The sequence below is a fragment of the Candidatus Poriferisodalis sp. genome, assembly GCF_965219595.1.
Classification (GTDB): domain Bacteria; phylum Actinomycetota; class Acidimicrobiia; order Acidimicrobiales; family Poriferisodalaceae; genus Poriferisodalis.
Genome location: NZ_OZ244781.1, coordinates 1,320,810 through 1,378,480 on the forward strand (window position 1 = coordinate 1,320,810; position 57,671 = coordinate 1,378,480).

The window sequence follows — 57,671 nt, forward strand, 5'->3', positions numbered from 1 at the left end:
CGGTGTCGACTGGGGCGACATCGGCATCGTGGGCATCAAGGTGCTCGTGGCCTTCGCTGCCCTGCTGGTCGCCACCATGTTCATGATCTGGTTCGAACGCAAGCTGATCTCGGACATGCAGCACCGCATCGGCCCCAACGTGGCCGGGCCGTGGGGCCTGCTGCAGGCGCTCGCCGACGGCATCAAGTTCTTCTTCAAGGAAGACCTCCGCCCTGCCAATGCCGACCCCCTCGTGTTCCGGCTGGCGCCGTACATCTCAGCGGTCACCGCGTTCGTCGCCTTCGCCATCGTGCCGATCGGCGGCGTCTTCACCGACCCTGCGTCTCCGGGAGCCGCTGGACGCGGCGGCACGGTCACGCTCTTCGGCAAGGAGACCATCCTGCAGGTGGCCGATCCGCCGGTGGGCATCCTGCTGCTGCTCGCGATGTCCTCAGTCGCTGTCTACGGCGTGATGCTGGCGGGCTGGTCGTCGGGCTCGAAGTACCCGCTCATCGGCTCGGTGCGGGCCTCGGCGCAGGCCATCTCGTATGAAGCCGCGCTGGGCATGTCGGTCGTGGCGGTGGTGATCGCTGCGGGATCGCTCTCGACCCAGAGCATCGTGTCGCAGCAGGTTGGCGGCACCTGGTGGGGTGGCAGCCCCGACGACTGGTTCCTGCTCACTACCGGCATCGTGCCGTTCGTTGTCTTCCTCATCTCCGCAACCGCCGAGCTGAATCGACCGCCGTTCGATCTCGTCGAAGCCGAGCAGGAGCTGGTCGGCGGTTTCCACACCGAGTACTCGTCGATCCGCTTCGCCCTGTTCTTCCTGGCCGAGTTCATGAACGTGATCACGATGTCGGCGATCATGGTGACGCTGTTCTTCGGCGGACCGGCGGGACCCATCTTCTTCGGCCTGACATGGCTGTGGCCCACCGTGTGGTTCCTCGCCAAGGTGCTGGCGTTCCTGTTTGTGTTCGTGTGGTTCCGCGCCACGCTGCCCCGTCTGCGCTACGACCAGCTGATGTCGCTGGGGTGGAAGGTGCTCATCCCGGTGATGCTGTTCTGGCTGATGTTCCTGGGCCTGCGGGAGCTGGTGTTCGATCAGGAAGACTGGAATCTGGCACAACGGCTGGTGGTAACGCTGGGGCTGAGCGCCGCCGGGCTTGCGCTGGGTTGGACGTTGCTGGCGGCGGCACTGCGCGCAGCCAAACGCAACACGGACACCGAGGGTCTTGGCGATCACGATCCTGATGACTTGATGCCGGCAGGTGCGTCGCCAGATGCAGCCGGCCCGGGAGAGGACGGCTGATGGGCTACCTCGACGGCTTCAAGGTCACGTTCGGCAAGCTGTTCGGCGAGCGGGTCACCACCGAGTACCCCCAGGAGAAGCGGCCGAAGCCGCCCCGCTTCCACGGGCGCCACGTGCTCAACCGTTACCCCGACGGCATGGAGAAATGCATCGGGTGCGAGCTGTGTGCGGGCGTTTGCCCGGCCCGGTGCATCTACGTACGCGGGGCCGACAACCCGCCCGACGACCCGGTGTCGCCGGGGGAGCGCTTCGGCTACGTCTACGAGATCAACTACCTGCGCTGCATCCACTGCGACCTGTGCGTGGAAGCCTGCCCGACCGAGGCCATCACTGAGACGAAGGTCTTCGAGTTCAGCTTCCCCACCCGCCGCGACGCCATCTACACGAAGGACGAATTGCTCACCGACGACGACGGCCGGCCCCGGCGGCAGCCATGGGAGCTGTGGCACGACGGCGACGACGAGCACACCTCCGGCTGGATGCGGGCCACCTCGCCGTCGGGCCAGCCCGACTACGAGGGCCGTGTCGGCTGGAGCGGCGAGCTGGGCTACGGCGTGCGAGCGCCCGAGCATGGCCAGCACGCCGACTACGACGGCGGGGAAAACGAACCGCCCGCAGCCGGCGACGAGCCGGCCGACCTCGACGAGCACGGCCACGCGTCTGCGGCAGGAGATCATCACTGATGGTCGAAGTGGTGGTGTTCGCGGTGGCCGGTGCCGCATGTCTCGTCGGCGCGGTCGGCGTGGTGCTGTCGCGCAATCCGGTGCACGCGGCGCTCATGCTGGTGATGACGCTGTTTGGCATTGCGGTGCTGTTCGTCGCGCTGCAGGCCCACTTCATTGCCGCCGTGCAGGTCATCGTGTACGCCGGCGCCATCGTGGTGCTGTTCCTGTTCGTCATCATGCTGCTGGGCGTGGATCGAGCCGCCGAGCTGTCGCTGGGCGCTCTGCCGGCCCAGCGGTGGACCGCGGCCGCATTCGGCCTCGGCGGTGCCGCCGTGCTGGTCTGGCTGGTCGCCGCGGTCGACCGGATCTTCAAGGGCGCTCGTTCGTACGAGCTTGAGCAGGCAGGAATCGTCGGAGCCGAAGCCGATGCAGTCGCCACGAACTATGCAACCGACGTCAGCGCGATCGCCCGGTCACTGTTCTCCGACTATGTGTATGCGTTCGAGCTGACATCGCTGCTGCTCATCGTGGCGGTCATCGGCACGGTGATCCTGGCCCGGCGCAGCGGGTATGGCGAATCACCGCCTGCCGAGAGCAGCCCGGCGTCGCTGGAGGCACGCCAATGAGCGGCCTCGAGGTGACTACCGGCTGGTACCTGACGCTGGGGGCGATGCTGTTCCTCATCGGCGGCACGGGCCTGCTCGTGCGGCGCAACCCGTTGATCATGCTCATGTGCGTCGAGCTGATGCTCAACGGCGTCAATCTCAGCTTCATTGCCTTCGCTGACCGGTTCGGCGATGTGCACGGGCACACGGTGGTGCTGTTTGTGCTGGTCGTTGCGGCGGCCGAGGTGGTGGTAGGTCTCGGATTGGTGGTGGCGGTGCTGCGCGCTTCGCCCCGGGCGACAGCGGATGACCTGTCGGCCCTGAAGGGCTGAGGCCGGGGGACTGAGGCAGTGGTCGAACTGGTTTGGCTCATCCCCGCGCTGCCCCTCGCCGGGTTCGCGGTGCTGCTGCTGGCCGGACCGCGCCTGGGCGAGCCCCGGGCTGGCTGGCTGGCGACTGCCGCCAGTGCCGGATCATTCCTGCTCACACTCGTCACGTTCGGCGGATTGCTAGGGCTCGACTCGGCAACCACCGGCGGCGCAGGCGGGCACGGCGGGCGCTGGTTCGTCTCGACGCTGTTCGAGTGGATGCCGATCGGCGGCCTCGAGGTCGACGCTGCCCTGCTGGTTGATCCGCTGTCCATGACGATGGCGCTGTTCGTGACCGGTGTCGGCACGCTCATCCACCTGTACTCGGTCGGCTACATGCACGGCGACCCGAAGTACTCCAAGTTCTTCCTGTACCTCAACCTGTTCCTGTTCTCGATGCTCATGCTGGTGCTGGGCAACAACCTCGTGGTCACCTTCCTGGGCTGGGAGGGCGTCGGCACTTGCTCGTACCTGCTGATCTCTTTCTGGCACGAGAGGCCCACCGCGGCCACCGCCGGCAAGAAGGCGTTCGTCACCAACCGCATCGGCGACTTCGGCTTCATGATCGCCACGTTCCTGCTGTGGACCTCGCTCGGCACGGTGTCCTACGCCGGGCTGGCAGCAGGGGCACCGGCGCTGGCTACTGGCACCGCCACCGCTGTCTCGCTCTTGCTGCTGCTCGCCGCCGCGGGCAAATCAGCCCAGCTGCCGCTGTACGTGTGGCTGCCCGACGCCATGGAGGGCCCCACTCCGGTCTCGGCCATGGTGCACGCCGCCACGATGGTGACGGCCGGCGTGTACCTGCTGGTGCGGCTCAACCCGGTGCTGGACGCGTCAGAGGGGGCGCTGCTGGTCATTGCCATCGTCGGTGCTGCGACGGCGCTCTTCGCGGCGCTCGCCGCGGTGGCACAGCACGACATCAAGAAGGTGCTCGCGTACTCCACGGTCAGCCAGCTCGGCTACATGTTCCTCGCGATCGGCTCGGGCGCATACGTGGCGGCAATCTTCCATGTGATCACCCACGCGTTCTTCAAGGGCCTGCTGTTCCTCGGCGCCGGCTCGGTCATCCACGGTCTCGGTGACGAGCAGGACATGCGCCGTATGGGCGCGCTGCGAGCGGTCATGCCCGTCACCGCGGTCACGTTCATCGTGGGGTGGCTGGCGATTGCCGGCGTGCCGCCGCTGTCGGGTTTCTGGTCGAAGGACGAGATCCTGCTGGCCGCACGGGAACAGCACTGGCTGCTGTGGGCTGTGGGATTGGTCACCGCCCTGCTCACCGCCTACTACATGAGCCGTCAGACCTTCCTGGTGTTCTTCGGCGGCCAGCGGTGGGACGACAGCGCGCACCCGCACGAGTCGCCTACCACGATGACCCTGCCGCTGGTGTTGCTGGCCGGAGCAGCAGCCATCGGCGGAGTCATGAACCTGCCGCTGGTGGGCGACTGGCTGGTGCTCGAGCATTTCCTGGAGCCCACCTTGGCGCACGCGCATCACTTCACGACGCCTACCTGGCAGAAGCTGTTGCTTGCATTCGGGGCAGTGCTCGCAGCAGTGGTCGGCATCACGGTGGCTGCCTTGGCGTGGTTGCGTTCGCGTATCTCGACCGACAAGCTCGAACCGGCGCTGCTGGAAAACGCCTTCTACGTCGACTCCACGATCTCCAACTTTGTGGGCGGCCCCGGCACCAAGGCATTCGAGGCCGCCGCCGCCGCTGACAGACGCTTCGTCGACGGCGCTGTCAACGGCGTGGCGAAGCTCGTCCGGATGCTCGGCGAAGCCGTGCGGCCCCTCCAGTCGGGCTATCTGCGGCACTACGCATCGGGCGTGGCTGTCGGTGCGGTCGTCCTCGTCGTCTGGCTCGCGCTGCGGGGTGTCTCCTAGCCATGGGCGCCCTGCTTGTCGCTTCGGGCTCCGCCAGCGATTTCCCGCTGCTGAACGCGCTGATCTTCGTGCCCGCGGTGGGGGCGCTGATAGTCGCCCTGCTGCCGCGCAGCCGTCCCGATCTGGCCCGCCCGCTCGGCACGCTGTTCGCGGCCATCGGCGGCGCGCTGGCGCTGGCGCTGGCGTGGCAATTCGACGTCACAGCAGCAACAGACGCTGCAACCGTCGGAGACGGCTTCCAGTTCGTCAGCCAGCAGTCCTGGATCCCGGCGCTCGGCATCTCGTGGCATGTCGGCGTCGACGGCATCTCGCTGTGGCTGGTGGTGCTGACCAGCCTGGTCGTGCCGATCGTGCTGGCCGGCGTCGACCCGCACCACGATCCCAAGCCCTACACGGCATGGATGCTGCTGCTGCAGGCCGGCTCGGTGGGTGCCTTCGTCGCGCTCGACCTGTTCCTGTTCTTCGTGATGTTCGAAGTGGTGCTGGTGCCCATGTACCTGCTCATCGCGGGATGGGGATACGAGGGGCGTCGCTACGCGGCTACGAAGTTCTTCATCTACACGATGGCGGGCTCGGCACTGCTGCTCGTGGCGATCGTGGCCACGGCCGTGCTCGGCTCGCCCGAGAGCGGCATCACGTTCGACCTCGTGACACTCGCCGAAGAGCAGGGTCTGGCCACCAACACGGCGCGCCTCTGCTTCGTGGCGTTCGCGATTGCCTTCCTCGTGAAGGTGCCGGTGGTGCCGCTGCACACTTGGCTGCCCGATGCGCACACCGAAGCGCCCACCGCAGGTTCGGTGGTGCTGGCGGCCGTGCTGCTGAAGCTGGGCACCTACGGCCTGCTGCGATTCGGCCTGTACCTGTTCCCCGAGGCGTCCGACTGGGCCGCGCCCGTGCTGGTGACCGTCGGCGTAGTGGGCGTCATCTGGGGTGCGATCACCGCGGCAATGCAGCGTGATCTCAAACGCCTCGTGGCGTACTCCTCGGTGGCCCACATGGGCTTCATCGTGCTGGGCATCTTCGCCTTCACAGCGACGGCCATCGGCGGCGGCGTAGTCCAGATGGTCAACCACGGCATCAGCACCGGCGCCTTGTTCCTGCTGGTGGGGATGCTGTACGAGCGGCGTCACACCCGCCAGATCGACGAGCTCGCTGGCATCCAGTCGGCAGCGCCGGTCTATGCCGGGGTGTTCACGCTGATCATGCTGTCGTCGGTGGGCGTGCCGGGCCTGAACGGGTTCGTGGGCGAGTTCCTGATCCTGATCGGCTCGTTCGACACACGGCCGGTCTGGACGGTCATCGCTGCCACCGGGGTGATCCTTGCAGCGCTGTACCTGCTGTGGGCCTACCAGCGGGTGTTCCACGGGCCTCCCGCGGCAGCCGACCGCCAGACGGCCGACCTGCGGCGGGGCGAGCTGATGACGCTGGCGCCGTTCGTCATCGCCGCGGTGGCCCTCGGCGTGTACCCGAAGCCCCTGCTCGACGCGGTGGAACCGGCTGCCGACAAGCTGCTCGAGCACTTCGAGGAATACAGCGGCTTCGAGGTGCCGGAACTGGGCGACCCGGTGGTGCTGGACCACGGCGATGGCACCGGTGAGCACGACGAGGACGGCCACTGATGGCCCAGGTCGAAATCGGGTTCGAGGCCCCGGCCGTCGATTGGTGGTTGCTCACCCCGCAGATCATCCTCGTCGGCGCTGCGCTCGGGCTGCTGCTGGTGGCCTCGCTGGCACCTCGTGCGCTGCCGGACTGGGCATCCACCGCTACCTCCATTGCCACTGGCGGTGCCGTCGCGATCGTGGCCGCTGCGCAGTGGAGCGACTGGGGGTCCGCGTCGCGCTCCACATTGAGCGACGCATTCGTGAGCGACGGCTTCAGCCTGCTGCTCACGGTGTTGGTGGGCGCCGGTGTGGTCATGACGGCGCTGGTCGCGCACTCGGCCCTCGACCGCTATGGCATGGCGCCGCCGGAGTTCGCAGCGCTGCTGCTCGCCTCTGCTGCGGGTGCGGTGGTCATGGCCGGTGCGAACGATCTCATCGTGCTGTTCCTCGGTCTCGAGTCGCTGTCGATCGCCCTGTACGTGCTGATCGCACTGGCAGGACGGCGGGCGCCGGCACGCGAGTCGGCCATGAAGTACTTCGTGCTCGGGGCGTTCAGCTCAGCGTTCTTCCTCTACGGCATCGCGCTGGTGTACGGCTCCACCGGCAGCACCAACCTCAGCGGAATGGGCGGCTTCCTGTTCGGATCGAACCGCTATGACAGCGACTACCTCAACCTGGAAACCGACTACCTGCTGCTCGTCGGCATCGCGTTGCTGCTGGTCGGTTTGGGGTTCAAGGTGGCCGCCGTTCCCTTCCATTTCTGGGCGCCCGACGTGTACGAAGGTGCGCCCAGCCCGGTCACCGGCTACCTGGCGTCGATCGCCAAAGCGGCTGGCTTCGCCGCGCTGGCGCGGGTGCTGTACGTGGCTGTCGCAGAGCAGAGCACCGCATGGGCGCCGATCCTCATCGGGCTGGCGTTCGCGACGCTCGCTGTCGGCGCGGTCATGGCGATCTGCCAGAACGACGTGAAGCGGATGCTGGCCTACAGCTCGATCAGCCACGCGGGCTTCGTGCTCGTCGGCCTCTCGTCAGTCGTCGGCAGCGGCGAGAGAGCGCAATGGCTCGTGAGGGTTGCCGGCGAGGCATCTCGTGTCGTGACATACGGCTCCGCGGGCGGCGGTGACGCTGTCTCGTCGGCCGTCTTCTACCTGGTCGCCTACTCGTTCATGGCACTGGGCAGTTTCGCCGTGCTGTCGGTGGTCGGTGCCGAGCTTCGATCGCCGGAATCCGACGCGAGCACTCACGCCCTCAGCCGCTATGGCGGTCTTGCACGTCGTCGCCCAGTCCTGGCGCTCGCGTTCACCGTGCTGCTGCTCGCGCAGGCCGGCGTTCCGTTTACATCCGGCTTCTGGGCCAAGGTTGAGGTCATCCGGGCCTCCATCGGCGCCGAGGGCTACGTGCTCGCCGCAGTCGCCATGGTCACGGCGGTGGTGAGCGCCTTCGCCTACCTGCGAGTCGTGCTGGCCATGTACGCCCCGGAGGATTCGGCCGACGGCGACGACAGTGCCCCGGCCGCACGAGCGGGCCGGCCACGCTGGGGCGGTCTGCCCCTCACGTCAGTCCTCGCGATCGGCCTTGCCGTTGCGGCGACCGTCGTCGTCGGCGTACTCCCGCAGACGCTCCTCGAATGGAGCCGAGACGCCGTCCTGTCGATCGTCCCGTAGCCCCAAACCGCCCGCCTGCTTTGCATAACTTTGAACGAAGATTCAAAGCTCTCGTAAGTTTCAAAACTGGCTCTTCGCGTTTTTTTGGGATGACGGTGGGTTGAGGGTCCTTGGGTAGGGGTCGAGGCCCTGCTGGGATCGGTGTTCGTGAGACGCCGAACCCTGGAGGGCCTCGATGGCGAGAGATGTTATGTCGGTGCGGCTGTGGCTGCCGCAGGTGCGGGTGCTGGGAGTGCTTGCCGATCTGCCGGAGCGGCTGGTGGTGCGGGTCGCCTCGACGGTGGTGCGCCCGAAGTGCCCGCACTGTTCGGCGCCGAGCGGGCGGACCCATGACCGCCGCGACAACAAGGTGCGCGACCTGGAGGTGTCGGGCCGGCCGGTGACGCTGATCTGGGAGCGGCGGCGCATGGTCTGCGAGCCGTGCGGCCGTCGATTCTGTGAGGACCACCCGGCGTTCGAGGGCCGTCTCACGGCCCGGCTGGCACGCCGTGTGGTCCAGGACGCCCAGGCGATGACGGTCAACGCGGCGGCCCGCCGGCACCGGCTGGGCTGGGGCCTGGTGAACGCGCTGGTGGTCGCCTGGGCGGGGCTGGTCGGCGAGCATCGCCGTCGGCGCAGGTGCCGGCTGCTGCTGGTCGATGAGACCTCGATCCGCCGTCGGCACCGCTACGTGACGGTGCTGGTCAACGGCGACACCGGCGAGGTGCTCGCCATGGTGCCCCACCGCAGCCAGGCAGCCCTGACGGCGTTCCTGGCCGCCCAGGGCCACAAGTGGTGCCGCGGCGTCAAGGTCGTCGTGTCCGACGGCTCGAAGGCATACAAGGCAGCCATCGACGCCCGGCTGGGCCACGCCCGCCACGTGCTGGACCGGTTCCACGTCATCAGATGGTTCGCAGCCGGGCTGACCGCGGTGCGCCGAGACGTCCAGCGCCGCCCCGAAGGCGCCAAGCCCCGCTTCGACCCCGACGTGTTCCGGGCACGGTTCCTGCTCATGCGCAGACCCGACACCCTCGACGCCGCCGAGCGGGAACGCCTCGACGGCCTGTTCGCCGCCCACCCTCGGCTCAAAGCCGCCTGGGACGCGCTCGGCGAGCTGCACAACCTCTACCTCGCCAAAGACCGCAAAGGCGCCCTCGAAGCGCTCGACCGGTTCGCCGACATCTACGGCACCGGCCAGATCCCCGAGTTCAGCGGCATCGTCGACACGTTCCTGGCCTGGCACGAACAGATCCTCGGCTGGCACCGCGCCGGGCGGCCCAGCAACGGCCCCATCGAAGGCACCAACAACCTGCTCCAAGTCCTGCGCCGCAAAGCCCACGGCTTCACCAACCACGCCAACTTCGAAGCCCGCGGCATCCTCACCACATAGCCTGACCCCACCGAGCCCAGCAGCCCCATCCCAAAAAAACGCGAAGGCTCTCAAAACTTTGAATTCGGGCGTTCCTGCCTCGGCGCCGAGGTTGCAGAGCGGGCGATTGTGTGCACTTGCGGACGCATCGTGCGGCGTGCCGACAGGTGGCGGCGTCATCGAGACAGGGCTGATCGCTCCGTAGAGTGAGTGGCGAGTTCTCTGAAGCAACCAAGACGCACTGTTCGCAGGCCCTCCAGAACGAGCGGGGATGCTTCGATGGCCGAAGGAAAGCTCCACGAGCACGACTTCAACGCCGCGCTGGCCGAGGCGATGAAGCGAATGCATGCCGACGACCGCGTCATCTTCAGCCACGAGCGCGTCGGCGTGCTCAGGCCCGTCTCCGGCGGCGGCTCGCGCCGTGTGGACGTGTTGGTGAGGGCCAAGAATCTCTTGCCGGTTGCTGTCGAGGTCGAATACGACCGCCCGGGCGCCAAGCCCGACCGCGATGCCGAGGCACGGCTGGGCCTCGAATTCGTCGGCGACGGTCGGGTGATCGCCTCGGCGATCTCGGTGCTCGCGCCCCCGCTGGCTGAGCAGTGGACTGATCACGAAGACGCCGTGAGCCGCCTCGTCGGCGGAGCGCAATTGCAGTACGCCGTCCTCTCTCGATCAGACGATGCGGCAGAGCCGGGCCGCTGGCCTCGGGCGGGCTGGCTCACCGGCACGGCGCAGTCGCTGGCCGAGCTTGCGGTCATGGTTTCTGTTCCGCCGGGTCAACTGGAGCTGGTTGCCGCCGACGCTGCCGACAAGATGCGCGGCATCTCAGAAGACCTCGCCGCGGACCTCAGCGACGACGCCAAGCTTCGGCTGGCGGCCGCGATGGGACGGCCGTCGGGCTCGGACAGCCTCAACGTAGTCGGCGTGGTGTGGCTGAATGCGTTCCTGTTCCAGGATCGGATCGCGCAGGCGCACCCCGACGTGCCGGAGCGTTCGGAGGCAGCGCCGGATTACGACCCGATTCCCGAGTTGGTCGGAAAGGCCTGGCAGGCGATTCGCAGGATCGACTACCGATCAGTGTTCGACCCCGCGGAGGCTGCTCTGCGAATCGTCTATCGAGATCTCGGAACGGCGCGCACCGCTCGATTGCTGGGACGGGCGGCGCTCATCGCCGGACGGGTCGAATCGGGTGTGCTCGGCGTGTTCGACATCGGTGGCGAGCTGTTCCAGCGCCTTATCTCGGACAGGTCCGAAGCAGCGAGCTATTACACGCGGCCAGAGGTCGCGGAGTTCCTCGCCCACCTCACGGTCAACGACAGTGTGCGGCTGCCGCGCTCGGCCCGCGCGGTGGCGCTGGGCGAGTCGGATCACCTGGGCGAGGTCTTTCGCATCGCCGACTTCGCCTGCGGCACGGGAACTCTGCTCCGTGCGGCCTATCGGAGAGTTCGCGCCCTTGCGCGAGCGGCGGGAGCGCAGCCAGAAGGCTTGGCTGCACTGCACACGCACTTGATGGAGGAAGGATTCTGCGGCGTCGATATCTCGCCGATAGCGGCCCACCTGACTGCATCGAGCCTCTCGAACATCGAGCCCGCCGCCGACTACCGCCACACCAACATCGGCGTCGCGCAGGCATGCGGACCGACGGGAGCAACCGGATCGGTCGAGTATCTCGAAACCGATTATCTCGCCGACCTCTTCGGATATGAGGCGTCGTCGACAGGGTCGGCACCTCGCTCTGACGCAGAGGCAGACGCACGAGGCCTGTACGCGCCCAAAGAGCGTTTCGACATCGTGATGATGAACCCGCCGTACTCGCGCTCACGCGGGGGCCAAGCCCTCTTCGACATCGCTGGGGCGACAGAAGCCGAGCGCAAGCGCGCCCAGAAGCGGGCGCAGGCCTTGGTCCGAGACACGCCGGCCGATCTCAAGGCCGGGCTTGCCGCTGTGTTCTGTGAGCTCGCGCGCCGAAAGCTCAGCCCCGGCGGGCGAGTCGGCATGGTGCTCCCCATCACCGCTGCTGCTTCTCCCGCGTGGTCATCCATCAGGGCCATGTTCGAGACATGCTTCGACGACCTCTTGCTCGTGGCATTTCCCGGCGCGACACGCGGCGGAGACAAGACGCTCTCGGCCGACACCGCCATGGGTGAGATGATCATCGCCGGCACCAAGCGATCGGAACCCCGCGCCGACCTCTCCGAGGCCGACATCATGACGGTGGCGCTCGATGAGCCTTTCGGCAGCATCGCCGTTGCTGCCGAGACGGGACGCTCAGTTGATGCCGCGCTTCGCGGCCGGGAGGCACAGCGGGAGGGCAACGTCACCGTCGGAACTGCGGTGACCGGTCGCTGGACCATGCTGCCCGCCGCCGGAGGCGGGCCATGGGCGGCCGTCGGCGCGGCCAGCTTCGGGGCCGTCGCCGTTGCCGAGCGGCTGACGCGGCGCGGCGAGTTCATGCCCCTCGACGCTCACGAGCCCGTATGCCAGGTTGCCATGACGACAATCGGCGAGATGTTCGAGCTTGGCCCGACGCATCACCGCATCGGCCATGTCGCGGGCAATGAGCCAATTGGCGCCTTCGAGCTGTGGCCGATCGCTGACGATCAAGTACGCCCCGACACGTCGTTGTGGGCATCCGATGCCGAGGCTCAGACCACCTTGACCGTTGACCCCACGCATTACGGTCACGTCGTCGGTCCACGGTTCAGCGATGCACGTGAACGTGCTCTCGTCCAGTTGCAACGCAAGCTGTCACGGACGAGTGGCGGCAAAGCCAGCGACGCAGCAATCGAGGAGGCCCAAGCAGAAGCCGAAGCCGCCGAACGCTCCCGGTCGCAGAGCGCACTCGACGAGATGCGACGCTGCCGGTCCACGCTCTTCTACCAGCGGGGCATCTTCTGGCCGTCACAGGTGGCGCTTGCCGCGGTCACCGACAAACCGGTCATGGGTGGACGGGCCTGGTGTGCGCTCTTGCACGACGACCCCGTCGTCCGTTTCGGCTTCGCGATCTGGGCGAACTCGACGCTCGGGATGGTGGTCCACTGGTCACGAGCGCAGCGCCAGCAGCATGGACGCAGCAGTGCGCAACTGGAAGGCATCCGGCAGATGCCGTGCCCGGACTTCAACCAAGCGACTACTTACGGAGCGGCCCAAGAATTGCTGGAAGCCGAGTCTGAATTCTTGCGCACGACGCTCATGCCGGCCCGTGATGCGTACCGAGACCCTGCCCGAGCGACGTTGGACGAAGCAGCAGCCCGCCTGCTCGGTATTCCCGATGCTGGGTCGCTGCGCGATCTCGCCCGCAACTGGTGTTGCGAACCCTCCGTCCACGACGGGACACCACCGGTCTTCGAGTGATCTTCGCGCCTTGTTCTTCGTGACACGCACGGCGAGAAGTCACTGCTCGCGGACGCTGTGATGCTGTCTGAAGCGCTGGCCGAGATTCGGCGCAGGGTGGCGCGAAGTCGCTAGCGTTGCGGTCCGTGTCCGACCTCTTGCGGAGCTATCTGACCGTCGCAATCTTCGGCGCAGCGGCAGTCCTGATGGCCTTCACGATGTTCGGAGTCGCACGGGTCCTGCGGCCGCAGCGACCGACGCCCCAGAAGCTCATCGCATACGAGAGCGGCGTCGATCCGGTCGGCAGCGACTGGACCCAGAGCCAGATCCGCTACTACGTCTTCGCGGTGCTCTTCGTGCTGTTCGACGTGGAGGCCGTGTTCATCTTCCCTTGGGCGACGCGGCTCGAGGTCTATGCCCTGTTCGGCCTGGTCGAGATGGCGATCTTCATCTTCATCCTGGTGCTGGGCCTGTTCTACGCATGGCGCAAGGGCGTCCTGCGCTGGGTGTGAGGGGCTGAGGGATTCCCGCGATGGCACTGGTTGACAAAGTCAAACTGCCCAAGCCGCTGAGCTGGCTGCTGAATTTCGGCCGGGCGCGCTCGCTGTGGGTGTACCAGTGGGGCCTCGCCTGCTGCGCCATCGAGATGGGCGCCGCATTCGGCTCGCCCCGCTATGACGTGATGCGTCTGGGCGTCATCCCGTTTCCGGCCAGCCCGCGCCAAGCCGATCTGGTGGTGATCTCCGGCACCGTCACCGACAAGATGGCGCCGGTCATCCGCCGCCTGTACGAGCAGATGCCCGAGCCCAAGTACGTCATCTCGATGGGCTCGTGCGCCAACTGCGGCGGGCCGTACTGGGACAGCTACTCGGTGACCAAGGGTGTGGATCAGGTCATCCCGGTCGATGTGTACGTGCCCGGCTGCCCGCCGCGGCCCGAGGCGCTGCTGGAAGGCATCGTGCTGCTGCAGGAGCGCATCCAGCGCGAGGACATGCAAGAACGCTGGCGCGGCGAACCGATAGTGGTGCCAGCAGCGCCGGGAGCATCGCGCACTGCGCCGACATCGCCGGCAGCACCCGCGGGATCGGCGCAGGCGTAGCCATGGCCGACGGCACCGGCGACGAGCAGACAGACGACGCAGCAGCGCCCGGCGACGAGGCGCGCGAAGCGCTCGCCGCCGAACTGTCCGAGTTGCTCGGCGATGCGGTGGTCGAATCCCACGTGGAAGCCGGCCAGAACCTCTGGCTGCGCATCGCCATCGAGCAGTGGCATGGCGCGATGTCGGCGCTGCGAGACGCAGGCTTTGCCTACTTCGGCTTCCTGTCGGCCATCGACTGGACCGATGCGCCCGAAGGTCGCTACGAGGACACCGAGTTCGACGCCGCCGGCGTCGGCGAGGAAGACGACGAAGCATCCAGCGCCACGGCCGAGGAGACCGTGCGGCGAGGGGGCGGCGAGACCCGTTTCCAATTGCTTGCGCAACTGCATTCGCCGGCCCGGCACGCCGCCGTGCTCATCAAGGCCGACGTGCCCGAGGCCGACGGCGCTCCCGCATCGGTGCCGTCGATCATCGACATCTTCTCCGGGGCCGACTGGCACGAGCGAGAGGCCCACGAGATGTTCGGCCTCGTCTTCGACGGCCATCCGAACCTGGAGCACATCTACCTGCCCACCGAGTTTGAGGGCCACCCGCTGCGCAAGGATTTCCCCTTGCTGGCTCGTGCGGTCAAGCCGTGGCCCGGCGTGGTCGACATCGAGGAGATCCCGCCCGAGCTCGAAGCCCAGCTCGAGGCCGAGGTGATGGCCGAGTTCGAAGCGTCGGGAGCGGGCGCATGAGCCCCCCGCCGACGGCATCTGCGCTGCGGGAACAGCAGGCCTACGTGGCGGCCCAAGCCGCCGATGCCCGCGTCAATGTCGAGCTCGACACCGGCGACATGACGCTCAACATCGGCCCGCAGCACCCTGCCACCCACGGCACGCTGCGCATCGCCTGCCAGCTCGACGGCGAGCAGGTCATCTCGGCCGAGCCCCTCATGGGCTACATGCACCGCGGCTACGAGAAGCTCTGCGAGGTCCGCACCTATCCCCAGTGCACCACGCTGATCAACCGCATCGACTGGCTGGGCAGCTTCGCCAACGAGGTGCCGTTCATCCTGGCGGCCGAGCAGCTGATGGGCGTGGAGGCCCCGCCCCGTGCGCAGTGGATCCGCACCATCCTGTTTGAGCTGAGCCGTATCGCCAACGTGTCGCTGTTCCTCGGCGACATGGGTGTGCAGGTCGGCGCGCTGACCCCGGTGTTCTTCGCCTTCCGTGACCGCGAGCGGGTGCTCAACCAGATCGAGGAAGTCACCGGCGGTCGCTTCCACCCCAACTTCGACCGCATCGGCGGCCTCAAAGACGACATCCCCCGCGGTTGGATTGCCGAGACGCACGCCGTCATGGCCAAGATGCGCGGCTTCTGCGACGAGATGGAAGACCTGCTCATGGGCAACGAGATCTTCCAGACTCGCTGCCGCAGCGTGGGCGTGATCCCGGGTGACGTGGCGCTCAGCTACGGCCTGTCGGGCGCCAACCTCCGCGCCAGCGGGGTCGACTGGGACCTGCGCCGCGATGCCAACCCAGGCCTCGCTTGGGACCAGGTGGACTGGCGGGTCTGGACCCATCCCGACGGCGACTCGTTCGCCCGCTACTGGGTGCGTCTGCAGGAGACCCGCGAGGCCACCAAGATCGTCGACCAGCTGCTCGACGGCATCCCCTCGGGCCCGATCATGGCCAAGGTGCCGCGCATCATCAAGGTGCCCGCCGGCGAGGCGTACGTCTCCACCGAGAACCCGCTGGGCGAGATGGGCTACTACGTGGTGTCCAAGGGCGGCCTTGGCCCGTTCCGGGTGAAGATCCGCACGCCCAGCTTCAGCAACATCTCGGTGGTGCCGTGGGTGATGCGGGGCACCTACGTGCCCGACATCATCACCATCCTCGGCTCGCTGTACTTCATCCTCGGGGATATCGACCGATGACCGGGGCACTGGGCCTGGCGTACTGGGCCGAGACCAGCATCAAGCTGGGCGTGGCGCTCATCGTCATCCCCACGGCTGCGCTCATGCTGGGCTACCTGTTCCTGCTCAAGATGATGGCGTTCATGCAGAGCCGGCTCGGCCCCCAGGACGTCGGCCCCTACGGCACGCTGCAGCTCATCGCCGACGCGGTCAAGTTCCTGCAGAAGGAAGACATCCACCCCGCCGCCGCCGACCGGCGAGTTTTCCGGGCAGCCCCGGTGGTGGTGCTGGCCTCGTCGTTCCTGCTCTTCGTGGTGCTGCCCACCGGCCCCGACGCGGTGGTGGAGAACCTCGACACGGGGATCTTCTACGCGATGGCGGTCTCGTCGCTGTCGGTGCTGGGCGTGCTGATGGCGGGCTGGGCGTCGGCCAACAAGTACGCCTTGCTCGGCGGCCTGCGGGCGGCTGGCCAGCTCATCGCATACGAGCTGCCGCTGATCCTCGCCGTCATGGGAGTGGTCATCCAGGCCGACTCGCTCAACCTGCAGGAGATCGTGCGTGCCCAGGCCGAGGGCGAGATCTTCGGCTTCGGCCTGATCGGCAACCCGTTCATCCTGACGCAGTTCATCGGTTTTCTGATCTTCATGATCTCCGCCCAGGCCGAGCTGACCCAGACGCCGTTCGACATGCCCGTGGCCGAGACCGAGCTCGTCGGCGGCTTCCACGTGGAGTACACGGGTTTCCGCTTCCTGCTGTTCTTCATGGCCGAAGTGGCCACGGCGTTCGCCTTCTCGGCGCTCGCCACCGTGATGTTCCTGGGCGGCTGGTGGATTCCCGGCTTCGACTTCAACGCGCCGGTGCTCAACGTGCTCGGCCCGGTCGTGATGCTCGTGAAGATCCTGGTGGTGGCCTTCATCATCTTCTGGATCCGCTTCACCTACCCCCGCCTGCGCGAAGACCAGCTCCAGAAGTTCGCCTGGAAGGTCCTCATCCCGCTCTCGCTCGCGAACATCGTCGTGACCGGAATCTTCAAGGTGGTGCTGTAGAGATGCCACAACTTCCCGGACTGCTGAAGGGCCTTGGCGTGACGGCGCGCACCGCGATGCGCACGCTGTTCCCCAAGCGGGGTATCCGCACGCTTATCCCTGCTCCCCAGCAGGGCTCGGTGACCGTGCAGTACCCGCACGAGAAGGAAGCCCCGCCCGACCGCGCCCGGGGCGTGATCGCCCTGCACGAGGAGAACTGCACGGCCTGCATGTTGTGCTCTCGCTCGTGCCCCGACTGGTGCATCTACATCGAGGGCCACAAGGTGAAGGCCCCGCCCCGGCGCGCCGGCGGTGCGGTCCGTTCGGTCAATGTGGTCGACCGGTTCGACATCGACTACGCGCTGTGCATGTACTGCGGCATCTGCGTGGAGGTGTGCCCGTTCGACGCGCTGTTCTGGTCGCCCGAGTACGAGTACTCCGAGCCGCACATCGCCGACCTGCTGCACGACCGGATCCGCCTGAGCGAGTGGATGGAGACCGTGCCGGAGTTCCTCGAGTACGAGCCCGGCTCGGAGCAGAAGGTGCGCAAGGTTCCCGACTTCGGCACTGACGACTTCGCGCCGGCGCGCAAGCTCGATGCCGATGGCGCTCGCGAGCTCGCGTCTGGAGCGGGGAGCTAGGACGCCCGATGGTTGCGCAGAACATCGCCTTCGGCATCATCGCGGCCATCACCGTGGCGGCCGCGCTGGGGATGGTGACGACGCGCAACATCGTGCACGCAGCACTGTTCCTGGTTGCGGTGCTGGGCGGTCTCGCAGCCAACTACGTGCTCCTCACCGCCGAGTTCATTGCCACCACGCAGGTGCTCGTCTACATCGGCGCTGTGATGGTGCTGTTCCTGTTCGGCATCATGCTCACCCGGGCGCCGATCGGGCGAATACCCCAGATGACCGGGGCCACCTGGCCGGTTGCCGCGCTGTCGGCGCTGGCCTTGGGCGGCATCACCGTCTACGCCCTCATCGACCGCTTCGGCACCGACTCGCTGGCCACCGACAACACGGTGTTCCGCACGGCCGATGTCTCCGACTCGGTGTTCTCTCAATACATCATCCCGTTCGAAGCCGTCTCGGTGCTGCTGCTGGCCGCACTGATCGGCGCCGTCGTGCTGGCGCGGAGGGACTGAGCGCTCATGCTGCTGAACCAGTTCCTGCTGCTCGGTGCGCTGCTGTTTGCAGTCGGCGTCTATGGCGTGCTGGCGCGCCGCAACGGCGTGATGGTGCTGATGTCGATCGAGCTGATGCTCAACGCCGTCAACCTCAACCTGGTGGCGTTCGGGCTGCAGCACGACGTGGTGTCGGGGCAGGTCTTCGCCCTGTTCATCATTGCGGTCGCGGCGGCCGAGGTCGGCGTTGGCCTGGCCATCGTGCTGCTGCTGTACCGGAACCGCAAGTCGATCGCGGTCGACGAGTTCGACCTGATGAAGGGCTGAGCGCGCGCGTATGGACTGGATTCTGGAGAACGCGTTTCTCATCCCGCTGATCCCGGCGGTCTCGTTCCTTGTCATCCTGCTGTTCGGCCGCAGCGTCATCGGCGTCGAGCGGGTCCACAAGGTGGGCATCACCGCCGTGGGCATTGTGTGGGTGCTCTCGATGATCGCGGCGGTCTCGTGGATCACCCGGGTGGAAGACAGCACGTCGTCGAAGTACGACGACGCCGAGCACGCCCAGATAGCCGTCACCGAAGGGCTGAGCGCTTCAAGCGCCGGAGGGCTCGACGGCGAGCTGCATCTCGCCGCCGAAGACGACGGTCATGCCGATGGCGGGCACGGCTACGCCACCACCGAGCCGGTCATCTCCGAGGTCGACGGCTGGTGGTCGAGCAGCGGCGTCGACTTTGCGGTGGGAACGCTGGTGGACGGCCAGACGGTGCTGCTGCTGATCGTGGTGACGTCGATCTCGTTGCTCGTACACATCTATTCCAGCGAGTACGTCAAGGGCGACCGGCGATTCGTCCACTACTACGCCTTCCTGAGCCTGTTCACCGCTTCGATGCTCTTCTTCGTCATGGCCCAGAACCTGGTCCAGATGATCGTGGGCTGGGAGCTCGTGGGCGTGTGCAGCTTCGTGCTGATCGGGCACTGGTGGGAGGAACGCCCCAACACCGACGCTGCGGTCAAAGCGTTCCTGACGAACCGGGTCGGCGACATTGGCCTGCTGGTCGGCGTCATCATCCTGTTCGGCGAGTTCAAGACGTTCGACATCGACGCCATCAACCGGATGGTCGGCGAGATGGGCAGCGAAGTCCACTTCGCCATGCTGATGGCGTCGATCGCGCTCATGGCGGCGGTGTGCTCCAAGTCGGGCCAGTTCCCGCTGCATACCTGGCTGCCCGACGCCATGGCGGGGCCCACGCCGGTCTCCGCGCTCATCCACGCTGCGACGATGGTCGTGGCGGGCGTGTTCATGATCGGCCGGCTGTACCCGGTTTTCTTCGAGGGATTCTCCATCGGCACCTCGTCGATCAACCTGATGGCGTTCATCGGCGGCTTCACCGCGCTGATCGGCGCCGGGCTGGCCTTCGCCCAGTGGGACATCAAGAAGGTGCTGGCCTACAGCACGGTCAGCCAGCTCGGCTACATGGTGATGGCGCTGGGCGTGGGTGCCTGGACCGCTGCCATGTTCCACCTGTTCACGCACGCCTTCTTCAAGGCCTGCCTGTTCCTGGGGGCCGGCTCGGTCAGCCACGCCGCACACCACACCTTCGACATGCGGGAGATGGGCGGCCTGCGCAAGTACATGCCGCACACCTACAAGACGTTCGTGATCTCGACGCTGGCACTGGCGGGCGTGTTCCCGTTTGCGGGCTTCTGGTCGAAAGACGAGATCCTGCTGGGGGCCTTCGCGGGGCAGCAGAGCGCCTACCCGCTCATGCTGGTCTTCGGTTGCGTGGTGGCGCTGCTCACCGCCGCCTACATGACCCGGGTGATCTGGTACACGTTCTGGGGCGAGTACCGGGGCCACGGCCACCCGCACGAGTCGCCCAAGGTGATGACCGTGCCGCTGTGGATCCTGGCGGTCATGGCGGTGATCGCCGGGGCGTTCAACCTGCCGACACCGGTGCTGGAGTTCGTCGGTCTCGAAGGCTTGGCGCATCTCGTGCAGACCTACGCCGAGCCCACGCACTACCTGAATGCGGTCGGGCTGTCGCACCCCGACCCATCGCTGTGGCTGGCGCTCGTGGGCCTGGCGCTGGCGCTGACCGGCATCGCCATCACGTTCATGTACTTCTGGCGCAACGCCGGGCCGCACGGGCTCACCGAGCGGAACCGCTACGCCAAGGCGGGGTACACGTTCCTCGAGCAGAAGTACTACCTCGACCACCTGTACACCGACATCGTGGTGGGCTCGATCAAGGCGCCGATTGCCCGCGGCGCCAACTGGATCAACAACAACGTGATCGACCTGGTCGTCAACCGTGCGGGCGAAGGGGCACGCGACAGCGGCCGCTGGGTGTACCGCTGGATCGACCAGGGCACCATCGACAACACCGTCAACGCGCTCGGCAGCGGTGCCGATGCCGGCGGTCAGGGTCTGCGGGTGATGCAAACCGGCAAGGTCCAGAACTACGGCTCGCTGCTGTTCGGCACCGCGGCCGTGGTTGCCATCGTGTTCGTGATCGTCCTGTGAGCAGTGAGATGACGCAGGCAGAGAGCCCGTCCGCTGTGACATCGGGCCGCAATCGAGAGGGAGCTTCCTAGTGGACGCAACTGGATTCGACGCTTGGGCGCTGACGCTCGCGGTGTTCCTGCCGGCCGTCGGCGCGCTGGTGATGATGGCGGTGCCGCGCGCTCGCGAGCTCGAGCTGAAGATGATCGCGCTCGGCGCTTCGCTGGCGACGCTGGCAGTCGGCGTGTACCTGCTGTTCGCCTTCGACTACGGCAACGCGGGAACGCTGCAATTCGGCGTGCACAAGGGCTGGATCGACGCGATCAATGCCGACTACATCCTGGGTCTCGACGGGCTGTCGTTGCCGCTGTTGATCCTGTCGATGGTGATCATCCCGCTGTGCGTGATCTATTCGTGGGAGCACATCCCCGAGCCGGGCAACGCCAAGGCCTTCCTGATCCTGATGCTGATCTTGGCATCGGGCATGAACGGCACCTTCGTGGCGCAGGACCTCATCTTGTTCTTCGTCTTCTTCGAGGTCGTGCTGCTGCCGATGTACTTCATGATCGGGGTGTGGGGCGGCGAGAACCGTCGCTACGCCTCGCTGAAGTTCTTCCTGTTCACCCTGTTCGGCTCGGCGCTGATGATCGTCAGCTTCGTTGCGCTGTACTTCGTGGCCACAAACGACGCAGGCGCGGCGTTGAACACGTTCAACATGAGCGAACTCGCCGCTGCCGCGGGCGGAGACCTGGCCCGGGGCACCCAGGCGATCATCTTCGCCGGGCTGTTCATGGGCTTCGGCATCAAGGTGCCGATGTTCCCGTTCCACACGTGGCTGCCCGACGCGCACACCGAGGCGCCCACCGTGGGCTCGGTGATCCTGGCGGCCATCTTGCTGAAGCTCGGCACCTACGGCTTCGTGCGGATCGCGCTGCCGTTCCTGCCCGAAGGCGCAGCGGCGTGGGCGCCGTGGATCGGCCTGCTGGCGGTGATCGGCATCATCTACGGCGCCTTGGGCTGCTTGGCGCAGACTGACATGAAGCGCCTCATCGCGTTCAGCTCGGTGGCGCACATGGGCTTCGTGATGCTCGGCATCGCCACGCTGACCCCGATCGGCATCAACGCCGCCGTGTTCGGCATGGTGGCCCACGGGATCATCACCGGGATGCTGTTCTTCCTCGCAGGCTCGGTGAAGGAGCGCTACCACACGCTCGAGATCAGCCGGCTGGGCGGCTTGCTGAAGTCGGCGCCGCGCATGGGCTGGATCTTGGCGATCTCTGCGATGGCGTCGCTGGGCCTGCCGGGCCTGGCGGGCTTCTGGGGTGAGTTCCCGGCGATCCTGTCGGCCTACGCCCCCGGTGCGGGCCTCTCTGAGGGGCTGTTCCGCACCTACATGGTGATCGCCGCCGTGGGCACCGTGTTCGCTGCCGGCTACCTGCTGTGGCTGTTCCAGCGCAGCGCATTCGGCGAGCCCAAGCCCGAATGGGAAGGCCACGCGATCGCCGATGTGAATCGCTACGAGTGGGCGGCGTGGACGCCGCTCATCATTGCGATGGTGCTCTTCGGCTGGGTTCCCGGGCTGATCTTCGGTGTGGTCGATGACGTGTCGACCGGTATCGCCGAGAGCATCAGCGCAGCAGTGGGCAGGGGCTGAGGATGAACCTCGGGGCACTTCTCGCGTTTGTGCGGCCGGATCTCGACTGGCACGCGCTCGCGCCCGAATTGACCCTGCTGGCGGTCGGCACGCTGGTGACCGTCGCCGACATCGCGCTCGACGACAAGGCCAAGCGGATAATGCCGACGCTGGCCGGCATCGGCCTGCTGGTCACGCTCGTGCCGATCCTGACGCTGGCGGTGGACGGCGCTGAGCGACCCATGTTCGGCGGGGCCTACGTGGTCGACGACTTCTCGCTGGTGCTCAAGGCGCTGTTCATCTTGGTCGGCTACGTGGTCGTGCTCATGTCGGTCGACTACGTGCGCGAGGGCGACTACTACGAGAACGAGTACTACACGCTGCTGCTGACGTCGCTGCTGGGCATGGTGATGATGGCCAGCTCGCGTGACCTCGTGAGCGTGTTCGTGGCGCTGGAGCTGCTCTCGATCCCGGCCTACATGCTGGCCGCCTGGCGCAAGGGCGGTCCCCGCTCCAACGAGGCCGGCTTGAAGTACTACCTGATGGGAGTCTTCGCTTCGGCGGTGATGCTGTACGGCATGTCGCTGGTGTTCGGCGTGGCCGGCGACACCGACTTCGGCACCATTGCCGCTGCGCTGACGGGCGAGGGAGCGAGCCCGATCGTCATCGTGGCGATCCTCTTCGTGCTGATCGGCTTCGCCTTCAAGGTGTCGGCGGTGCCGTTCCACACGTGGGCGCCCGACACCTACGAGGGCGCCCCCACGCCGGTGACGGCGTTCCTGTCGGTGGCGTCGAAGGCAGCGGGTTTTGTGGCGCTGTTGGGCCTGGTGTTCGTGGCCTTCGAGGGGGCTGCCGACGTGGTGCAGCCGTTCTTCTGGGTACTGGCCGCGGTGACGATGACCGTGGGCAACCTGATTGCGCTGCGCCAGACGAACATCGTGCGGATGCTGGCCTATTCGGGCGTGGCGCAAGGCGGCTTCATGCTGGCGCCCTTCGCCGTGGCCTTCGAGGACGATGCCTGGACCGTGCCCGGCACCGACATCACCACCAACGTGCTGCCCAGCGCGTATGAGGCGATCATCGTCTACGCCATCATCTACGCCTTCATGAACCTGGGCGCGTTCAGCGTGGTGCTCGCGGTGTCGCGGCGCACCCGCTCAGGCGAGATCGCGAGCTACGGCGGGCTGTTCAGCTATGCGCCCGGCATGGCAGTGCTGATGACGCTGTTCCTGGCTGCGCTGGCCGGCATCCCGCCGGCGGGCGGCTGGTTCGCCAAATTCGTGATCTTCCGGGCCCTGGCCGATGCCAGCACGCCGGCTGGCTGGGTGCTCGCCGTGATCGTGGCGATCAATGCGGTGATCGCATTCGGCTACTACGCCCGGGTGCTGGTGCAGATGTGGTTCCAGCCGGTGCCCGAGACGGTGGCGCTGGGCGTAGACGCCGGTGGCGACGACGGCGACGAGCTCGCTCTCGCCGAAGCAGCCGATGCGTCCGCCGAGCAGGACGAGCACGGCGATGCGTGGCTGGCCACCGAGACCAGTCAGGCCACGATGGTGCGCTTCACTCCGGGCAAGATCCCCATGACCGGAGCATTGGCAGCGGCGCTGGCGATCACGGCAATTGCCACACTGGCGCTCGGCGTCTTCCCGGGCCTGGTGAGCCACTTCGGCGACGTCGCATCGTTCCACTTCGGCGGCTGAGCACTGGCGGGGCGCACGGTCCCGGTGTCCAGCCCCACGCCTGACATGCGCCGCTTCGACGAGTTCATGGACGAAGCGCTCTACGGCCCTTCCGGCTTCTACGTGCGCGGCGGGCGACCGGCGGCTCGGGGCGGTGACTTTGCGACGTCGCCCGAGCTGGGCACGCTGTTCGCTCGATGCGTTGCCGGCTGGCTGGATCGCACATGGGATGAGCTGGGCCGGCCTGACCCGTTCGTAGTGGTCGAGGGCGGCGCCGGCCGCGGGACGCTGTGCCGCGATGTGTTCGCGCATGTTGCGGCGTGCCGTGATGCTGTGCGGTACGTGATGGTCGAGCGAGTAGCGCACCAGCGCGATGAGGCACGGGCGGCAATCGGAATGTCCGGCATATCAGGCGATTGCAGCGTTCCCGATGATTCGCTCGCTCGGATCGGCGATGCCGATGTGCCGGAGCGCATCGTCGCAGTATCTGATCTCCCCGTAGGCCCGTTGGTGGGTGTCGTGCTCGCCAACGAGCTGCTCGACAACCTGCCGTTCCGGCTGCTCGAGCGCTCCGAGACCGGCTGGCAGGAGGTGCATGTCGACCGCGCCGAGCCTGCGACGAATATGCCACCCGTCGACGAAGGCCACGGCACGCCCGAGCAGGAAATCGTGCGGCCGACGGCCGGGCGCGTGACGGAGGTGCTGCGGGAGGCGCCAGCCGATGCGGCGGCGATGGCTGAGGTGATGGCCCCGGACGCCGCGCCGGGTGCGCGTGTACCGCTGCAGTTGAAAGCGGCGGTCTGGGTGCGCCGGGCGCTACGGCTGCTCGAGCGCGGTCGGCTGCTGACGTTCGACTACGGCGTGCGCCGCACGGCCGATCTGGCACAGCGTCCCCAGAGCGAGTGGTTGCGGACCTACCGGTCCCAACGCCGTGGGCACGAACCGCTGGAAGCACCAGGCAGCGCAGACATCACCTGTGATGTCGCATTCGACCAACTGCCGCCGGGTGCCACGTTGAGCACTCAGGCGGAATGGCTTGGCGCTGCCGGCATCAACTCGATGACCGCCGACGCGCGGGCACTGTGGCAGCGGAAACGATCCAAGCCGACAGCCGAAGCGCTCGCAGCCCGGACGCTGCTCGACGAAGCCGCCGCGCTCACCGACCCCGACGGCATGGGTGCCTTCTGGGCCGCTGAGTGGCACGTCGGCTGAACTGTTCGCCGCATCGCCACAACGTTGCTGGGGGACCGCAAGCTTGAGGCGTCAGTCGTTCGAACGCCACCGTCCCATCAGCCAAATCAGCAGCGCGAGCGCCACGAGCAGCAGCTCGGCCTGTGAAGCAAGGTGCACCGCTGGCCTGATGTCGTCGGCTGTCGGCCGCGGGCCGACGCCGAGCCGTGGCCGGTTCTCATGCTGCGTGCCGTAACGCAGCGGACCGCCCAGCTCTCGGCCGAGCGCAGCCGCAACGGCTGCCTCGGCCACTCCGGCATTGGGGGAGGGATGCCCCGGCGCGTCATCGCGGATCGCCGTCCACACGGCGCGTGCCCGCCGCGGCCGCAGCGCCGCCACCAATGCCGCAAACAGGCGAGCCGGCACGTAGTTGGCCACGTCGTCGAGCCGGGCCGCTGCCCAGCCGAATCGCAGGTAGCGCTCGTCCTTGCGTCCCACCATCGCGTCCATCGTGTTGATCGCCCGGTACGCGGCCGCGCCGGGCGCGCCGGCCACGGCCGCCCAGAGCGCTGGAGCAACCACGGCGTCCACGCTGTTCTCCGCAACCGACTCGATCACCGCCGCTGCGATGCCGGAGGCGTCCAGCTCGCTGGGATCGCGACCGACCAGGCGGGGAAGCTCTGCCCGAGCAGCCTCGATGTCGTCGGCCTCCAGCAGATCGGCGATGCCCAGTGCCACCGAGCGCAGCTCGCGCCCGGCCGCGGTCAGTGCGACCGCCGACGTGGTCGAGCGCATCAGCAATCCGCCAAGCGCCCCGACGGCCACTCCGGCTGCGGCATAGGCGATCCCGCGTGAGCGCTGGTCGCGCCAGATCAGCCCCTCGAGGCGAGTCATCAGTGCCCCGAATCCACCCACCGGGTGCGCCCGCGCCGGCGGTTCGCCCACGATCCGATCTGCAAGCAGCCCGACAGCCACAGCGCCGCTGCGACGCGCTAGCTGGCTCATGGCAACCCGACCGCCCAGGAGAGCCCTACTGCGTTCATCGGGTGTGTGTGCGGGCAGGTTGTGGATGCCGTCGACGGTGCCGTTCTACTGAAGAGTTCTGCTGGGTTCATCGGGTGTGCGTGCGTCTCGTGCTCACATCCTGCAGACCCGAACTCACCGCGTCATGCACCGCGACGGCAAGCCGCTGCCCCCACACCGAGCGAGGACCGGCGAAGCGTTCCCGTGATGCCGCAGCGGGCCATGTCACCACCGCTGCATCCGTTGCCGTGCCGGTGCCGTCAATGCCGGCCTCGGACAGGGCCTGCACCTTGGCTTCGGTGATCGTCATCGTGGCATTCACCGCCGCACCCGGCTCGAGTCCCGCCGGCAGCTGCGCCACGACGTTGATCGTTCCCCAGAGGAGGCGCGGATTGTCAGAACCTCCCTCTGCGTCACTCGTCGTCGCCCGCTCTTGTTCGCTGCTCTCACGGGCCGCTCGGGTCCCAGCTTCGCCCTGTGCTTTCCGCTCTAGTTCGCTCCGCTCGCGGGCCGCTCGGGCCCGGGGCTCAGCCTCTGTGTTGTAGAAGTGCCTGCTCTCACCTCCTACACGGCCGCGAGCCGGTTCGCCTTCTTCGTCAGGCTTGCCAGGGGGTGTGACAGGCTGGAGACGTTCCGCGGCCCAGGTGGGCTTCGACACGCCGACTGTGGCGTGGACGACCACACCGTCGCACTCGGCCCGCCGAACGCCGCGAACGTCGACCGCGGTGAACAGCGCAGTGCCGTGGCCCTGCAGGCCCAGCTCAGCGGCGATCTCGCCTGCGTGCTCGTCGATATCGGTCCGGCTGTAGCCGCTGTCCACACCGATGTTGAGGATCCAGTCGATCGGACCCATCCCGCCGCCATGCGCCGCCGATGAGATGGCTTCCACTGCTTGGTCGAAGCGCCACGCCAGCACCCGCCGAGCCGCACCCGGCACCGGGTGGACACGTGGTTCGATGGCAGCGTTCATCGGCCGCGACGCTACCGAGGCCCGCGGAACGCCCCGCGGGCGCCGCTGCCGTCGACAGAGCGGCCGATCTTCTGCGCCGAAACGCCACTGAGGCCCGCGGAACGCCCCGCGGCCAGCAACTACGGCGACAACGTGGCGAACCTGGCTGGACCTGATGCGGGCGAGCGAAGCACGGCGGGATCCCGACCCGATTCGGGCTAGGGGAACAGCGCAGGTTCTCGGTGTGGTGCGGGTTTGGTGGGCGTGACGGTCTGCCGGGGCGGGGTGGTTTTCGGGGACGGCGTGGGGTTGTGGCGCTTGGTCGGCTTGCGGGATCGTGCGGGGTTGGGTAACGAGGCGGCGTCGGGGGGTATGAGCCGGTAGCGGTTGTCGCGCTTGATGACTTGCCAATTGTGGTCGTGGATTTTGTCGTGGCAGGACCAGCACACCAGCACGAGGTTGTCGATCTTGGTGGGGCCACCGCAGAGCCACGGGATGATGTGGTGTGCTTCGCAGTCGCCAGGCGGGGCGCCGCAGCCGATGCATGCGCCGTCGCGGGCGATCAGCGCCCGGCGCTGGGCTGCAGTGGGCGCGCGTGAGGCGACGGCTTCATAGAGCGGTGTGATCTGTTTTCCGAACAGCACTACGGAGATGTCGGCGTTGCAGGCGAGCCGGTCGACCACGCTGGCCGGCACCGGCCCGGTGCCCGCGATCTCGCCCATGCCGCCGAGGCCGTCGATTCCGCCGATGCCGCTGCGGCTGTCGAGCAGGTCTGCGAGGTCGGCTCGCACGATCATCTGCACTGGCGGGGCCGTGCGGCCCGCCGGGCCGGTGCCATCGCAAGTGGCGTGGCCGCAGCTGGCGGCGGTGTCTTCGTGGCGGGCTGCGATCGGTGCTGCTCCGCCGGCGGGTGTGCTGCCGCTCGTGCTGTGGCCGCCAGCGGCGTCGCCGTGAGCGGGAGCGGGCCTCGTGTGGGCGAGGAGGCCGTCGAGCGCGTCGGCCATGCGCTGATCACGTGTGCGCATTGCGCTCTGGCCCGCCGTGCCGTTGAGCGCTGTGTCATTGCACGCCGTGCTGTTGTGCTCCGGACCGTTGCGCAGCAGGCGGCGGTCGGCTTGGCGGAGGCGTTCGGCTTCGGCGCGGATGCGATCCTGGATGCGGGCGCCCATCTCGGCGTCGAACGCGCCGCGCATCTGCACGGAGCCGTCGTCGCCGTTCCAGAAGCGCACGTTGCGGTTGCGACGGTTGCGGCGGTGCCGCTCCGCCAGGCTCGCAGCGCTCTGGTGCTTCGCTGTCCAGCGTGCCGATGCGTGGGCGAACTCATCAGGCGGCAGTGTCTTGGCCAAATCCACCAGCACGGGATCTCCCTGCACTGCCTTGGGGCTGGTCTGGCGCGCGGCACGCGCTAGGCGGGCGGCGTTGGCCATGCACATCTCGCCGCCCGCCAGCGCGGACTGGGCGTCGGGCAACTGTTCGAGTTCGGCGGCGGTACGCACGTTGCGTGCGGCGTCGGACCGGGGGACTGCGGCGACCTGGTGCAGCACCCCCACGCCGCCGTCGCCGTGCTTCTCTCGTGCGGCGATCTGCGACGCCACAGCGGTCTCGAGCGTCTCGAGGCGGACGCGCAGCGGCTTGGCCAAAGCGAGTGCTTCGCGCAGCGCTTCGGTGGGCGCAGCGTCGACGCTGCCGAGGGCTGCCGTGAGTGAGTCGAGCGCCGACTGCACCTGGGAGAACATGCGTTCACCCTACCGACTCAGTGTGACACACAAACGTTTATATTCCTTTAGAATGATTACAGTTATATGACAAATATTGTAATGCCTAGTAGATATTTTTCGATTATTTCCACCAGGAGCGCTGACCGACAATATGGCGGCCCGACTGCGGCGGTGAAGCGCCCATCGATCGCCGACAACGTCGCCTCGCACGGCGTCTACTCGTCCTTCAGTGTTTCGCTGATCAGAGGACGTGGCTGAGCCGCCGCGATCTGTACCACTCCCGGGCCGGCACGCCCGCAGGACGCTGAGCGAGCGCCCACTACTCTGCGAATCTGGCTGAGCAGGATCGGGCCTCGCACGCGACGTTGGCCCGAACCGCACTCGCACACCGGCAGCACGACGAAACAGGAACTCCGATGACTGACACGAGTACCGAGGCGACGATCGAGGACTACTACGTCGAAGACCGTGTCTTCGAGCCCGCGGAGAACTTCCGCTCGGCGGCGCTGACGGCTGATCGGTCGCTGTACGACGAGGCCGCTGCCGACCGGCTGGCGTTCTGGGCTCGCCAGGCCCGCGAGCACGTCACCTGGTTCACCGACTTCCACACCGTGCTCGAGTGGGACTTGCCGTTCGCGAAGTGGTTCCTGGGCGGCACGCTCAATGTGTCGTACAACTGCCTCGACCGCCACGTCGACGCCGGCCGCGGCGACAAGGTGGCCTACTGGTGGGAAGGCGAGCCCGGCGACACCCGCACCATCACCTACGCGGACCTGCTCGACGAGGTGTGCAAGTTCGCCAACGTGCTGAAGGGCCTCGGCGTGCAGCGCGGCGACCGCGTGTGCATCTACATGCCGATGATCCCCGAGCTACCGGTGGCGATGCTGGCCTGCGCTCGCATCGGCGCGGCCCACTCGGTGGTGTTCGGCGGGTTCTCCGCCGACTCGCTGTCGGACCGCATCGACGATGCGTCGGCCAAGCTGCTCATCACCGCCGACGGCGGCTACCGGCGAGGCGAGCCGTTCGGGCTGAAAGACACCGCCGACGCCTCAGTCGCAGCGACGACCACCATCGAGAACGTGGTGGTGGTGCAGCGAACAGGCCAGGACGTGTCGTGGAACGACAGCGTCGATCACTGGTACCACGACCTGATGGAGGGCGCTTCGGCAGACTGCCCGCCCGAGCACATGGACTCCGAGGATCTGCTGTACCTGCTGTACACCTCAGGCACCACGGCCAAGCCCAAGGGCATCATGCACACCACCGGCGGCTACCTCACCCAGGTGGCGTTCACGCACCGCTACGTGTTCGACCTCAAGCCCGACGTCGACGTCTTCTGGTGCGCAGCCGACATCGGCTGGGTGACCGGTCACAGCTACATCGTGTACGGGCCGCTGGCCAACGGCGCCTCGTCGGTGATGTACGAGGGCACGCCCGACACGCCGCGCCCCGAATTCCGCGACGGCGATCGGGCGAGCTGGCCCAAGGACCGGCTGTGGGACATCATCGAGCGCTACGGCGTGACACAGCTCTACACGGCCCCCACCGCTATCCGCACGTTCATGAAGTGGGGTGCGACCGAAGTCGAGCGCCACGACCTGTCCAGCCTGCGTGTGCTCGGCACGGTCGGTGAGCCCATCAATCCCGAGGCCTGGATGTGGTACCACACCCACATCGGCGGCGGCACCTGCCCCATTGTGGACACGTGGTGGCAGACCGAGACCGGCGGCCACATGATCACCCCGCTGCCGGGAGTCACCACCACAAAGCCCGGCTCGGCCACCCATGCGCTGCCGGGCATCACGGTGGAGCTGGTGGACGACGCCGGCAACCCGGTCGAGCGGGGCGGCGGCTACCTGACCATCACCGAGCCGTGGCCGTCGATGCTGCGCGGCATCTGGGGCGATCCCGAGCGCTACCGGGAGACCTACTGGAGCACGTACGAAGGCCGCTACTTTGCCGGCGACGGCGCCAAGCTCGACGACGACGGCTACCTGTGGCTGCTCGGCCGGGTCGACGACGTGATGAACGTGTCGGGCCACCGCATCTCCACCACCGAGGTCGAGTCGGCGCTGGTCAACCACCCGTCGGTAGCCGAGGCAGCGGTGGTGGGCGCCACCGACGCCACCACCGGCCAGGCCATCGTGGGCTACGTGATCCTGCGCGGCGGCCATGACGCCACCGACGAGCTGCGCGAGGAAGTGCGCCAGCACGTCTCCACCAAGCTGGGGGCGATCGCACGGCCCAAGGCGGTAGTGCTGGTGCCGGACCTGCCCAAGACCCGCTCGGGCAAGATCATGCGCCGCCTGCTGCGCGATGTGGCCGAGGGCCGCCAGCTCGGCGACACCACCACACTGGCCGACGCCGGCGTGGTGGACGAGATCCGCACCCGCGCAGCCGAAGCCCCCAGCGAAGACTGAGCTGAAAATGGTGAACGGCCCGAGGCACAGGCGAGCCTTTGCCGCGTCGGTTTCCGAGGGCGACTGGCCGGCGTACTGGTGGTGGCGGGATGGGCCGGTGCCGCCGGGCGACTGCGTGATCGTCGACATCGACGGCGTGCTGGCCGATGCCTCCCACCGCCAGCATCACCTCGACGGCCCGTGGCGCGACTGGGACTCGTTCTTCGCCGACGTGGGCGACGACGACGTGCTCGACGAGGTCTTCGAGCTGTTGGTGCTGCTGAATCCCGAGCTGGTGGTGGTGGCCCTCACCTCGCGCCCGACGTGGGTGTCGGGCGCGACCCTCGACTGGCTCGTCAAGCACAAGGTCCGCTGGGACCTGCTCATCATGCGCCCGATGGGCGACTTCCAGCCGTCGCCGCTGTTCAAGGGCGAGCAGACCCAAGCGCTGCTGCAGTGCGGCTACACGCCTCGCCTCGCCATCGACGACGACATGCGCAACGTCCGCATGTACCGCGACCTCGACCTGCCCACGCTCTACATCGACAGCGGCTACCACCCCCACTAGCCCTGCCGTGACGACCCCGGACCTGACAGCATGAGCCGGTGACTCGCGCAGCGTTGGTGATCGGCGGCACGGGGCCGACGGGGCCTGGCGTGGTGAACGGGCTGTTCGAGCGCGGGTACAACATCACGGTCCTGCACACCGGGCGCCACGAGGTCGACACGCTGCCGCCTGAGTCCGAAGTGCCGCACATCCATACCAACCCGTTCCGCATCGACGAAGTTGCCGAGGCCCTCGGGAACGCCACGTTCGACGTCGTGTACGCCATGTATGGACGGCTGCGCGACTTGGCGCCGTACTTCGTGGACCGCTGCGGGCAGTTCATCGCCGTCGGCGGCATCCCCGTCTACAAGGGCTACGCACGCCCGGCGCAGAACTGGCCGCGCGGCCTGCTCACCCCGCTGCGCGAGTCAGCCGATCGGGCGGTGAACGACGCCAACGACAAGGTGGCCAAGATCGTCGCCACCGAGGACGTGCTGTTCGAGCACCACCCCGACGCCACCATCTTCCGCTACCCGCTCATCTACGGGCCGGGTCAGATCAACCCCCGCGAGTGGCTGATCGTGCGGCGCATCATCGACGGCCGCCGCCGGATCATCGTGTCCGACGGCGGCCTCACCCTGCGCACTGCGGCGTACGGCCCCAATGCCGGCCACGCCCTCACGCTGGCCGCGGATCACCCCGACGTTGCCGCCGGCAAGGCGTACAACATCAGCGACGAGCACACGCTCACCGCCCGCCAGACCATCGAGGTCATTGCGGCTGCGCTCGATGTCGAGCTCGACATCGTGAGCCTCCCCGAGGAGCTCGCGACGCCGGCCCGCCCGTTCCTCGGCGAGGAGAACTCGCTGCACCGATCGATGTCGCCCGATCTGATGATCGCCGAGCTGGGCTACCGCGACAAGGTCGGCGTCGTCGAAGCTGTCGGCATGACGGCCCGCGACCTCTACGAGAACCCGGTCCGGCGCGGCAGCACGAAGGAGCGGCGCATGCAGGACCCCTTCGACTACGACGCCGAGGACGCCATCATCGACGCATATCGATCATCCATCGGCCGCGCCGCCGAGCTGGCCGCGGCCTACGACCCCGACTTCCGCGGCCGCTACAGCCCCGGCTCAGACGACTGGCGCCTGGTCGACGCCAAGAACTGACCCCCGTCAGCAGTACCTCGGCGACCCACCGCCAGACAGGTAGATCTGCGCTCTGCCCGCAAATCACGTCACAGCAGCCCTGCAAATCACCGTACAGAACACCTGCAAAGTCCGGTATCCTCGTTCGTGACCATACCTGTGCGTCGGAAACGAGCGACGGAGCGTCAGCATGCAGTACCGGTCCCGCATTGCCGATCAGATGCTGCGCGAACGCTTGGCTGCGGTGCCCATGGTGGTGGTGGAAGGCCCCAGGGCTGTGGGCAAGACCGAGACCGCTCGCCAGCACGCCCGCAGCGAGGTGCTGTTCGACATCGATGCAAATGCCCTGGCTGCGACCGAGATCGACCCCGCCGGGGTGCTTGAGGGGCCCGAGCCGCGGCTGCTCGACGAGTGGCAGGTCGCGCCGGCCATCTGGAACCACGCCCGCCGAGCGTCCGACGACGGCCGCCGGCCTGGTCGGTTCATCCTGACGGGCTCGGCAGTCCCCGCCGATGACATCACCCGCCACAGCGGCATCGGTCGCGTGTCGCGCATCCGGATGCGCCCGATGTCGCTGTTCGAGAGCGGCGAGTCCAGCGGCGCCACGTCGCTGGCAGCGCTCGCCGATGAGCAACCGGTGACAACCGCGAGCGCGCAAGAGGAACTTGCCGATGTCATCGAGATGATGTGCCGCGGCGGCTGGCCGGGCATCCTCGACGCTTCCGCGGCCGACGCGCAGCGGTTCAGCCGCGACTACGTGGAAGAGGCGAGCCGCACGAGCGTGCCCGGCGTCGACGAACGCCAGCACGACCCGATCCGTGTCCGTCGGCTGCTCACCTCGCTGGGCCGCAACGTGGCCACCGACGCGAACATGGCCACCCTGTGCGCCGATACCCGCGGAGACACTCCGCTGAGCCCCGACACCGTGAGCGCGTACCTGCGAACGCTCGGGCGGCTCCATGTGGTCGAGGACCAGCCGGCGTGGTCGGTCCGGCTGCGGTCACGCGCACGGCTGCGCAAGGCGCCCAAGCGTCACTTCGTCTGCCCATCGCTCGCAATTGCCGCACTGGAAATCGACGAGCGCCGGGTTCGCAGCGACCTCGAGTTCTGCGGCCTGGCGTTCGAGTCGTTGGTGGTGCGCGATCTGCGTGCGTACGCGGATCCGCTAGGCGGCACGGTGTTCCACTACCGCGACAGCAACGGCCTCGAAGTGGACGCTGTCATCGAACTGCGCAACGGAGACTGGATGGCCTTCGAAGTCAAGCTCGGCGGCCAAGCAGCGATCGAACACGCAGCAACCTCGCTGCGCAAGCTCGCCGACACCATCGCCTCAGACGCCGCCGGCCCGCCACGCGCCCTCGGCGTCATCGTGGCCTCGGGCTACAGCTACCAGCGCAAAGACGGCATTGCCGTGATCCCCATCACCACGCTCGGCCCCTGAACAGCCCGGCAGCAAAGACAGAGACCGTCCCGAAGGACAGTCCCGAATCCGGCTGCTGTCACTAGCCTGAACGCCGACCGCACAGCGTCCGAAATGAGGTGCTGCACAACGTGCGCAACACGGCCAAGACCACCGTTCTCCTGGCTGGCCTCGCCGGCTTGATCCTGTGGATCGGCAGCTTCTGGGGCCAGGGCGGCCTCACGATCGCCGTCGTCTTGGGCTTGGCGCTGGTGGGCGGCAGCTACTGGTTCAGCGACAAGCTTGCGATCCGCTCGGCCCGGGCCCAAGAGGTTCAGCCACACCAGCTTCCCGACTACTGGCGGATCATGGGTGAGCTGACCACGCTGTCGGGCCTGCCGATGCCCCGGCTGTACGTGTCGCCCGACCCGCAGCCCAATGCTTTCGCCACCGGCCGCAATCCCCGCAACGCTGCGGTCTGTGTGACCGAAGGGCTCATCCGCCACCTCAGCTGGTACGAGATTCGCGGCGTGCTGGCCCATGAGATGGCACACATTCGCAACCGTGACATCCTCATCGGCTCGGTGGCTGCAGCGGTGGCCACCATCATCACGTTCGCGGCCCGCATGGCACAGTTCGCCTTGATCTTCGGCGGCGGCAGCCGTGACGGCGACCGGAACCCGCTCGGCGAGATCCTGCTCATCTTCCTGGCGCCGATCGCCGCGATGCTGCTGCAGATGGCCATCAGCCGCAGCCGCGAGTACCAAGCAGACCGCACCGCGGCGCGCCTGATCGGCGACGGCGAACCGCTGGCACGGGCGCTCGAGAAGCTCGACTCGGCTTCCAAGACCGTGCCCAGCCTGGCCGATCCCAACCAGGCCCAGATGTATATCGCCAACCCGCTGGCCAGCCGCCGCATGGGTTTCAAGGGCCTGTTCACCACCCACCCGCCGATGGAGGAGCGCATCCGCCGCCTGCGGGACGGCTCCTGGCAAGAAGCGATCTAGCCGACCGATCAGCTCGGACGCCGCTCCGACTCACTCCGTGACACGGCTCAGATGGCGCCTCTGGGCCGCCTCGCCGCCTCGCCGCCTCTGTCTGGAAGGGACGGGCCTGGTGTCCTGACAGGCGCAGACAGCGTGAGGTTGGAAGCGGGCTGCTCACGGACTGACTCGGTGAACGCGTCCATCATGTCGCCGCACTCGAACACCCGGTTTCGGCGGCCTGCGCTGCGTTGCTCCAAGATGCCGATTTTGGAGAGCCGGGCGACGGCGCGCTGAGCTGTTCTCAGATCGACTGAGAGCAAGGCGGATGCGCTGTCGGCTGTGACGACCGGGTGCAGCGGGAGTGCGTCCAGCAGCTTGGCGGCGGCACTCGATGAACGGATGCCTGCTTGGCGAGCCTGGTCTGCCCAGCGTTGTGACAGGGCGTTGACGTGCTCGATGAGCCGCCCGCGCAGCGTGCAGGCGTGGGCAGTCGCTTGGGCAAGCAGTTCGATCCAGGGGCGATACCCCCGTGATCGCCCTGGATCATCGGCGGGACACACAACGCGAACTTCGTCGAGCGCATCGAAGTAGCGCTCTTTGTGCAGCATGAGCGCAGCGCTGACCGGCAACGCTCCGTCTCCCATCACCTCGTCTCGACGAAGCATGAACTGGATTAAGGCTCGGCCGGTGCGGCCGTTGCCGTCCGGGAATGGGTGGATCGTCTCGAATTGGGCATGCGCGATCGCGGCGCGCACAATCGTGAGATCGTCGTCTCGGTTGACGTACGCGACGAGATCATCGAGCAGTCCGTCGACGAACTCTGGCGGCGGACCGACGTGACGGGCTTCAAGCGGGCTCCCGAGAGCGCCGCTGCCGATCCAGTTCTGGCGGTCTCGAATCCGGCCGGCTATGGGGTCGTGCTCGCCCATGAGCGTGGCGTGCATCTCGCACAGGCCGGCGACGCTGAGGTCAGTGCCGGCGGCCGCCATCTCCATGGCTCTTTGAGTCGCGGCAACATTGCGCAGGGCTTGCATCTCTGCGGTCGGCGGCATCTCGCTGAACAACTCGAGCTGTGCTTCCGCGCGGGCGACACGGCGAGCAGAGGGGCGTATCTCCTCGATCGTGCTGGATGCGATGCTCTCCGAACGATCCAGCAGCCACTCGGCGGCGAGCGGCCGGCTTCGTGTTGCGTCCGCAAGATCAGCGCAGCGCTCGGCGGCCATCGACACTTGCCGCCAAGTGTCGGTGCGCAGGTCGGGTTCCCAGCCGTTGATCGGATGAGGGACAAAGGCGTCGAAGCACTCGCGTGCAGGGTCCGATGACTGTGCTGCCCGCGAAACCTGAAGCCTGCCGTCCCAGAATCTCCGCTCGTGGCGCCCCACAGCCACCACCCCAAGAGTTGTCGCTCACATGCAGCTTAACGACAACTCAACAAGTGCCGACGCCCGTTTTGTCGTTCAGAGGTGAATGGGCGACAGTCCGGCAAACGACCCGCTGAGCTCGCCCGCGCTGTGAGCAGCGAACGTCGAGAGCAGCTGCTGCGAGGGATGCTCATGGTTGAGCGTCAGACGGATCGGGTGGCCCACTCACGGCTAGCCGCAACCCGAGCGTTTTGAGCACGCTGAGCGCTGGACGCACGGTGATCGACGCGTCGCCTTGCTCGAGCCGGTTCACGAGCTGACGCGACACTTGTGACATGTCGGCGAGACGTTGCTGGGTCATCAATGCATGCCGCCGCGCAGAGCGTACGGCCGCTCCGACATCGGCGGCAGTGAGTGGACGCTCGCCTGCTGTCATGACTTCCGCCCGGGGAGCTTCGAGCGGTGCCGTCCGTGATGCCCGCGATACAGCAGGCACGGATCGCCGGTGCTTCCGACGACGACACCACAGACGCCGCTCCCGCCAGCAGACGAAGGCCGTGTCTCTGGCTCCGTGACAGGGGCAACGGCTGGGCCAGAGCGCCGACTCTCGCTGAACACGCGACGTGCTCGTGCTGCGACTTGTTCGCTGATGTCGCGCGCCGTGAGTTGCGCCCAAGACGGGCAGGCATCCGCAGCGGCTTCGAGAGCGTCGGGAAGCCGTTTCGCTATGGATTCGAGTTCGTCATAGACGACCCCGGTCCGTAGGCGTTCCGCGGCGACGGACCATGCGGCGAGGCTGTCGGGGGAGCCGTCAGCGAACCGCATAGCCGGGCGTGGTGGCGTGCCTGGTGCGAGATAGGGCAGAGCGCTGCTCAGGTCATACAGCGGAGCGAGGCGCGCTACGCCTTCGTGGAGCAGCACGCTGTAGTTCTTGGAGTGCCCGTCGGTATTGCCGATCAGCCAGTTCGCGTAAATGCCGAGAAAGAACTCGTGTGCGTCGTCCTTGTCGCTTGCCTGGCGGAGGAACCGGAGTATCGCCTCAGGCGTCGGTCCGCCGTCTCGCTGATATTTGAACTCGGAGGCGAAACCGAGAGCTTGGCACAAATCTTCGCTGTGCAGCCTGCCCACCTCGTCGCCGACGGCGCCGACAGAAGAGCGGTCGTAGCGGTCGACAACGATGCACGGCTCCCCGTCGAACATTTCAAGCGTGGTAGACGCCGTGGCGACACCGACCGCGCTCACAGCGGTCTGGCACACATGCTCGTTTACGGCAATGGACTCACGACAGCCGGGATTGCGATGGCCGCTCTGCGGTTTCAGGATGTGCGTCGTGGCAAGCGACCCGGTCGGCAGATGCCAGCCTGCACCGTCTCGGCGGAGCGCCATTTTGGCTTGCGCGCCGCCGAGCGACAGCCTGAGTTCCCCGAGCCCAGGGGCGCCGAGCGGGTCTGCGTCATCGCCGGAGTCGGGTATGACGGTTCGCAGCAAATGGGCGACCTCGTCCTCGGTCAGATGGACCAGTGTGCCTTGCTGAGCGTCTGGCAATGCCGGCTGCGGGTGGAACTGGACCGCTCCGGCGCATTCCAAGCCTGCCCGCGTGCACAGCAGGTCAAACGGTGCCGCTGATGCTGCTTGGAGGTCTTGCGCCCATCGAGATCTGGTGCGCGGGTTGTCTGGCAGCAGCCCATCTATCCAGTCTGTGATGTCCAGGTTCCCTCGTGCGTTGCCATGGAACGACTGTGACAAGTCCTCTGGGGCAAATCCGCTGCTGTGGTCCCATGCGAGATGCACGGCACCGCGCCGCAGCCGCACGGCTACGCCGACCAGTGTGCCGTGGAGAAACACATGCAGGTGTGACGCAGAGGCAGGCACGGCAAGTTCAGATGTCGTCTGATGCGGACACCGGTTGGCTGTCGTCTTCGTTCAGTGACACTTCGACGTCAAGCGCGTGAAGTGCGCTGAGGAGATCACCGAGCGTGGTCTGGTGGAGACCGGTTTCGAGGCGTGAGATGGTCGCCTGAGAGCGGCCGATGTCAGCCGCGAGCTGCGCTTGTGTGCGGTGCTGTCGGCGGCGGAACTGCTGGACGATGCGCCCGGCTTGCATGGGGGTGCGGATCGGCAACGCTGCGGATGTCATACAAGCGAATATACCAGAAATATGCACTTGTGCGACACAAGCGAAGGCTCGCTCCGCAGCCGCGCCAAATCTAGCCCTCAGCACACAGCCAGGGATTACTACACCAGATGCTTGGGCGGGTCCAGCGACGGCAGCGTGGAAGCCGTGATGGAAGGCAGGCCCCATCGGCGTCCCGGCGCAGAGGAAGACTCTGGTCTGCGCCAGCTGGCGCTCGGCTATCGGGAACGATGCCCGCCTGCATGCCCCTTGGGCAGCACGCAGCGTGCTTGCACCCGCGGCATCAAGGCGTTGCATCGAGGGCGCGCCGATGTTGATCTCGCTGGCGCGGACACGGTGCCTGCTGCCGCACTGGAGATTTCGTAGCGCGACTGCTGTTCGATGATGATGCTCATGTCTTCGGCGTTGATGATGTCGCCGATGGTGATTGTCCCGTCGTCTCCGGAGGTGATGCAGCCGAAGTTGCGCAGATGCGTCTCAGCGCGGGCCAGTGTCTTGGGATCCCCGGTGGGCTTCCCCCCAAATTTAGGAGGGTTTGGTCAGTGGTTGTTGGCTTGTTCGTAGTCGGTCGGGCTGGTCATGTCGAGGGTGCTGTGGAGCCGTCGTGTGTTGTACCAGTCGGTGATCCATCTGGCGATGTCTCGGCGGGCTTGGCGTCGGGTGGCCCAGTGTCGCTTGTGGATGAGTTCGTGGGTGAGGGTGGAGAAGAACGATTCGGCGGCTGCGTTGTCCAGGGCGCAGCCGACCCGCCCCGTGGAGCGGGTGATGCCGAGCCTGTCGCAGGCCCGGGCGAAGTCGCCGGCGGTGTACTGGGTGCCTTTGTCGGTGTGGAAGATCACCCCGGTCACGTCGCCGCCTCGGGTGGCGACGGCCATGTCGACGGCGGCCTGGGCGAGCTGGGCTGTGGGATAGGAGTTCGAGGTCGCGAACCCCACGATGCGCCTCGAGTACAGGTCCATGACCGTGGCGAGGTGCACTTTGCCCTCGCCGGTGGGGATCTCTTTGAAGTCCCCGACCCAGCGCCGGTCGGCCGCGTCGGCGGTGAAGTCGCGTCCGATCAGGTCCTCGGGGGCGGCGTCGCGGTCGTCTGTGCGGGAGCGGCGGCGCTTGGTGGGGCGTGCGACCAGGCCCTGGCGGGCCATGGAGGCCTCCACGGACTTCTTCGACACAGCCCGGCCCGCTCGTCGCAGCTGCACCCGGATCCTGGGGGACCCGTAGGTCCCTTCTGAGTCCTCGAAGCAGGCCAGCACCGCAGCGTCGAGCTCCGCCCGGCGGGCCTCGATGCCCGACGGGGACCCGTGCCGCCACCGGTAGAACCACGACTCGCTGACGTCCAGCGCCCGGCACGCGACCGCGTGAGGGATGCCGTGATCGGTCCTCTGGGAAGCCACAAACCGCGCCAGGGTCACTTTGTCGCCTCGTTCACCCACAGGACCACGGATCGTTTGAGCACGTCGCGCTCCATCTCCAGCTCAGCGCAACGGCGCCGAAGCCGAACCAACTCGGCCCGCTCGTCCGCGTCCAGCGCCCCCTCGCCGGCACCGCGCTCGGCCTTCACCCAGTTGCCCAGCGTGCCCGCGTGAATCCCAAGATCGCGGGCGACCACAGCGATCGGCTTGCCCGTCTCTGTCACGATCCTCACCGCACCAGCGCGGAACTCCGGATCGAACCTTCTTCGTGTCTCTGGCACAGCTCCCCTTTCCTCAAAGAGCATGCCTCCCAGATTCCGGGGGAAGCCCACCGGCAACGAGGTGAGCGATCTGGCTTGGATGAGCTTTGCTGCCGAGTTCCGAGAGCGCCCGCATGTAGCGCTGTTCCGTCTCGTTGAGTCCGTGCCAAGTCGGCAGCGCCACGCGCTCGTGGATGGTCCGCTTGGCCTCCCTGGCAGCGACAGAAGCCGCGCTCGCGTCGATGGGCTTCATCGGTGCGTCGGCGATGCGCCACGCATAGTCGCCGACCAGTTGCATCTGGAACGGCAATGAACCAGCAGCCTCCGTCAGGATCCCCAGCCGCGGGCACCGAGCAGCAGCGTCGTGAAGCGGCTGTCGGCGGGGCCGGCGCTGAGTCCCTTTCGGAGGTCGTCGACCAGTGCATCGCGGCCGACGAGCATGTGCGGCGCCTGCCCGAAGTCGGGAGTGAACAGGTTCGGCGGCGGCACGTTGGGGGGGGGGTCGATCAAGGCTGCCAAACACATAAGCTAGCGCATAATGTTCCGCACTAGAGATAGCTTGGCCAAGGCCCGTGAGGCGGTCTTACGAATGATTGCGGTCGGCGCGACCGCGCGAGCGCCCAGAAACTCTCGATCCCGCCGCGGCCAGTGATGCGACGCTCACGATCCACAGTGTGCATGTTCTTCGCCTTCCCGCCCACGAACGTCTCATCCACTTCGACAGGTCCGGCCATGTCGCCGCCCATGCCCGACCACGCTTCGCGCAGCCGCTGAGCGAGGAAGCAGGCCGACTTCTGAGTGATGTTCAGGTCGCGGTGCAGCTTCATGCTCGACACGCCCTTCAGCGATGTCGCCCACAGGTAGATCGCGATGGCCCATGCGGCGCCGCTGCTTCGCCGGTTACGGCATGTGCTGCTGACCCGCCGCCTCATCGGCGGCAGTTGCGGCATCCAGAGACTCGATGCCGAGGCGGGTCTCGATGCGGGCGAGCCGGTCGCTGTGGCCGAGCAGGATCCCATGGATCTCGGCAAATCGCTGGTTGACCTCGACGAACCGCTGGTCCACCTCCGAAAAGCGCTGGTTCATGTCGCTGCGCAGTGCGCCGATCTCGCTGCGGAGGCCGTCGATCTGTCCCGTGGTTTCGGCACGCAGGCTGTTGATCTGTCCCGTGGTGTCAGCACGCAGTGCGCCGATCTCGCCCGTCATGTCGCTGCGGAGGCTGTCGATTCTGCTGTTCGTGCTGGCGATGTCGGCGCGCAGGCCGTTGAGGCTGAAGAACAGCAGGCCGAACATGCCTGCAACGAGTGCGCCAACGACGGCCGTGGGGATCGGGATCGTGAGCGCGATCGACCGCCGCGTGTTCGCTGCAGAGGTCGCGGTGCCGGCTGCCGGAGCGGCCGTTGCGGGCACGCTGGGCGAGTCCGCGGGCGGCGAGCTTGCTGGCGTTGCGGCCTGCGTGGCTGGGGCCTCCGCTGGTGGTGACCCAGTCGGGGCGTCGCTCTCGGACCCTTCGGGCACGGTGGAAATGGTACTCACGGCGGCTTCGGTGCGGGAACGCTCGGCTTCGGACACGGCGGGCTCCTTGACGGTGCGGGGCAGGGCCGCCAGCCGACGGTAGGCCGCCGGGTTGAGGAACGAAAGTCATTTTCGGCATTTGTCGGCCAGCGAGCACGGGGCGGATCGCGGGGCATCGGTTGCTGGGGGCGGACCGGCTGGCGCTGCGGACGGGCCGAGCGGGCGTAGCTTTGGCCGATTCGACCGCGATGCTGGCGGGCGCGGGCGTCGCAGCGCTGGCCGGCGCCGCGCCGCCGCGGCAGGGCGGGCGGGTATTGCTTTGGGCCGCTGGTGCTGGTTCACTGCTGGGTTACGGCGTGGCGTTTGAGGTGTTTCTGGTGCGAGTACGTTGTGTGCGCGCGTCCGGATGTGAAGGCAGAGAGGTCGAGGTGCATGTCGGAGCTGACGGAGTGTTTGCGCGGTCTCTTAGCCAAACAGGCAACCGAGTTGGGCTTCCCCCCCCCCCCTGCATTTGGGCGGGGCGCTGGTGTGACCCGCGGATTTGACCCCCCCCCCCCCCGAGTTCCGGGGCGGGGTGCTGGTGTGAGGGGCGGCTGGGGCCGCGGCGGCGATCGCAGCGTGCGACGGCCGCTGGCCGCGGCGTTGGCGGTGGTGCTGCTGGGGTCGTTGCTGGCGGTGGTGCCGGTGGGTTTGCCGTTGGCCGAGGGGCCATCTGAGGCGGGGGCGCAGCAGGTCACTTCGCCGGCGGTTCTGCATCGGACCGAGATTGTCGAGGGGCAGACCCGCGCCTTTCAGATCACGAACATTCCCACCCGGCCGGAGTACTACCTCCACACGAGCGTCAGCGGCTCGTTCACCGCTGAGGCCGGCGACATAACGGCCACCACCGCCAATCTGCGCGGCGCGGCGCAGCAGATACCCCCCGATGCTCCCGGCCCGAGGGCCTATCCCGATTCGGTCTATCGCAACATCCGTTTCGAGGTGACGGCGAACGCCGACAGCGACGGCACCGACGATGAGACGTTCGGCGTGCGGTTGTGTACGACTGCTGATTGCTCGAGCGGCACGGTGCTGGGCGAGTGGACGGTGACGGTGACCGAGCCGGCGGCGGACACCACGCTGAGCGGCACGGGTGCGACGCTGACTGTCCACGGGGGCAGCGTGTTGTCGGTGATGGAGGACTCTGCCAACGGCGACGGCCGCGACCGGCGCGCTGCGTTCGAGATCACTCTGGCGTCTGCGCCCACTCAGGACATTGTGGTGGTGGCTTCCACCACGACGGGGGTGCGCACCGGCTCGTCGTCTATGGGGCCGTTCGCTCGGATCAACAGCTCGTTGTCTCGTGATTACCCGGCTGCGGGCGCCGCCGGCCATGATGCGGTGCGGGCCGAGTATGTGGTGGGGTACTGGCCGTCGGGTGCCACGGACCTGTCGCGGGAGTTCACGGTGATCTCCACCGACAACGCGGTGGACACCGCGGGCGGGACAGTCAGCGGCAATCTCACGTTCAGGGTCTTGCAGGGCTCGATAAACGCCAGCGACGGCACCGCCTACAACGACTCCACGGCGAATAACGCCGCTGTCGTGTCTGGCATTTCGATCCCGAGCCTGCCGGTGCGGGTGACCGATGATGACGAGCCGACACGGGTACGTCTGCTGCCCGCCAGCACCCCCGACAACACCGCGACCGAGGGCAACACCGACAAGGCCTCCGTCTTGGTGCGCCTGGACCGTGCGCTGGTCGCCGGCGAGGAGGTCACCGCAGCGCTGACGTTCAGCGGCGCGGCGCTGGGCACGAATTTCTCGCTGGCGGCGGCCGGCGGGCAGACCGGCGTGTCCTACGCCGACTCCGACGACGGCACAGGCGGGCTGGTGACTCTGGCCGGGGCGGGGGTGCAGGAGGGCGTGATCGAGGTCACCGCGCTCACCGACGGCGACTCGGTCAGCCAGACGCTCCAGATCGGGATGCCGCCGACCGACCAGCCCTGGCGCCCCAGCCACCACCAGTCGAGCCTCGCCGGCGGCGTCTGCGCCGCCCACGGCTGCCCCGACCGCCCCCAAGGCGATCCCGGCCAGCGGTTCCAGTCGGTCACCCTCGCCGAGGCCGTGCCGGGCCTCGCGATCATCGAGCACGACGATCCCCACATGCGCGTGGTGACTGAGGGCGACGGCTACAGCTACGACATCCGGCTGAACACCCAGCCGACCAGCGACGTGACCGTCACCACCACGATCTCATCGGGCGGGGCGGTGAACGCCGGCGGCACGCTCACGTTCACCAACAGCAACTGGGCGACGCCCCAGACCGTCACCGTCACCCCAACCGGCAACAGGAACGACGAGCCGCGGCGGACCATGACCGTCACCCACGCCTTCAGCGGCGACACCGCCTACGCCGCCCTGGCCGACGTCGCCCACCAGGTGAGCGTGCTCGACGACGACCCCACCACCATCACCATGGCCGGCACGGGCGTGCGCGACCCGAACAACGATGCGACCGCCGAGAACATCTCGCGGGTGATGGTGGAGGGCGACGCGACGCTGGTGGACCGCACCCTGACGCTCACCTTGAGCCGCGCCCTGGTCGAAGGCGAGTATGTGCGTGTGCCGTTGCGCCTCGAGGCGGTCGCCAACGGCAACATACCGGTGATCGAGGAGCCGACCGAGGAGGAAGGCGAGCTGGACCCGCCCGACCACGGCGGCGCTTGGCCCAACGACATCGGCGAGCGGAGGGTCGTCACGAACGACTACCGCGGCGTGCGCGCCAGCGCGAACGTCGCTTGGCCGCCCCAGCACAACGACTTCGTCATGACCGCGACGGGCACCGGCGTGTCCTATGAGCACTCCAACCGGTACACCCCCAACCACGTCGGCTTCCGCTACGTCGAGTTCCGCGGCGCCGGCGCGCAGGCCGCCACCATCGTCGTGCACGCCAAAGACGGCTTCGACGACGGCGAGACCTACGACGAGGCGTTCGCGGTCACGTTCCCCAACGACTTCTACCTGTTCGACTCCGACACCGACAATCCGCTCAGCAGCGCCCCTGTCGACGGCAACCTCGGCGGCGGCATTCGAGCGCAGCCCGCCGGCGCGCAAGGGTGGTTCGGCATCACCGACAAGGGCCTGGACGGCATCGACCCATCGCTCGGACAGGTGCCTCGGGACTGGCCCCTGCTGCCGCCCGGGCTGACGATCGGCGACAAGTTCCGGCTGTTGTATGTGACCACGGCCACCACCGCGGCCTCCGAAGTCGGCTACGCCTACTACAACGACTTCGTCCGAGCCGAGATTACCGGCGACCAGCTGAAGCAGGGTGGGGTGCCGGACCTCAAGCCCTACGCAGACCACTTCGCCGCGGTGATCAGCGCCAACTCCGCCACCGACAACCCTGGCGGCAACGCCACGAACAACGCCAAGCTGGAAGATGCCGGCAACAACGCCGCCATCTACTGGATGGGCGGAGCCAAAGCCGCCGACGACACAGCCGACTTCTTAGACGGCGACTGGGATGACGAGGCCAACCCCAAGCACGCCGACGCCAGCGCGGCCACGATCAGCGCGTCCGGCTACTGGACCGGTTCCGAATTCGACGGGCAGCGCCGAGATAGCTGCGGGGGGACCGCGCACCACCTCAGAGCCGGCTCGTCAAACGTGAACATCGGCAAGCTCGGCGACGCCACCCTCACGCCGTTGGGACCGGCTACCAACGCGCAGAACTGCGCCACCGCGCCCTCCCACGGTGAACTGCTTCCGCTGTATGCGCTGTCCACCCGAGAGTTCACCGTCGTCGGCGGCGCCTCCATCGAAACCGCCCAAGCCGCCGAGGGCAGCCCGATCACCTTCACCGTCACGATCCCAGATGCGGCCCCCGCAGGCGGCATCACCGTCCCCTACACCCTCGCCGACGGGCGCGGCGTCACCTCCGACCCCGCCCACATCATCGCCGCCGGCACCTCCGGCGGCACCGGCGCCGACTACGACAACGACGCCGGCACGGTAGTGATCGCGCAAGGCCAAACCAGCAACACCTTCACCGTCAACACCACCAATGACAGCACCTACGAAGGCGACCACTACCTCACCGTCACCCTCGGCGCACCCACCGGCACCAACGCGCCGATCATTGACCCCACCAAGGGCAGCGCCATCGGCATCATCGAAGACGACGCGGATGCGCCCTCGTTCCAGTTCAGCCCTGCAACGGCGACCGCCGGCGAGGGCGACGGCACCGCCACGCTCACCGTCACCAAGACCGGTACCACGCTGGTGCCCGCGTCGGTGTACTGGACCACCGCCGACGGCACAGGCGCGAGCGCCGCAACCCACCCCGACGACTACACCGCCAACGCCGGCTACCTCCAGTTCGCCCCCGGCGACACCTCCAAGACGGTCACCATCGACATCGTCGACGACGACACCGGCGAGAGCGCCGAGACGTTCAAAGCGCAGCTCAGCCAGCCCAGCGAGGCACAGATCGGCAGCGCGTCGGAGGCGACGGTGACCGTGACCGACGACGACGGCGCTGCGGTGCCGGTGGTGCAGTTCAAGACCGCCAGCTCCAGGAGCTTCGAGGGGCAGCCGTTCGAGTTCCCGTACTACAGCACCATCGTTGTCGAGGCCGAGAGCGCGGTCGAGGCGGACACTGTCGTGAGCTTCACGTTGGGCGGCACGGCGGTGCGCGGCTCTGATTACACCATCGTCACGGCCACATCGATCTCGAGTGAGACGATTCTGGAGGGGGAGACTGAGGGTGAAATAGTTTTGCGGACTCTCACCGACGACAATCACGAGGCCGACGAGACGATCGTGCTGACTCTTGTCGCCGGCGACGGCTACGACCTGGGCAGCCAGACGACGCATACGGTCACCATCAGGGATCTTCCCGATGTGGAATTCGCTGCGGCGACGTCGCAGGGCGTCGAGGGCGAGACGGTCACGGTCACGGTTCGGGCGTCGCATGCGTTCGCGGAAGCGACCGATGTGACGTTCACGTTGGGCGGCACCGCGACGTCAGCGGACTACACGGCGCCGACGAGCCCGGTGCGGTTCGGCGCCGGCGACACCACCGCGACGCTCAGCATCCCCGTCACCGCGGACACCGACAGCGACGCCGGCGAGACGATCATCCTGACGCTCGTCGACGGCGACGGCTACGACGCGGGCCCGAACACGCGCCAGACGACCCAGGTGCGTCACACCATCACTCTCTTCGACGCGACGTCGGTCGAGTTCTCAGATGCGGTCTCGACGGCCAAGGAGGGCACGACGGCAACGGTGACGGTGCAGGCACCCCGGGCGGTGGCGGAGGACACCGCTGTGGCGTTCACGGTTGCGGGTTCGGCGCAGTCGGGGGACTTCACGGCGCCGACGAGCCCGGTGACGATTCGCGCTGGGCAGACCTCCGCCGAGATCGAGATCCCGATCGCCGAGGACAGCCCCGACGACTCGGGCGAGACGATCATCCTGACCTTGACCGACGGCGACGATTACAGCCTGGGCGGCCAGAAGACGCATACCGTCACCTTGGCCGAGGCGGATCCGCCGCCGGATGTGGAGTTCGCGGCGTCGGTGTCGCAGGGCCGGGAGGGCGCGACGGTATCTGTGCGGGTCGACGCGTCGCGTGCGTTGGACGCCGCGTACTCGGTGTCGTACACCTCGACGGGGGGCACGGCGACGGCGGGCAGCGATTACACCGCGCTGAGCGGTTCGTTCACGATGCCCGCGGGCGCCGCCTCGGCCGCTTTCGACGTGGCCATCACCGCCGACAACGCCTCTGATGCGGGCGAGACGATCATCCTGACCTTGACCGACGGCGACGACTACAACCTGGGCAGCCGGACGGGGCACACGGTGACGATCACCGAGTCCGACCCGCCGACGCTGGTGTTCACCCAGCCGCGGGTGTTCATCGCCGAGGGCGGCGCGTCGGCGCGCTACGGAATCAGCTTGAGCCACGACCCGTCGGGGTCGTCTGCGGCTCTGCCGGCGTGCGATTACGACCCCTACACCGCGGATCTGCCGCGCTGCACGCCGTCGGCGGATCCGGTGGTGGCGCGTGTGGTGGTGACCTCGCCCGATGTGGGCCTGCTGAAGGTGTTCACGGGCGGGAGCATCGCGCCTGCGGGGGAGGCGGTGCTGGAGTTCACGCGCCGCAATTTCGGCACGCCGCAGTTCGTGACGGTGTATCCCGAGGCCGACGACGACGCCGACAGCGAGCAGAACGTGCTGATCGGCCACTCGATACGGGGCGCTGCGGACGACTCGTCGGCGTTCCGCACCAGCTCTCCGTATGCGGCCGGCACTGCCACGGGCGGGGTGGACGACGGGATCGCCCTGCCCGACATGCGCGCGTATGTGGCCGACGACGACGCCACGCCGGGGCTGACGGCGGGCTGGTTCGCGGATGCGGGCGGCCCGAGCCTCGAGCAGCCGCGGGTGATCGAGGAAGGGGGGTCCGCCCAGTTCACGCTCAAGGGCAACAGGAACGCCGCGGGCGAGATGGTGGCTGCTCGTGTTCGGATCACCGGCGGCGTCCATGGCGAGCACTACACGGTCGACAGGTCTGGCAGCATCCGTGTCGAGGGGCCTGTGGACGACCCCTCCACCGACGATGTGGACGAGTCGAAGGTGGACGGCGCGGAGTTCATCGTGACCTTCGCCGCGCCTGCGAGCCTGAGCACTGGGGGGGTGTTCAAGCTCATGTCCAGGGACGACGCGAGCCGTGCGACTGGGCGGCGTTATCTGGATGTGGAGCTGTTGTCGGTGTTCTCGCCGGACGGCTCGGCGGGCGTCGACGCCGATCCGGCCACGCCCGACGGCGTCGGGCTGAGTCCCGGGCCGCGGACTGCGCGGGTGCATGTGCTGCCCAAGGACCGGCTGATCGTCCGCCAGGCGGGTGGCAGCGAGACCGGCGATGGCGGCAAGCGCATCGAGTTCGAGGGGCTCGAGACCGAGGGCAAGAAGGCGGAGCTGACCGCCAACGATGCCTGGGCGACGATCCAAGAAGGCGACCCGACCGTGCATCAGGTGGCGGTCGAGTTGAGCGAGCCGCCCAAGAGCGCCCGCGATGTGGTGGTGACTGTGGCGGTGAGCGATCCCGCCAAGCTCGCCTTGGCGGGAGACGACAACGACGACGGCCAAGTGACGCTCACGTTCAAGAAGTCGGCCGGCGCCCGCGAACTCACATACCGGGGGACCCAGACAGTCGGCTTCGCCGCCAAGGACGACGACGATTTCGGCGACGAGATGGTGACCGTGACGGTGACGATGACCTCCGGCTACGGCAGGGCGCACCCCGACGGGACCGTGGTGCGCACGTTCACGGTGCGCATCGAAGACGACGACATGTCGGCGGGCGTGACGGTAGTGCCGGGGTCGTTGACGGTGATCGAGGGAGCGAAGCGGGGCGAGAAGCTGCCCCGCAGAACCGACGGCAGAGCGCGCGACCATGAGATCGCGGTCCGCCTGGACGCCGATCCCGGCAGCGGCGTGACCGTGCGGATAGAGCCGGTGTTTCCCGAGGGGATCACCTCTCCGAAGAAGACGCTGGACTTCACCGGCGGCACATCGGGCAACTGGCAGACCTGGCAGACGATCGGCGTGAAAGCCCCGGACGACGGCGATTTCGACGACGAGGAGCTCACCGTCACCTGGAAGAGGCCGAGCGTCACCGCGGGGAGCTCGGCCGCCTACACCGCGTTGACGGCTGCTGATGTGGCGTCGGTGGCGGTGACGGTGCTCGACGACGACGCGGGGGTGCGGGTGTCGGAGCGGGGCTTGGAGTTGGTGGAGGGTGTGCAGGGTGCTGCGCGTCGTGTGGTGGACACAGGAGACGGCGGAGGCGCCAGGCTCGGCCGCTTGGCGGCGGCGACCTATGAGGTAGTGCTGCAGGCAGCGCCTGCTGCGGGTGAGGTGGTGACGGTGACGCCGGTCAGCGGCGACACCGCAGCGGTGGGGTTCGGCCGCGACGATGACGGCAACGCGGTCACGACCCACCCCGGTCTGGTGTTCACCGCGGACGACTGGGATGTGCCTCAGACGGTGACGCTGGCGCCGGTGGACGACGACGACGCGGTCGACGAGTCGGTGACGGTCACCCACAGCGTGTCCACGACGGGCTCGGTGTACAGCGCCGTGGGTGCGGGGCCGTCGGTGACGGCGGCGGTGCTCGACGACGACCGCTCCGAGGGGATCGTGGTGTCGTCGGACGGCGAGACGTTCAGCGGCGATGGCGCGGTGCTGTTCGCCGACGAGGGCGGCGACGCTGTGGGCTTCAACGTGCGCTTGGCCGGCCGGCCGGCCGAAGCGGGGCGGTTCTGGGTGGACGTGTCGGGCGGCGGCGCCGTGGTGGCCGACGCCGATCTGGGCGCTTCGGGCACCCAGACGGCTCTGTCGTTCTCGCAGGAGAACTGGTGGATCCCTCAGACGGTGTGGGTGACCGCGCCCGACGAGACCGGCGCCGGCGCCGACGCCGACGACGGGCTGGTCGAGCTGAGCCTGACCGCCGCGGCGGTGACCAACGGCACGCGGGCGCCCATTGCCGCGTATGGCACGACGCCGGTGTGGGTGCATGTCCACGACGACGAGTTCGCCGGCGGCCCGACCTACACCGTCACCGTCGCCGGCACAGGCGCGGTCACCGAGGGCGCCTCGCCCGCCGTCTTCACCGTGCAGGGCGACATGGTCCCGTCGTCGTCGACCGATGTGACGCTGCGCATCTCCGAGACCGGCGATTTCGTGGCTGCGGGCGACGAGGGCGACCAGACCGTCACGTTCACCACCGGGGCGATCTTGACCCATCAGGTTCCCATCGTCGACGACGACGTAGCCGACGACGACGGAACGATCACCGCCGCCCTTCAGCCCGGCAGCGGCTACCGCGTCGGCGACCCTTCGCAGGCTTCCATCCGCGTCGCCGACGACAGCGACACCGGCACGGGCTCGGTGACCGCGGATCTGAGCGTGTCCGGCGGCGGGTCGGTGGCTGAGGGCGGCACGCTGACGGTGACGGTGACGCTCGGCGGGGCGGCGCCGTCGGCGTTGAGCATTCCGGTTCGGGTGGCGTCGTCTCCGGCCGCGTCGGCGTCGGCTGGCGATTACACGCTGCCGAGCCCCGTGACGGTGGCGATGGGGGATACGTCGGGCACGCTGACGTTCACCGCTGTCGACGACATGATCGCCGAGGACGCCGAGACGCTCACCCTGGAGCTCGGCACGCTGCCCGCCGGCGTGACCGCGGGCACTACGACCAGCGTGGCAGTGACGATCAACGACGACGACACTGCGGGGGTGACGGTTGTCGAGTCGGGCGGGAGCACGGTCGTCGTCGAGAACGGCGGTACGGACACCTACACGGTGAGGCTCGATTCGCAGCCGCTCTCGAATGTGGTGGTGCGGGCGGCAGCGGCGGCGGGTGTGGAGGTGGACGGCCCGGCGGCGGGCAGCAGCTGGGTGTCGCAGCTGGATCTGACGTTCACGCCGCAGGACTGGAACTCGCCCCAGACGGTGACGGTGCGCGGCGTGAACGACAGCGTCGTCAACGCCGGCGGCAAACGCGACGTGACGATCACCCAGACAGTGCACACCGGCGACACCGGCGGCAAGTACACGACGTCCACGGCAGTGGCGAACGTCGACGTGGACGTCACCGACGACGACACTGCCGGCGTGACGGTCGCGGGTGGTCCTTTGACGGTGTCTGAGGACGGCACCACGACGACCGACAGCTACACGGTGAGGCTGACCAGCGAGCCGCTGAACAATGTGGTGGTCACGGCGACGGCGGCGGCGGGCGCGCAGGTCAGCACCGACGGCGGGACGACATGGCATTCGTCGCGGGGCCTCACGTTCAACCCGTCGGGTTCGGGCATCTGGTCGGCGGCGCAGACGGTGCATGTGCGCGGCGTTCGCGATGACATCGACAACGCCGGTGACCGGCGCGCGGTCAGCATCGGCCATGCGATCACGTCGGGCAACGGCGACGGCGGCAGTTACACGACGAGCACTGCCATCGATGCCGTTTCGGTGACGGTGACCGATGACGACACCGCGGGCGTGACGGTCGCGGGCGGTCCTTTGACGGTGTCTGAGGACGGCACCACGGCTACCGACAGCTACACGGTGAGGCTGACCAGCGAGCCGTTGACCAACGTGGTGGTGCGTGTGGCGGCGCCCGCTGGTGTGGAGGTGGACGGCCCTGCGGGGGGCCGGGCGTGGGTGTCGCAGCTGGATCTGACGTTCACGCCGTCGAACTGGGGCACGGCCCAGACGGTGACGGTGCGCGGCGAGGACGACGACATCGACAACGCCGGCGACAAGCGGGAGCTGACCGTCGCCCAGTCGGTGCAGACCGGCGACACCGGCGGCAAGTACACGGCGTCCACTTCGGTCGCGAACGTCGATGTGGACGTGACCGATGATGACATCGCGGCGGTGACGGTCGCGGGCGGTCCGTTGACGGTGACCGAGGACCGCAGCGACACCGACGACTACACGGTGGTGCTGGCCACCCAGCCCGTGAGCAATGTGACGATCACGGCCACGGCGCCTGACGGTGCGCAGGTCAGCGACGATGGCGGGTCGACGTGGGGGTCGTCGGTGGATCTCGTGTTCACGTCGGGCACGTCGGGCAACTGGGGCACGGCCCAGACGGTGACGGTGCGCGGCGACCAGGACGTGATCGACAACCCGGGCGACCGCCGCGATGTGACGGTCACGCATTCGATCTCGTCGGGCAACGGCGACGGCAGTCGTTACACGCCGAGCACGCCGTCGATGCCGAGCGTTTCGGTGAGGGTGAACGACGACGACGCGAAGCCGACCGGTATCAGCCTGTCGACGGGTCTCAGCACGGTGTCGGAGGGTGCGGGGTCGACTGTGGTGTCGGTGACGGCGACGGTGGACGGCTCGACGCGGTTCGGCACCGCGAAGACGGTGAAGGTGTCGGTGTCGTCGCGTGCGGACACGGCGTCGGCGAATTATGTGGACATGGGGCAGGTGGCCGATGTCTATGTGATCATCGCGGCGGGCGCGCGGACGGGCAGTTCGTCTTTCTTGCTCGTGCCCGACGACGACGCGGTCGACGAGTCGGACAACTCGGTCATGCTGATCGACCTCAGTGTGGTCGGCGACTCGACGGTGACGGTGAGCGCGCCGGCGGCGCCGATCGCGCTGACCGACGACGACGCTGCGCCCACGGGGATCACCCTGACCGCGAGCCTGACGTCGGTCACCGAGAACGGCGGCGCGCAGTCGATCAGCGTGACCGCGACGGTGAACGGCTCGACGACGTTCGGCACCGCGCAGGCGGTGGCTGTGAGCGTGACAGGCCACGACGCCATGGGCCAGGTGGGATTCGCGCAGGTGTCGGGGTTCAGCGTCACGATCCCGGCCGAGATGGCATCGGCCACGGGGATGTTCACGCTCACGCCGGACGACAACGTGTGGTTTGAGTCCGACGGCGCGGCGCAGATCTCGGGTACTTCGCCTGTGACGGTCACAGGCGCGAGCGTGGCCGTGACCAATGACGACGCAGCCCCGTCTGGGGTGACGTTGAGCGTGTCGCCGTTGTCGTTGAGCGAGGGCGGCGGCGCTCAGACGGTGACGGTGACTGCGACGGTGAACGGCTCGACGCGTTACGGCACGCCGCGCACCGTGAACGTGACCACAGCCGGATCAGGCAACGCTGCTGCGGTGGACTACACGGCGACTGCGCCGGCTGCGATCACGTTGGCGGCCGGTGCGGTGTCGAGCACGACGACTTTTGCGGTGACGCCGGTGGACGACTCTGCTGACGAGTTCGACGAGGTGATCGCTGTGTCGGGCAGCGGGGCGGGCATCGCGGCGGTGGCGCCGGCGTCGGTGGCTCTCGCTGACGATGACGACACGACGGTGTCGATCAGCGCTTCGGCGGCCGCGGTGGCGGAGAACGGCGGCGTCGCCGATGTGACGTTGACGCTGTCTCGTGCTTTGGTGTCGGGCGAGTTGGTGGCGGTGCCGCTGGATGTGGTGGGGGCGTCGGCTGGGTCTGATTACACGCTGGCGCTGCATCCCGCGACGCAGGCTGGCGTGGCGCTGTCGGTGGCGGGGTCTGACAGCGCTCAGGCGCCCAGGGTCGTGTTGACAGGCGGCGCTTCGTCGGCGGTGTTGCGGTTCGCCGCGGTCGATGACAGCACTCGCACGCAGCCGTATGTGCTGGTGCGCTACGGCGCCGGTGCGCGGGCGCCGTCTGGGTCCGGCGTCGACTTCGCGGCGCCGTCGGACGGTCCGGTGGGCTGGGTGATCACTGACGACGAGACCGGCGATGTTGTGGTGCCGCAGTCTTGGGCGCTGGCGCCCAGCGGTGTGCTGGGTCAGGGCGAGCCGCGGTTCCGGCTGGTGTTCGTGTCCTCGGCCGAGCGCGATGCGTCGTCGACCGATATCGCGGAGTATGACGCGTTCGTGCGGGGGCTGCTGGCGGAGGGCCACGCAGACGTCGTGCCCTATGCGGGGTTCTTCACCGTTCTGGGCTCCACCTCCGGGGTGCATCTGCGGGACCACGCGGGCGTGACGGGGTCTGCGACGATGCCGTTCTATTGGCTGGGCGAGACCGGCGACGCCACCAAGCGGGTGGCGACCGACAACGGGCAGTTCCGCGGCGAGTGGATCGCGACTGAGACGCCGTCGTCGCAGAGCGTGCCCCGAGACGAGTCGGGCACTGTGGTGAGCGTCGACGCCGACGGCTATTTCACCGGGTCCACAGCCGCGGGCGCGCGGTCGTCGAATCCGCTGGGCTCGTCGAACGTCACGGTCGGCTATCTGAACGACTCCGGCAGCGGCCGGGCGCCGCTGGGCAGCGGCCAGACAGCGTCGCGCACTGCGACGCGCCGCTTCTACGGGCTGTCGCCCGTCTTCGTGCGGGCCAGCGACCCGGTCGTGTCGGTGACCACCACACAGACGTCGGTGGCCGAGGGCACTGCGCTGAGCTTCGCGGTGAGCGCCGATCCGGCGCCGCCGAACGTGTTGACGGTGCGGTTGTTCGTCTCCGAGGAAGACGGCCGTGACATGGTGCCCGACGCCCAGGAAGGGCTCAAGACCATCTCGTTCGCTGCGGGCGAGACGTCCAAGACGCACACGGTGACCACTTCTGGCGACAGCACTGACGAGGCCGACGCTGTGGTGACGGTGCGGGTGCTGACCAACGCCGGCTACACCGTCAGCAGCACAGCCGACACAGCGACCGTGACGGTCGCCGACAACGACGCCATGACGGTGTCGGCGAGCGGCGGCGGCGGCACGGTGAGCGAAGGGGCCAGCCTGGACTACACCGTGGACCCCGGCCGGAACCTGGCGCCGGGCGAGACCGTGACGGTCAACTTCGCGCCCGCTGGCACCGCGACGCAGGGCAGCGATTACACGATCACCTGCCACGGCACGGGCGTGTCGTGCACGGGCCTGTCCGGCGCGACGCCTGCGTTGACGATCGCCGGCGGCAGCGGCGTGCGCAACGCCGTGATCCGGGTCAGCGCGCGCAACGACTCGGTGCATCCCGAGACCGGCGAGACCGCCGGGATCAGCCTGCGGTCGGGCCACAGCAGCACCGGCTCGGGCGGCGCGTTCTCGGTGAGCGGCACACCGTCGACGTTCACGATCGCCAGCGCCGCGCCCGCGGCGCTGACTGCGTCGTTCGGGGCTGCGACGTACAGCGCGGCAGAGGCGGCGGGCAGCCGCACCGTGACGGTGCCCGTGAGCCTGTCGGCCGCCGCGCCCTCTGGCGGGCTGAACGTGTCCTACACCGTCGGCGGCTCTGCGGTAGCGGCTGACCATGGGACGCTGAACGGCACGGTCAGCTTCGCGCAGGGCGCTACTGCGGGCAGCATCACGGTGACAGTCGTCGACGACGTGCTGGCTGAGGGGCCCGAGACGATCGTGCTCACGATCACCGACGGCGCCGACTACGACCCCGGCGCCACCGCGGCCACGACGATCACGATCAACGACAATGACGTGGCCCCCACGAACATCGCGCTGTCGGTCGACGACTCCAGCGTGGGCGAGGGCGACGGCGCCACTGCGATCACCGTCACCGCGACCGTTCAGGGCACGACCCGGTTCGCGGACGCGAAGTCGGTGGCGGTGATGGTTTCGGGCTCAGGCGGCGCGGGCGTGGTCGGCTTCACGGCGGCGCCGTCGACGTTCAGCATCCCGATCGCCGCGGGCGCCCGGACCGGCACCGGCATGTTCACTTTGACCCCGACGGACGACAGCGCCGTCGAGAACGACGAGACGGTCACCGTGGCCGGCACCCTGTCGGGCACGACGGTGGCGTCGGCGACGGTCACGGTCACAGACGACGACACCGCGGCGGCGCCGGTGACGGTGACGCTGTCGGCGGCTGGCGGCGACGTGGTCGAGGGCGCTGCGGGTGCGTCGGGCCGCAAGGACGTGACGGTCGCGCTGGGCCGGGCCTTGACGGGTTCTGAGACGGTGACGGTGCCGCTGAGCGTGCAGGGCGCGGCGGCAGGCTCGGATTACAGCTTCGGCTTGCATCCCGCCACGCAGGCCGGTGTGGCGCTTGTGACCTCGAATCCGCACAGCGCCCAGAATCCGGCGGTGCGGTTCTCGGCGGGCGCCACGACGGCTGTGTTGCGGTTCTCGCCGGTGAACAACGCGGTGCGCACCCAGCCTTATGTGGTGATCGGCTACGGCTCGGGCGCCCGGGCGCCCGGCGGCGGGGGCGGCGCGACGTTGGGGGCGGTGACGGGCGGGCCGTTCGGGTTCGTGGTGGTCGATGACGAGACGGGCGATATCACGGTGCCGTCGTCGTGGGGGCTGGCGCCGTCGGGTTTGGGGGCGGGCGACGACTTCCGGCTGCTGTTCCGCACCTCCACCACGCGTGATGCCGCGTCGTCGGACATCGCCGATTACGACGTGTTCGTCCGCAATGTGCTGGCGTCGGGCGGCCACGCGGACATCGTGGCCTATGCGGGGTTCTTCAAGGCGTTCGCGTCGACCCGCAGCTCTTCGGGTTCGACGGGGACCACCGCGCGGGTGCATGTCGGCTTGGCGTCGGGCCATACCGGCCATTTCAACGCAGCAGGCGACGTGTGGGCTGACGGGTCCACCGTCCCCAACGCAGGCAATACGGCGGGCACGCCGGTCTGGTGGCTGGGCGGCGCGAAGCTGGCGAACAACTACGCCGACTTGTGCGATCAGGCGGTGGCCTCGGGCAGCGGGGTGACCGGCGGCTGGGGCGTCGACGATCCGCGCAGCGAGACCGGCAGCCGCAGCATCGCTGTGGGGGTGACGGCGGGGCAGGCCCATCAGGCGTGGACGGGCACCGGAAACTCCTGCGAGGCGTACAGCTACCCGCTGGGCAACAGCACCGTGTCGCGTGCCGCGTCGCATGATGTGACGTGGGCGTTCATGCACGAGGGCCACAGCGCCCGCTCCCAGCAGCGGCCGCTGTATGCCATGTCGCCGGTGTTCAGGATCGCCGGCGCCGCGGCGGTGCCGGTGGCGGACTTCGCGTCGGCGACGTCGACCGCGGCCGAGTCGGCCGGCACCCGCAGCATCACGGTGAATTTGGTTCCGGCGCCGTCTTCGAGCGTGATGGTGGCCTACACGCTGTCTGGCACGGCGGTGCGCGGCAGCGACTACACGATCTCAGGGGTCACGTCCAACAGCGGCACGGTGACGGTGGGCCCCTCGGGCACTGCGACGATCCCGGTGGCGATCGCCGACGACAGCACGCCTGAGAGCGCCGAGACGGTCATCCTGACGCTGACGGGCGGCAGCGGCTACACGGTGGGCGCTGCTGTGCCTGCGCACACGCTGACCGTGGTCGACAACGACACTGCCGGCTTGCCGCGCGTCTCGTTCGTCCACGAGTCGAGCTCGGTCAGCGAGCACGACATCGCCCGCTATCCCTCCTTCACGATCAGCCCTGCCCCCGCAGCACCTCT

General features: G+C 67.9%; 41 protein-coding genes (2 of these 41 cut by a window edge). 28 read left to right on the plus strand and 13 right to left on the minus strand.

The annotated features are described in order from the left end of the window. From nuoH (ACOQPE_RS05840) to ACOQPE_RS05940, 21 genes are all read left to right on the plus strand, one after another. Positions 1-1,288, plus strand: the 3' portion of a protein-coding gene (gene nuoH, locus ACOQPE_RS05840) for an NADH-quinone oxidoreductase subunit NuoH (RefSeq protein WP_420610923.1). The gene continues 26 nt to the left of window position 1, outside the view; the window shows 1,288 of its 1,314 coding nt (coding positions 27-1,314); its start codon lies beyond the left edge, outside the window; the stop codon is at positions 1,286-1,288. Continuing rightward, a complete protein-coding gene (gene nuoI, locus ACOQPE_RS05845) occupies positions 1,288-1,971 on the plus strand; it encodes an NADH-quinone oxidoreductase subunit NuoI (RefSeq protein ID WP_420610924.1) in 684 nt (227 codons plus the stop codon). The genes nuoH (ACOQPE_RS05840) and nuoI overlap by 1 nt, the downstream gene beginning before the upstream one ends. Next, positions 1,971-2,579: an NADH-quinone oxidoreductase subunit J gene (locus tag ACOQPE_RS05850; protein WP_420610925.1), complete on the plus strand. Its 609-nt coding sequence runs from the start codon at positions 1,971-1,973 to the stop codon at positions 2,577-2,579. Before nuoI ends, ACOQPE_RS05850 begins: the two co-directional genes overlap by 1 nt. Further along, a complete protein-coding gene (gene nuoK / locus ACOQPE_RS05855; RefSeq protein ID WP_419854833.1) occupies positions 2,576-2,890 on the plus strand; it encodes an NADH-quinone oxidoreductase subunit NuoK in 315 nt (104 codons plus the stop codon). Before ACOQPE_RS05850 ends, nuoK (ACOQPE_RS05855) begins: the two co-directional genes overlap by 4 nt. Positions 2,891-2,908: 18 nt before the next feature. Then, positions 2,909-4,807: an NADH-quinone oxidoreductase subunit L gene (gene nuoL, locus ACOQPE_RS05860; RefSeq protein ID WP_420610926.1), complete on the plus strand. Its 1,899-nt coding sequence runs from the start codon at positions 2,909-2,911 to the stop codon at positions 4,805-4,807. A gap of 2 nt (positions 4,808-4,809) precedes the next feature. After that, positions 4,810-6,426 carry a complex I subunit 4 family protein gene (locus ACOQPE_RS05865; protein ID WP_420610927.1) on the plus strand — a complete coding sequence of 539 codons (1,617 nt, stop codon included), beginning with the start codon at positions 4,810-4,812 and terminating at the stop codon, positions 6,424-6,426. Next, positions 6,426-8,072 carry an NADH-quinone oxidoreductase subunit N gene (locus ACOQPE_RS05870; RefSeq protein WP_420610928.1) on the plus strand — a complete coding sequence of 549 codons (1,647 nt, stop codon included), beginning with the start codon at positions 6,426-6,428 and terminating at the stop codon, positions 8,070-8,072. The genes ACOQPE_RS05865 and ACOQPE_RS05870 overlap by 1 nt, the downstream gene beginning before the upstream one ends. Before the next feature lie 175 nt (positions 8,073-8,247). After that, positions 8,248-9,441, plus strand: coding sequence for an ISL3 family transposase (locus ACOQPE_RS05875; protein ID WP_420609076.1), 1,194 nt, complete (start codon positions 8,248-8,250; stop codon positions 9,439-9,441). A 258-nt stretch (positions 9,442-9,699) separates the two neighbouring features. Then, positions 9,700-12,774 (plus strand): hypothetical protein, encoded by a 3,075-nt coding sequence (locus ACOQPE_RS05880; RefSeq protein ID WP_420610929.1) that lies wholly within the window; start codon positions 9,700-9,702, stop codon positions 12,772-12,774. Positions 12,775-12,899: 125 nt separating this feature from the next. Continuing rightward, entirely contained in the window at positions 12,900-13,265 is a 366-nt protein-coding gene (locus tag ACOQPE_RS05885) for an NADH-quinone oxidoreductase subunit A (RefSeq protein ID WP_419917133.1), read from the plus strand. A gap of 20 nt (positions 13,266-13,285) precedes the next feature. Beyond that, positions 13,286-13,852: an NADH-quinone oxidoreductase subunit B gene (locus ACOQPE_RS05890; RefSeq protein ID WP_420610930.1), complete on the plus strand. Its 567-nt coding sequence runs from the start codon at positions 13,286-13,288 to the stop codon at positions 13,850-13,852. Between the two features lie 2 nt (positions 13,853-13,854). Continuing rightward, on the plus strand, positions 13,855-14,589 hold the full coding sequence (locus tag ACOQPE_RS05895; RefSeq protein WP_420610931.1) for an NADH-quinone oxidoreductase subunit C: 735 nt from the start codon (positions 13,855-13,857) through the stop codon (positions 14,587-14,589). Beyond that, entirely contained in the window at positions 14,586-15,770 is a 1,185-nt protein-coding gene (locus ACOQPE_RS05900) for an NADH-quinone oxidoreductase subunit D 1 (protein WP_323671381.1), read from the plus strand. Before ACOQPE_RS05895 ends, ACOQPE_RS05900 begins: the two co-directional genes overlap by 4 nt. Then, positions 15,767-16,795, plus strand: coding sequence for an NADH-quinone oxidoreductase subunit NuoH (nuoH, locus tag ACOQPE_RS05905; protein WP_420610932.1), 1,029 nt, complete (start codon positions 15,767-15,769; stop codon positions 16,793-16,795). The genes ACOQPE_RS05900 and nuoH (ACOQPE_RS05905) overlap by 4 nt, the downstream gene beginning before the upstream one ends. Before the next feature lie 2 nt (positions 16,796-16,797). Continuing rightward, positions 16,798-17,415, plus strand: a complete 618-nt coding sequence (locus ACOQPE_RS05910) for a 4Fe-4S binding protein (protein ID WP_420610933.1) — start codon at positions 16,798-16,800, stop codon at positions 17,413-17,415. Positions 17,416-17,423: 8 nt separating this feature from the next. Continuing rightward, a complete protein-coding gene (locus tag ACOQPE_RS05915; RefSeq protein WP_419917138.1) occupies positions 17,424-17,918 on the plus strand; it encodes an NADH-quinone oxidoreductase subunit J in 495 nt (164 codons plus the stop codon). Positions 17,919-17,924: 6 nt separating this feature from the next. Beyond that, positions 17,925-18,224, plus strand: coding sequence for an NADH-quinone oxidoreductase subunit NuoK (gene nuoK, locus ACOQPE_RS05920; protein WP_419854811.1), 300 nt, complete (start codon positions 17,925-17,927; stop codon positions 18,222-18,224). A gap of 10 nt (positions 18,225-18,234) precedes the next feature. Then, complete coding sequence (nuoL, locus tag ACOQPE_RS05925) at positions 18,235-20,421, plus strand: NADH-quinone oxidoreductase subunit L (RefSeq protein WP_420610934.1); 2,187 nt, start codon at positions 18,235-18,237, stop codon at positions 20,419-20,421. A gap of 70 nt (positions 20,422-20,491) precedes the next feature. Further along, positions 20,492-22,054 carry a complex I subunit 4 family protein gene (locus tag ACOQPE_RS05930; protein ID WP_420610935.1) on the plus strand — a complete coding sequence of 521 codons (1,563 nt, stop codon included), beginning with the start codon at positions 20,492-20,494 and terminating at the stop codon, positions 22,052-22,054. Positions 22,055-22,056: 2 nt separating this feature from the next. Continuing rightward, entirely contained in the window at positions 22,057-23,733 is a 1,677-nt protein-coding gene (locus tag ACOQPE_RS05935) for an NADH-quinone oxidoreductase subunit N (protein WP_420610936.1), read from the plus strand. A gap of 24 nt (positions 23,734-23,757) precedes the next feature. Further along, entirely contained in the window at positions 23,758-24,924 is a 1,167-nt protein-coding gene (locus ACOQPE_RS05940) for an SAM-dependent methyltransferase (protein ID WP_420610937.1), read from the plus strand. A gap of 51 nt (positions 24,925-24,975) precedes the next feature. Here ACOQPE_RS05940 and cbiB read toward each other — a convergent pair whose 3' ends face one another. The 3 genes from cbiB to ACOQPE_RS05955 all read right to left on the minus strand — a co-directional run bounded on the left by cbiB (position 24,976) and on the right by ACOQPE_RS05955 (position 28,590). After that, entirely contained in the window at positions 24,976-25,887 is a 912-nt protein-coding gene (gene cbiB / locus ACOQPE_RS05945) for an adenosylcobinamide-phosphate synthase CbiB (protein ID WP_420610938.1), read from the minus strand. A gap of 106 nt (positions 25,888-25,993) precedes the next feature. Then, entirely contained in the window at positions 25,994-26,875 is an 882-nt protein-coding gene (locus ACOQPE_RS05950; protein WP_420610939.1) for an adenosylcobinamide amidohydrolase, read from the minus strand. 197 nt (positions 26,876-27,072) lie between these two features. Further along, on the minus strand, positions 27,073-28,590 hold the full coding sequence (locus ACOQPE_RS05955; protein ID WP_420610940.1) for an HNH endonuclease: 1,518 nt from the start codon (positions 28,588-28,590) through the stop codon (positions 27,073-27,075). A gap of 398 nt (positions 28,591-28,988) precedes the next feature. On the opposite strand from ACOQPE_RS05955, the gene acs reads away from it, so the two are divergent. The 5 genes from acs (at position 28,989) to ACOQPE_RS05980 (ending at position 35,072) form a co-directional block, all read left to right on the plus strand. Next, entirely contained in the window at positions 28,989-30,992 is a 2,004-nt protein-coding gene (gene acs, locus ACOQPE_RS05960) for an acetate--CoA ligase (RefSeq protein WP_420610941.1), read from the plus strand. Between the two features lie 7 nt (positions 30,993-30,999). Next, positions 31,000-31,539 (plus strand): hypothetical protein, encoded by a 540-nt coding sequence (locus ACOQPE_RS05965; protein WP_420610942.1) that lies wholly within the window; start codon positions 31,000-31,002, stop codon positions 31,537-31,539. A 38-nt stretch (positions 31,540-31,577) separates the two neighbouring features. Continuing rightward, positions 31,578-32,687 (plus strand): hypothetical protein, encoded by a 1,110-nt coding sequence (locus ACOQPE_RS05970; RefSeq protein WP_420610943.1) that lies wholly within the window; start codon positions 31,578-31,580, stop codon positions 32,685-32,687. Positions 32,688-32,856: 169 nt separating this feature from the next. Continuing rightward, positions 32,857-34,107 (plus strand): ATP-binding protein, encoded by a 1,251-nt coding sequence (locus ACOQPE_RS05975; protein ID WP_420610944.1) that lies wholly within the window; start codon positions 32,857-32,859, stop codon positions 34,105-34,107. 98 nt (positions 34,108-34,205) lie between these two features. Continuing rightward, positions 34,206-35,072, plus strand: coding sequence for a zinc metalloprotease HtpX (locus tag ACOQPE_RS05980; protein ID WP_420610945.1), 867 nt, complete (start codon positions 34,206-34,208; stop codon positions 35,070-35,072). Positions 35,073-35,119: 47 nt separating this feature from the next. Here the strand turns inward: ACOQPE_RS05980 and ACOQPE_RS05985 are convergent, their stop codons facing one another. The 10 genes from ACOQPE_RS05985 to ACOQPE_RS06030 all read right to left on the minus strand — a co-directional run bounded on the left by ACOQPE_RS05985 (position 35,120) and on the right by ACOQPE_RS06030 (position 41,508). Beyond that, complete coding sequence (locus tag ACOQPE_RS05985) at positions 35,120-36,439, minus strand: Fic family protein (protein WP_420610946.1); 1,320 nt, start codon at positions 36,437-36,439, stop codon at positions 35,120-35,122. 163 nt (positions 36,440-36,602) lie between these two features. Next, positions 36,603-36,848, minus strand: coding sequence for a helix-turn-helix domain-containing protein (locus tag ACOQPE_RS05990; protein ID WP_420610947.1), 246 nt, complete (start codon positions 36,846-36,848; stop codon positions 36,603-36,605). After that, complete coding sequence (locus ACOQPE_RS05995; RefSeq protein WP_420610948.1) at positions 36,845-38,284, minus strand: HipA domain-containing protein; 1,440 nt, start codon at positions 38,282-38,284, stop codon at positions 36,845-36,847. The genes ACOQPE_RS05990 and ACOQPE_RS05995 overlap by 4 nt, the downstream gene beginning before the upstream one ends. 7 nt (positions 38,285-38,291) lie before the next feature. Beyond that, a complete protein-coding gene (locus tag ACOQPE_RS06000; protein ID WP_420610949.1) occupies positions 38,292-38,549 on the minus strand; it encodes a helix-turn-helix domain-containing protein in 258 nt (85 codons plus the stop codon). A 536-nt stretch (positions 38,550-39,085) separates the two neighbouring features. Beyond that, positions 39,086-39,955, minus strand: a complete 870-nt coding sequence (locus ACOQPE_RS06005) for an IS3 family transposase (RefSeq protein ID WP_420610950.1) — start codon at positions 39,953-39,955, stop codon at positions 39,086-39,088. Continuing rightward, positions 39,952-40,260: a transposase gene (locus ACOQPE_RS06010; RefSeq protein WP_420609181.1), complete on the minus strand. Its 309-nt coding sequence runs from the start codon at positions 40,258-40,260 to the stop codon at positions 39,952-39,954. Before ACOQPE_RS06010 ends, ACOQPE_RS06005 begins: the two co-directional genes overlap by 4 nt. Continuing rightward, positions 40,250-40,513 carry a hypothetical protein gene (locus ACOQPE_RS06015; protein WP_420610951.1) on the minus strand — a complete coding sequence of 88 codons (264 nt, stop codon included), beginning with the start codon at positions 40,511-40,513 and terminating at the stop codon, positions 40,250-40,252. Before ACOQPE_RS06015 ends, ACOQPE_RS06010 begins: the two co-directional genes overlap by 11 nt. Before the next feature lie 29 nt (positions 40,514-40,542). Beyond that, entirely contained in the window at positions 40,543-40,734 is a 192-nt protein-coding gene (locus ACOQPE_RS06020) for a hypothetical protein (protein WP_420610952.1), read from the minus strand. A 29-nt stretch (positions 40,735-40,763) separates the two neighbouring features. Further along, on the minus strand, positions 40,764-41,165 hold the full coding sequence (locus tag ACOQPE_RS06025) for a hypothetical protein (RefSeq protein WP_420610953.1): 402 nt from the start codon (positions 41,163-41,165) through the stop codon (positions 40,764-40,766). Beyond that, positions 41,116-41,508 carry a hypothetical protein gene (locus ACOQPE_RS06030; RefSeq protein WP_420610954.1) on the minus strand — a complete coding sequence of 131 codons (393 nt, stop codon included), beginning with the start codon at positions 41,506-41,508 and terminating at the stop codon, positions 41,116-41,118. Before ACOQPE_RS06030 ends, ACOQPE_RS06025 begins: the two co-directional genes overlap by 50 nt. Before the next feature lie 43 nt (positions 41,509-41,551). Between ACOQPE_RS06030 and ACOQPE_RS06035 the strand changes: the two genes are divergently transcribed. Both ACOQPE_RS06035 and ACOQPE_RS06040 read left to right on the plus strand, forming a co-directional pair. Beyond that, a complete protein-coding gene (locus ACOQPE_RS06035) occupies positions 41,552-41,833 on the plus strand; it encodes a hypothetical protein (protein ID WP_420610955.1) in 282 nt (93 codons plus the stop codon). A gap of 479 nt (positions 41,834-42,312) precedes the next feature. Continuing rightward, on the plus strand, positions 42,313-57,671 hold the 5' portion of the coding sequence (locus ACOQPE_RS06040; protein ID WP_420610956.1) for a Calx-beta domain-containing protein. Its footprint extends 2,401 nt past the window's final position; the window shows 15,359 of its 17,760 coding nt (coding positions 1-15,359); its start codon is at positions 42,313-42,315; its stop codon lies beyond the right edge, outside the window.

Coding starts and splice junctions, on each gene's coding strand:
- nuoI (WP_420610924.1), top strand. CDS start 1,288: ATGGGCTACCTCGACGGCTTCAAGGTCACGTTCGGCAAGCTGTTCGGC.
- ACOQPE_RS05850 (WP_420610925.1), top strand. CDS start 1,971: ATGGTCGAAGTGGTGGTGTTCGCGGTGGCCGGTGCCGCATGTCTCGTC.
- nuoK (WP_419854833.1), top strand. CDS start 2,576: ATGAGCGGCCTCGAGGTGACTACCGGCTGGTACCTGACGCTGGGGGCG.
- ACOQPE_RS05865 (WP_420610927.1), top strand. CDS start 4,810: ATGGGCGCCCTGCTTGTCGCTTCGGGCTCCGCCAGCGATTTCCCGCTG.
- ACOQPE_RS05870 (WP_420610928.1), top strand. CDS start 6,426: ATGGCCCAGGTCGAAATCGGGTTCGAGGCCCCGGCCGTCGATTGGTGG.
- ACOQPE_RS05875 (WP_420609076.1), top strand. CDS start 8,248: ATGGCGAGAGATGTTATGTCGGTGCGGCTGTGGCTGCCGCAGGTGCGG.
- ACOQPE_RS05880 (WP_420610929.1), top strand. CDS start 9,700: ATGGCCGAAGGAAAGCTCCACGAGCACGACTTCAACGCCGCGCTGGCC.
- ACOQPE_RS05890 (WP_420610930.1), top strand. CDS start 13,286: ATGGCACTGGTTGACAAAGTCAAACTGCCCAAGCCGCTGAGCTGGCTG.
- ACOQPE_RS05895 (WP_420610931.1), top strand. CDS start 13,855: ATGGCCGACGGCACCGGCGACGAGCAGACAGACGACGCAGCAGCGCCC.
- ACOQPE_RS05900 (WP_323671381.1), top strand. CDS start 14,586: ATGAGCCCCCCGCCGACGGCATCTGCGCTGCGGGAACAGCAGGCCTAC.
- nuoH (WP_420610932.1), top strand. CDS start 15,767: ATGACCGGGGCACTGGGCCTGGCGTACTGGGCCGAGACCAGCATCAAG.
- ACOQPE_RS05910 (WP_420610933.1), top strand. CDS start 16,798: ATGCCACAACTTCCCGGACTGCTGAAGGGCCTTGGCGTGACGGCGCGC.
- ACOQPE_RS05915 (WP_419917138.1), top strand. CDS start 17,424: ATGGTTGCGCAGAACATCGCCTTCGGCATCATCGCGGCCATCACCGTG.
- nuoK (WP_419854811.1), top strand. CDS start 17,925: ATGCTGCTGAACCAGTTCCTGCTGCTCGGTGCGCTGCTGTTTGCAGTC.
- nuoL (WP_420610934.1), top strand. CDS start 18,235: ATGGACTGGATTCTGGAGAACGCGTTTCTCATCCCGCTGATCCCGGCG.
- ACOQPE_RS05935 (WP_420610936.1), top strand. CDS start 22,057: ATGAACCTCGGGGCACTTCTCGCGTTTGTGCGGCCGGATCTCGACTGG.
- cbiB (WP_420610938.1), bottom strand. CDS start 25,887: ATGAGCCAGCTAGCGCGTCGCAGCGGCGCTGTGGCTGTCGGGCTGCTT.
- ACOQPE_RS05950 (WP_420610939.1), bottom strand. CDS start 26,875: ATGAACGCTGCCATCGAACCACGTGTCCACCCGGTGCCGGGTGCGGCT.
- ACOQPE_RS05955 (WP_420610940.1), bottom strand. CDS start 28,590: ATGTTCTCCCAGGTGCAGTCGGCGCTCGACTCACTCACGGCAGCCCTC.
- acs (WP_420610941.1), top strand. CDS start 28,989: ATGACTGACACGAGTACCGAGGCGACGATCGAGGACTACTACGTCGAA.
- ACOQPE_RS05965 (WP_420610942.1), top strand. CDS start 31,000: ATGGTGAACGGCCCGAGGCACAGGCGAGCCTTTGCCGCGTCGGTTTCC.
- ACOQPE_RS05975 (WP_420610944.1), top strand. CDS start 32,857: ATGCAGTACCGGTCCCGCATTGCCGATCAGATGCTGCGCGAACGCTTG.
- ACOQPE_RS05990 (WP_420610947.1), bottom strand. CDS start 36,848: ATGACAGCAGGCGAGCGTCCACTCACTGCCGCCGATGTCGGAGCGGCC.
- ACOQPE_RS06000 (WP_420610949.1), bottom strand. CDS start 38,549: ATGACATCCGCAGCGTTGCCGATCCGCACCCCCATGCAAGCCGGGCGC.
- ACOQPE_RS06010 (WP_420609181.1), bottom strand. CDS start 40,260: ATGCTCTTTGAGGAAAGGGGAGCTGTGCCAGAGACACGAAGAAGGTTC.
- ACOQPE_RS06015 (WP_420610951.1), bottom strand. CDS start 40,513: ATGCAACTGGTCGGCGACTATGCGTGGCGCATCGCCGACGCACCGATG.
- ACOQPE_RS06025 (WP_420610953.1), bottom strand. CDS start 41,165: ATGCCGCAACTGCCGCCGATGAGGCGGCGGGTCAGCAGCACATGCCGT.
- ACOQPE_RS06030 (WP_420610954.1), bottom strand. CDS start 41,508: ATGTTCGGCCTGCTGTTCTTCAGCCTCAACGGCCTGCGCGCCGACATC.